The sequence below is a fragment of the Bradyrhizobium sp. 23AC genome, assembly GCF_054863025.1.
Map to the genome: position 1 here is coordinate 56770 of NZ_JAVAYN010000004.1, position 56065 is coordinate 112834.

Sequence of the window (56065 nt, forward strand, 5' to 3'; positions counted from 1 at the left end):
CACGGCGGAGGATCCGGAAATCAGAGTGGTGATCGTCGAAGCCGACACGACGTGGCACTGAGTGGGGCCCGCTTCGGCTCGCAGTGGCGGCGGGTAGGATGGGTAGAGCGAAGCGAAACCCATCAAGCGTCGACGTCGTCTAGACCCCGATGGGTTTCGCTTCGCTCACCCCATCCTCCGCTCTCCCATCCCGCGCGCTGTTGTCGAGGGAACAGACCATCCCCGAAAGGAATTCAATCTCCGAACAGCACGGGCTCTGACAACTATCCTTTCCCTCGGCAGGGTCGGCGGTGGACGAGCAGAAAAAGATAGAGCACCAGATCGAACTCGCCACGCGAGCGGCCGCGCTCGTCAACGACGAAACCACCGGCCAGCGCTTCCGCAGCTTTGCCGAAGAGCTGAAGCGAAAGCTCCGCCGCATGATGCGGCGCGGCCAGGTGCGCGCGCGCGCCTACGAGCTCTGGGAGCAGGCGGGCCGGCCGAGCAATCGCGAGCTGGAGTTCTGGCTCGAAGCGGAGCGGCAGGTCGAGGAAGAGCGGGAGGAGCGGAAGGGGGCGGGTGGTTCATAGGCGACAGGTGCCGGCCCGATCGAGGAGCATCGCGTTCGGACCTTTGCAAGGCCATCACGCCCGGGCTTGTCCCGCCTGCGGGCCGAAGCCCCTTCGGCGCGGCGAAGGCCCAGGCCTCCACGTTCTCAGTGCTGCATTGCAATGAAGAAAAAAGCCGCCGGGCTCTTCACCCTGGCGGCCTCAAAAGTCCGTAGCTGTTGATCGCCTCCGCAGCCTCACGCGTACCGCCGTTACCTTGTTTGCGGCCATGCGGGGTCATTGTAGGGGAGGGCGCGTGATTCTGCTGGGATCCAAAGCACACAGGGGAAGGGTGATGGGAGTGGGGACTACAACCCTTTTTCGTTTGCGCGCAGAGCTTGCAACCTCTAGCATCAATGCGGGTGACTTTATCTGATATCGCGTTCCTGTTGATTCATTTGGAGGTAGCAATGACAAGAAGCGTATTTTTTAGCTTTCACTACCAAAACGACATCGTACGTGTAAATCAAATAAGAAATCTACCGGAGATCGTCGATAAGGCCGCCGCGGGATTCAAGGACAGTTCGCTTTGGGAAGAAGCTAAAAAGAAGAGCGACAACGAGGTCAAGAAGCTCATCGATAATGCCCTCCACGGCACAAGCGTGACTGTTGTTTGTATTGGGGCTCAGACGGCAGGCAGGAAGTTCATCAACTACGAAATTCAGAAGTCAATTGATCGCGGAAACGGTATTGTAGGCGTTCAAATTCATCATTTAAAGAACTTCGATGGCGAAACCGATGGTGTCGGCCGGACGCCAGCGCTGCTAACCCAGCACGGATATTCGATTTACAAGTACGACAATCATACGAAGCTGAAAGCATGGATTGAAGCTGCCGCGAATGCGGCTGGAAAGTAGACTCGGATGATTGCTCCGCGAAGTGGCAGCAATCGGGATATCTTTCTGAGAGACTATCCAGCGGCGCTCGCCGAGGACGCGGCTGCGGTTTTTATAGGTGCCGGTGTCTCGATGGCCGCTGGATACCCCTCGTGGAAGAAACTTCTTCAAGAGATTGGTGAAGAGCTCGGGGTTGATAGCGGCGATGTCTCAGATCTTGCGGCGTTGGCTCAATGGCATATCAGAAAGAGTGCAGGTGCGACTAGAATCCGGCAGGTCATACGAGATGAGATCGGCGTAGAGAGACCGATCCCGAGCACTCTGGAAGTCGTTGCGCGCTTACCAGTTAGGCACATCTGGACAACAAACTATGACCGGCTCATCGAGCGAGCGTTCTCTACAATTGGTAGGCCTATCGAAGCCATTTCTGCCGCGTCCGATATCATTCTGAAACCTAGGCCTGGAGCAGTTCGGCTCTACAAGATGCACGGTTCGGTCGATCGGCTTGATGACGTTGTGATTTCGACCGACGACTATGAATTGTTCCGATTAAGGCGCGGCGCCTTTCTTCCCCTTTTGCACGCACACTTATCGAGTCTCTCGCTTCTCTTTCTCGGATTGAGCTTTACCGATCCTAATGTTCGCCACGTCCTCTCATCGATCCGAGAGAATTTCTCCGAAGCCCCGCCGGAGCACTTCGCTGTCGTCAGGCCGCCTCACAGAAAAGACTTCGGTTCCAAAGCGCAATACGAGGCGCGACTTACGCAACACGTTCTTTGGGCCGATGATCTTCAGCGCTATGGCTTGAGAGTAGTTGAAATCGAGTCCTACGACGAAGTACCAGCACTGCTGAATGACATTGAGCGTCGGGTAGCTAGAAAAAGAGTTTGGGTTAGCGGCAGCTGGCCTGTTGGTGTCGAGGGCACACTTCGCGCCGAGTTCATACATCAAGTGGCCTATGGATTGGGAGCCGCGCTCGGCCGAGACGAGTATACTCTTGTTAGCGGAACGGGATTGTTGGTCGGTTCGGCCACCGTATCGGGCTTTCTCTCGTCACTTCAACGTACGGCAACTTGGGACCTTAATCGTAGATTGATAGCAAGGCCATTTCCCCAACCACTTCTTGGCCAAGAGCCCAACCTAGAACAGTGGGATTTGCTGCGAAGAGAGCTTGGCAAGTTATCAGGTTCGATTATTTTTATAGGAGGCCAGAAGGTTGAGAACGGCGAAGTTGTGGACGCTGACGGTGTACTGTCCGAATTCGAGGTAGCAAAGACTAGCGGCTGTTTCTTATTGCCTATTGGCGCGACCGGAGGTGCTGCGAAGAGGATCGCCGACCAACTGTTGAATTCATCTAGCGCCAATATCCGTTGCCCAAGACGGGCAGAATTGAATGCACTCTTAGACGTGCGGAAGTCTCCCACTCAATTGGTTGATGTCGCACTAGCCATTTTGCGCCGAGTGACGTCATAGTTGACCGCAATTCATAGAAGCGTGGGATGGGTAGAGCACGTGTGAAGCTCATCGTGTCGGAAGGTAGAAGGCGATCATGCGGCAAGACACCGACGGTGGCGATGCTGTGGCAATTCTCGCATCGGGACAGACGCTCAAAATTCATGGCGTCACCCTCTACCCAACGGAAAGCATCGCCATCATAAGCGGGCTTAGGTCGGAGGCCGCATCAAAAATGGGCGGCGTCTCGACAGGCGTTGGCTTCATTGGTTCGCCAACCTGGGCCATCGGCGCGGGTGCCGCGCTGGGCTTACTTGAAAGTATGGCTTCCGATGTGGCCCGAAAGAACGGTCTCAAGATGCTCGCTGAGGCAGACCGGCAAACAGATGCATTGTATGCGCAAGGATTACTGTTTCGGATGAGAGATATCGCTAACAGCGACAGGCCGCTGCCCGCGTCCTGGTCTTCAACTATCTTGGTTGATGACTACCAAAGTATCGGACATTTATCGCGCAAGCAGCGCGATGCTGCGCTCATACAAAATAGGCGAACGGAGGCAGATCTCGTTGACGGCCATCTGATGCCAATCAAACGCGACCGGCTATTCTCGTACAATGGCGATGAGTTTCTGAGCGTCGACACAGATTTCGGCCTGATCAATATCCGATGGTCTAGCGTTGTCGGATACATCGGGCCTAATCGAAATTAACCGCCGCCGGTGTCGCCATTCGGATAAACTGAGTGTTAGAATGCAAGTGCCTCCTGGATCAAATCGAGTGCGTAAGATGGGTCGATCACTGTGCGAAACCCATCGTGCTTATTGTCGGGTAGACCTTGATAGGTTTAGCTTCGTTCTATCCGTCCTATGCGCTAGATGGTGCCAAGGAGAATCTAGCCCTTTTCCTAATGTTGAGGTGTGATGCGTATGTCTTCTGATCCAGGTGCGCCGACCGAGAAGATGCGGGCTCTTCTTCGAAGTGTGATGGTGCAGCGAACCTACGATTTTTCTGGTGTAGGTCTCATTGTTTGCAATTCGCCCGAAAGTCTGCCGATCATTCCTCTCTCTCTGTACGAGCCGAATCTCAAAGGTGATCTTGTCGATCAACTCGTTCACATCGCTTCGCGTGGTAGCGAGCATCACGACGGCTTCCACATTATCTCCCAGACGTGGCGGCTAACCAAGGTTGCTCAATATTTTTCACCCCCCATCATCCATGACGCCGAAATCGACCGTTCGAAGCGGTTTGGAGGTAGATATTTGGCTGCTCTCTTTGGGTCTTGGATTCCGTCAGTAGCGCTAGCGGGCATCGCCAGCGAAGGGTTTGGTATCGCGATCTTCGAGCGAGGTCGTGAAGTTCTTTTCGAGGAGCAGCCGTGATTAGCGTCCTTCCATTGACTAGAATCGTCTGGGCGGTAGCCGTGTCCTACGCTGCTTGCGTTGCTGCGATTGTTGCCTCGATTTGGAAATGGGGGGACCAGCCAACCGTTTGGGCTAGTATTGGTATTGCATTTTCCGGCGCAACTATTCTCAATCTAGTGTTGCTCTTCTTAATCTATGTTGGTTGGCGGCAGGCTTGGGCGATGTTTCCGCAGCTTAATCAACTTATCTTCCCTGATTTGAACGGCCAGTGGACTATGAATATTCATTGGCAGACTGCGGAGGGCAGCGGCCTCGTGGCGGCAAAGGCGCAGATCAAGCAAGATCTGCTGCGCGTTAGTATGGAAGTCTTCTCGAGGGATTCAGATTCGGAAACTTTGATTGCTCTCCCAAAGAAGGATCCTGAGTCCGGCAGGCCGATCCTCTACTACGTCTACCGAGTAATTCCGAAGCACAACAAAGCCGGTGCTGGCTCCTCCTATGAGGGGTCGGCGATATTGAGGATTTCGAGCGTAGGATTCGATCGCTTGAGTGGAAACTATTTCACTAATCGTCGTGGAACCGGGCATTTCGATTTGAATCGCTAAAGTAACGATCGTCCTTGATCGCGATTTCATGGCGCATCGCTCGTTGGGCAAAACAACACGCCTGTGTCGCACCCCGTCAACCCCTTCCTACAAAAACATTCCACTTTACCGAAATTCGGTTTCGGCGTATGTATCGCCCATCCCGGTTCATCCAAGAGGGGCGACCTTGTGTCGTCACTGTCGCGAGCCGGGGTTGCGGTGGACGCGGCAGCGTTGGCATGAGAGGTGCGGGCAGGGCGGGTAGTCCCTGTGAGTCCGTAACCGCGTGCGACGAGCGGCGCTGTTAGGTTCGTCTCGCCGGCAGGTCGATGGCAACGTGCACAACGTCGTCGAACCCTGCGGCGAACAAGCGGGCCGTGCGTACGGCAAAACCGTGTGGTCCTGGCCGTCGTTGCTACGGTCAAGCCTTTCGCGAAGATGCGCGCGAGCCCAACCGGGCAGACGGCATCGTCAATTCGCGGGGCGAGGGAGGCCAGAAGGAAAGGTCGGCTCCCGGGAGATCACGGCATAAGCCGTCCAACCATCGCGCAGGGAAGGCCGAGTGATCGGCGACACCTGTATGCTGCTGTGCGGTCTCCTTTGCGCATTATTCGCGCAGCAGACCGCGGGTGCACGCTGGCACCCGGCCTTCCCTGCGCCCTCTTGGCTTTGTGAGGGTGGAGCGACGAAGCAAAGCTCGGGCGGATTGCGCCGCGAGAACGCGAAGGCGTGTCTGCGGGTTGAGCTGCGAGCCACAATCTCGATCTCGTAGGGTGGGCAAAGCGTAGCGTGCCCACGCCTTGTTGCTCATGGAGGGAGATCGTGGGCACGGCGCTGTGCGCCCTTGCCCACCCTACGGCACTGCACGTTGGGATGTGCATTGGAGCCTTCGCGCCGTGCCCCTCAAACCCGATACCACGCCGCCAGATTCCACGTGATGGTGTCCCAGCCGGAGATGTCGATCATGAGGTTGTTGGCGCCGGCGTTGACGATGGGGCGTGAGAGCAACGGCAGGAACACGTGGGCTCCGCAGAAGATCTCGTCGACCTTCATCAGCAGCGCGGCGCGCTTGACCGGGTCGAGCTCGTTCTGCGCGGCCTTGTAGGCCTTGTCGGCTTCGGGATCGGAATAGCGCGAGTTGTTGCGGCCGAGCCATTTGTTGTCCTTGGTGGCGATCTCCCAGGACACGCACTGGTTCAGCAGGCGCTCCGGGTCGGGCTGCGGCTGCGTGGTGTTGTACATCTCCATGTCGGCATAGAATTTGGAGTAGGTGTCGGGATTGCCGACGTCGGAGGAGAAGAACACCGATGCGGTGACCGACTTGAGCTCGATGTCGATGCCGGCCTTCTGGCAGGCCTGCTTGATGATGGCCTGTGTCTTCTGGCGCGGCGCGTTGATCGAGGTCTGGAACACGTATTTGAGCTTCTTGCCGTCCTTCTCGCGGATGCCGTCCGCGCCCTTCTTCCAGCCGGCCTCGTCGAGGATCTTGTTCGCCTTGTCGACGTCGAACTCGTATTTGAGCTTGGGCGATTTGAACTGCTTGGGCGCGTTGACGAAGCTGGCGGTGGCGATGCCGCCGCGGCCGTAGATGAATTTCTGGATCGAGTCGCGGTCGATCAGGAGGTTGATCGCCCGGCGCACCGCGGGGTCGGACAGCGTCGGGTGTTTGGACTTGACGCTGGAGCGCTCGCCGTCGATCTCGGTCCACGGGTCCGTCGTGTTGAGGATGATGAACTCGACATTGCCGGACGGCGTGATGTCGAGCTTGCCTTTGCCGCCCGCCTCCATGCGCTTGAGCACCTCCTCCTCCACCTGCATGTTCCAGGCAAAGTCGTACTCGCCGGTCTGCAGCACGGTGCGCGCCGCGGACACCGCATCGCCGCCACCCTTGATCTCGAGCGTGTCGAAATGCGGCTGGTTCTTGATGTGATAGTCGGGATTGCGTTCGGCACGGATCAAATCGCCCGGCTTGAACTCGACGAATTTGTACGGGCCGGTGCCGACCGGCTTCAGATTGGCCGGTGCCTCGCGCGACTTGGCGCCGGCATAGTCGCCGAAATGATGTTTTGGCAGGATCAGGCCGACCGAGCCGACGAACGGATCGGCCCAGAACGGCGTCGGCGCCCTGAAGATCACCTTGACGGTGTGGTCGTCGATCTTCTCGACCTTGATGTCCTTATAGGATCCCGTGGTGTAGGCCGCGGTTGCGAGATCGGCGGCGTATTGCCAGGTGAAGATGACATCGTCGGCGGTGAAGGGCTGGCCGTCATGCCATTTGACGCCCTGCTTCAGCTTCCAGACGACGCTCATGCCGTCGGCCGCAAGGCTGCCGTTCTGCTTGGTCGGGACCTCGGCGGCAAGGCACGGGATGAGGTTGCCCTCCTTGTCCCAGCCGGCGAGCGGCTCGAAGAACACGCGCGAGGCCATCTGGTCCTTGGTGCCGAGCGCGAAATGCGGATTGAGCAGGGTCGGCGCCTGCCAGAACAGCAGCTTGAGCGGGCCGCCGCCGCCGGCCTTGGTCGGCTTGTACGGCAGCGTGGCATCCGCCGTCGCCACGTCGTGCCAGAGCAGGATCTGGCTCGCGATCGGCGCTGCGATTCCGACCGCGGCCACCTTCCGGATGAACGAGCGTCGCGACAGCGTGCCTTGCTTCACCTCCGCGACCAGACCCCGGATTTCGTTCTCGTTCATCAGATGACCCTCCACCGCGAAGACAAATCGTCGCCCGCGGCCATCATGTTGCATCATGCACGAGGCGGCAATGCCGGCGTGACTGCCGGGCCATGCGACGAAATGACGATGGGGAGCCCCTTGCGGGCCACGGCCCGGACCGCTGCCCGGGAGCGGCGTGGGTGGTCATGGCGAAACTCCGGGGCTGTTTGCGCGTTCGTTCCCCACATCGGATCGAACGGAGAAGCGTCGTCCGCGCCGGGCGGCAAAAATGGTTTTCCATTTCATTGATTTCATCCGGCGGAGAAGCGAATACGGTTCCAATCATTCTCGCCGTGCCATGGAGACCAAGATGTCGTTTCGCTTCCCCCTGATCCTCGCAACCGCGCTCGCCGCCTGGTCGGCAGCAGCCACCGCCGAGACCATCAAGATCGGCGTGACACCGGGCCCGCATGCGCAGATCCTCGAGGCAGTGAAGCCGATCGCCGCCAAGCAGGGCCTCGACATCCAGCTGCTCGAATTCTCCGACTATGTCGTGCCGAACGCCGCGCTCGATGCCGGCGAGATCCAGGCCAATTCGTTCCAGAACCAGCCCTATCTGGACAACCAGAAAGCCGACCGCGGCTACAAGATCGAGGCCGTCGGCCTGACCGTGAATTTCCCGATCGGCGTCTATTCGAAGAAGCACAAGGCCATCGCCGACCTCCCCGAGGGCGGCAAGGTCTCGATTCCGAACGATCCGACCAATGGCGGCCGCGTGCTGCTGCTGCTGCGCGACAAGGGCCTGATCAAGCTGAAGGACGGCACCGGCTTCAAGCCGACGGTGCTCGACATCACCGAGAACCCGAAGAAGCTGAAGTTCATCGAGGTCGACGCGGCGCAGGCGCCGCGCGCGCTCGATGATGTCGACGCCGCCGCGATCAACACCAATTATGCAACCCAGGCGGGCCTTGATCCGGTCAAGGATCCGATCCTCCGCGAGGACCCGAAGGGCCCCTATGTCAACCTGATCGCCGTGCGCACGGCCGACAAGGACAAGCCCTGGGTCAAGATCCTCGTCGACAGCTACCACACGCCGGAGGTCAAGGAGTTCGTCCTGACCAAGTTCAAGGGCGCGGTGCTGCCGAGCTGGTAGGCAATCTGCCCAGCCAACGTCCAGCGAAGTCCAGTGCAGGGGCGATCCCGGCGGGCAGCCTTGCGTACGAGCCTTTGCGTATGAGCCTTGCGCAATGCCCGCTTGTCTGGAGCAGCAGTAACCGACATCATCGGCAGCCTGGCCATCCTCGCCCGACAGGGGTCGCATGAAACGCTTTGCAAATCTGAAACGCCTGGGGTTCTTCACGCGGCTATTGGACGAGGCCCCACCCGCCGAGCGCTATCGCTTCGCGGCCGAGCAGATCGTGCGCGCCGAGAAAGCGGGTCTCGATTCCGCGTGGATCGCGCAGCATCATTTCCACGAGCGCGAAGGCGGCCTGCCGTCGCCCTTCACCTTTCTCGGCTATGTCGCGGCCCAGACCTCGCGCATCCGCCTCGGCACCGGCATCGTCACGCTGCCGCTGGAGAATGCGGTGCGGGTGGCGGAGGACGCCGCGGTGCTCGATCTGATCTGCAACGGCCGCTTCGAGCTCGGCGTCGGTACCGGCGGCAATCCGTCGGCCTTTGCCGCCTTCGGCCTCGACAGCGCCCAGCGCAACGAGATTTTTGCGCGCAATCTGGAGGTCGTTCGCGCTGCCCTGGTCGGCAAGCCGCTTGATGGCGGTGACACGATCTATCCGCAACGGCCGCAACTGGACAAGCGGATCTGGCAGGCCACGTTCTCGGTCGCGGGCGGCGCCCGTGCCGGCAAGGCCGGCGATGGCCTGTTGCTGTCGCGCACGCAGCCACGGACCAAGGAGGCGCCGAAGGCGACGTTGGCCGAAATCCAGAATCCGGTCATCGATGCCTATCTCGCAGCGCTGCCGCCGGGATGCGAGCCCCGCATCATGGCCTCGCGCAGCGTGTTCGTCGCCGACGACCATCGTGAGGCGTTGCGGCTTGCAGACATTGGGCTGCGGCGTGCGCTGCCGCAGTTTCTCAAGGGCGGCCACGCCAAGCCGGGCGAGACGCTGGAGGAGATGATCACGGCGTTCGACACCCATGTCGGCGATGCCGACCACGTCATCGCCTCGCTGCGCACCGATGCCACGCTGGAGCGGGTGACCGATCTCGTGTTCCAGGTGCATTCGGTCGATGCCCCGCATCCCCATGTCCTGCGCTCGATCGATCTCGTTGCGGAGAAGGTCGCGCCGGCGCTGGGCTGGACCCGGACGGCGCCCGACGTGGCGCTGGCGGGCTGATTGGACATGAAGAGCATCGCGTTGCACGAGGCTGAATGATGAGTACGCAGGATATCATCGACACACTCGCCGGGATCGAGCCGGGCTCGGCTCTGGACGCCATCCGCGCCCGCCGCCTGCAGGCGCGCGAGAATGCGCAGAAGAGCTATCTCTCGCTGTTCGAGCCGATCGACGCCGGCGATGTCTCGCTGACCGAGCGCGCGGCGGTCGCCGCCTTCGTGACCGGGCTCCATGGCGAGTCGCCCGTTGCCGCCTTCTATCGCGACAAGCTTGTCGCAAACGCGGACGGTGCGCGCCTGCTGGAGGCGATCGACGCCGAGATCGCGCGAGGCAGGACCTCGGGTCCCTATGGCTCGTATCCCGCCGGCCCACTGTCGATTGAGAACACCGCCGGCCTGATTTATCGCGTCAGTGCGGCGAGCAAGCCGGCGCTTGGTGCGAAGCTCGCAGCAGCGCTCGAGCATGCGCATCTGCTGGTGTTCCGGCCCCGCGATGCGGCGGTTAGCGACATGAAGGCGCTGCTTGACGCCGGCTGGTCGACCACCGGCATCGTCACTTTCTCCCAACTCGTCGCGTTCCTGTCGTTCCAGGTGCGGGTCGTCAGCGGCTTGCGCACGCTCGCCGCGGCGAACGCATAAGAGGAGACCGCAATCATGAGCGCCCCCGTCAATCCGCCCGTCGTCTTCACCCAGGACGAGCTCGGTTGGGTCTCCTGGATCGATCCGCTGCCGGAGGCCGAGCTGACCGAGCGGCATTATGCGGGCCTCGTCGATCGCGCCCGCGCCAAGTCGGAATATTTCCGCCTGCTGGTGCGCGACCCTGAAGTGCTGGAAGCCCGCACCAAGACCGACAAGGACATCTTCTACAACGTCGCCGACGGCCTGCCGCGCGCCGAGCGTGAGCTCGCGGCCGCCGCGACCTCGCGCTACAACGGATGCATCTACTGCGCCTCGGTGCATGCGCGCTTCGCCAGCACCTATTCCAAGCGCCGCGACGACGTGCAGCGCCTGCTCGACGAGGGCATCAAGGCCGACCTCGGCGAGCGCTGGAATGCCGTGGTCAAGGCCTCGGTGGCGCTGGCCGCAACGCCGATCGCGTTCGGGCCCGACAATATCGCGGAGCTGCGTAGCGCCGGTCTCGACGACGCCGAGATCGTCGACGTCATCAACGGCGCCTCGTTCTTCAACTGGGCGAACCGGCTGATGCTGTCGCTCGGCGAGCCCTCGAAATAGGCAATCTCACCGGCACAAGAATTGCTGCTTGTTTCAACATTGAGTGGATGGAGCCGTGCATGAGCAACATCGATCGTCGTAGCCTGGTCAAGGGATCTCTCGCCGCCATGATGGCGGGAGCGGCCGTCTCGCGCGGAGCCTTCGCGCAATCGTCCGAACCGATCCTGCTCGGCGTCAGCGGCCCCCTGACGGGACCGAACGCGCAATATGGCACGCAGTGGAAGCAGGGTTTTGATCTCGCGCTTGACGAGATCATGGCGGCCGGCGGCATCAACGGCCGCAAGCTCGCTTATCAGTTCGAGGACAGCCAGAGCGATCCGCGCCAGTCGGTGGCGATCGCCCAGAAGTTCGTCTCCGATCCCCGCATCGTCATGGAGCTCGGCGATTTCTCCAGCCCGGCTTCGATGGCGGCCTCGCCGATCTATCAGCGCGGCGGCCTCGTGCAATTCGGCTTCACCAATTCGCACCCCGACTTCACCAAGGGCGGCGACTTCATGTGGAGCACCTCGGTCAGCCAGGCCGACGAGCAGCCGCTGCTGGCGGCTTATGCCGTGAAGCGTCTCGGCCTCAAGAAGCTCGCCGTGCTGCACCTCAACACCGATTGGGGCCGCACCAGCCGCGACTATTTCGTCAAGGCGGCGAAGGAGTACGGTGCCGAGGTCGCGGTCACCGAGGGCTACATCGCGGAGGAGCGCGACTTCCGCTCCACGCTGGTGCGCGTGCGCGACGCCAGTCCGGACGGGCTGATCCTGATCTCCTATTATTCCGACGGCGCGCTGATCGCCCGGCAGGCGCGGCAGGTCGGCCTGAAGCAGGTGATCTGCGCCGCGAGCTCAGTCTACTCGCCGAAATTTCTGGAGCTCGGCGGCGAGGCGGTCGAGGACGTCCATCTCGGCACGCGCTATTTCCCCGAGGATCCCAGGCCGGAGGTGAAGAAATTCATCTCGGGCTTCAAGGCGAAATACGGCGGGCAGGAGCCTGACGCCTTCAACGCTTATTCCTATGATGCGATGAACATGGCGGCCGCCGTGGTCAAGATCGGCGGCACCGACCGCCGCGCGGTCCGCGATGCCTTCGCGAAAGTGAAGGACGTCTCCAGCGTCATCTTCGGTTCCGCGACGTTCGACGTCGAGAGCCGCCGCGTCAAGGGCGCCATGAACGCCGAGCTCGTCGTGCGCAAGGGCCAGTTCGCGCTCTGGGACGGCAAGCCGACCTGACCTAATGGCTAGAGCGATCGCTCCGACCCGTTCTCCCTTCAGTAGGAACCCTGCGTGTCTTCCTGGCTCGACTACACGATCAACGGGCTGATCGTCGGCAATGTCTACGCCCTCGTTGCGGTCGGGCTCGCGCTGATCTTCGGCGTCAGCCGGCTGATCAACTTCGCGCAGGGCTCGATCTATCTGGTCGGTGCCTATATCGGCTGGGTCGCGGTGGTGCAGCTGCATACGCCGCTGCCGTTCACCATCATCGTGGTCGCGGTGGCTGCCGCGCTTGTCGGATTGATCATCGAGCGGTTCGGCCTGCGTCCGCTGCAGAACTCGGTGCGCATCGCGCCGCTGCTCGCCACCATCGGCATCAGCTTCGTGCTCGATCAGCTTGTCATGCTGACCTTCTCGCCCAATCCGCGCGCGCTGCCGAGCCAGTTGCCTGATGTCCGTTTTCAGGTCGGTGGCGGCACGATCGGTCCGCTCGACCTGCTGATTGCCGGCGTCGGCCTCACGAGCGCGCTCTTGTTGTTCGTGTTCCTGCGCTACTCCAAGCTCGGCTGGGCGGTGCGCGCGGCGTCGCAGGACCGCGACGCGGCGATGCAGATGGGCGTCGACGTCAACCGCGTCAATCAGGCGGTGTTCGGCATTGCCGCCGCGCTCGGCGGCGTCTCCGGCATGCTGGTCGGCATGTACTACAACCAGATCGACACCGCGATGAGCCTGCAAGCGACGCTGAAGGGCGTCGTCGCCGAAGTGGTCGGCGGCGCCGGCAATGTGCCTGGCGCGGTCATCGGCAGCCTGCTGCTTGGTCTCGTCGAGAGCTACGGCGTTGCGGTGTTCGGCACCAGCTACCGAAATCTGTTCGCGTTTCTGCTGCTCGTCGTCGTGCTCGTGCTGCGGCCGAACGGCCTGTTCGCCAGCGCGCGGCAGGCGCCGCCCGAGCCGCTCACCGGCACCTTCATCGCGCCGAGCCGCCCGGTGCGCATTCCGCGCTGGGCCTTGGCTGTTGCGGCCGCGATCTTCGCGGTCCTGCCGTTCTTCCCGGTGTCGTTCTACGTGCTGCAGACCCTGATCAATGCCTGGCTGCTCGGCATGCTCGCGCTCAGTCTGACGCTGGTTGCGGGTACGATCGGCCAGGTCTCGCTCGGTCACGCCGCGCTGCTCGCGATCGGCGCCTACACCTCCGCGCTGCTGTCACTGACCCTCTCCGTACCGGTGGGCCTTTCGATCATCGGCGGTGGCCTGATGTGCGCCGCGCTCGGCACCGCGCTGATCTCGCCGTCGTTTCGGCTGCGCGGGCATTACGTGTCGATCGCGACGCTCGCCATCGGCGAGATCGTGTCGCTGGTGATCCTGAACTGGGAAAGCGTCACACGCGGCCCGATCGGCATCTCCGGGATCCCGCCGCTGTCGCTGTTCGGCTACGATTTGATCAGCCCGACCTCGATCTACTGGTTCAGCTTTGCGGTGATGGTCGTGCTGGCGCTGCTGCAGGGACGCTTGCTCACCTCGCATCTCGGCCGCAGCTTTCGCGCCATCCGCGACGACGACATCGCAGCGCGTGCCTATGGCCTCAGTCTCAACCGCTACAAGTCGCTGGCCTTCATCTTCGGTGGCTTTGCGGCCGGCGTCAGCGGCGGCATCGCGGCACATCTCTACTCCTACATCAACCACGAGACCTTCAACACGCAGCAATCGATCCTGGCGCTGACCGTGGTCATCCTCGGCGGCCTCGGCAATGTCGTCGGCGCGATTCTCGGAGCGGTCGCGCTGGTGGGGCTGCCTGAAGTTTTCCGGATCGCAGCGGAGTATCGCATCCTGATCTACGGCATCGTGCTGTTGCTGCTCGTGCGGTTCAGGCCGCAGGGCCTGCTGGGGACGCTGTGATGGCACAGCTCAATTCCATGCTGTACCTGCGCGAGTTGACGCGCCGTTTCGGCGGCCTCACCGCCGTCGACGCGATCGACCTCGACCTCGCCAAAGGTGAGCTTGTCAGCATCATCGGCCCGAACGGCGCCGGCAAGACCACGCTGTTCAATCTCGTCACCGGGCTCGATCGGCCGGACGCGGGTACAGTTCACTTCGAAGGCCAGGACATCACCGGCCTGTCGCCGGAGCGGCTGGCAGGCCAGGGCATCGCGCGCACCTTCCAGCTCGGGCGGGTCTTCGGCAATCTCAGCGTGATGGACAACGTCCTGATCGGCGCGCACACGCGGCTGCGTGCGGTGAAGCCGGCGGTGCCGGTGATCGGCCCGCTGCTGGAGCTGGGCCTCGCGCTGCTGCGGCCCGCGAGCGTCAAGGCGGAAGAAGAGCGGCTGCGCGAGGAGGTGAAAGCCATTCTCGCCCGTTTCGGCGAACGGCTGCTGCCGCGCATCGACCAGCCGGCCTATAGTCTGTCTTACGCCAACCGCCGCCGCGTCGAGATAGCACGCGCGCTGGCGCTGAAGCCGCGGCTGTTGCTGCTCGACGAGCCCACGGCCGGCATGAACCCGACCGAGACAGCGGAGATGCAGGAGCTGGTCGCCGAGCTCAAGGCGGAAGGGCTGACCATCCTCCTGATCGAGCACAAGCTGGAGATGGTGATGCGCCTGTCCGATCGCGTCATCGTCATGGACGAGGGCAAGAAGATCGCGGAAGGGCCGGGCGAAGCGGTGCGGAGCGATCCCAAGGTGATCGAGGCCTATCTTGGCCACGGGCTATCAGGGACGTCGGAGCAGGAGAGCGCGGCATGACGACGAGCGCACCCGAACCGCTGCTGGCGCTGTCCAACGTCAACACCTTCTACGGCCAGGCCCAGGTGCATTTCGATCTCTCGATCACGGTCGCACGCGGCCACATCGTCTGTCTGCTCGGCGGCAATGCCAGCGGCAAGTCGACGACGATGAAGATCATCCTTGGTTTGGTCAAACCGCGTTCCGGCGATGTCACGTTCGACGGCGTATCGTTGATCGGGCTGACCACGCCGCAGATCGTCCGTCGCGGCATCGCTTCGGTGCCGGAGGCGCGGCGGCTGTTCGCGGATATGAGCGTGCGCGAGAACATCCTGATGGGCGCCTTCGTGCGCAACGACCGCGACGCGGTGGCGCAGGATCTCGACAGGATGCTCACCCTATTCCCGAAGCTCGGTCAGCGGCTGTCGCAGCGCGCGGGCTCGCTCTCCGGCGGCGAGCAGCAGATGGTCGCGATGGCGCGCGCGCTGATGAGCCGTCCCAGGATGATCGTGATGGACGAGCCGACCATGGGCCTGTCGCCGCTCTATGTCGACCGCGTGCTGGAACTGATCCGGACCATCAACCAGGAGGGCGTCTCGGTGTTCATGGTCGAGCAGAACGCCAGCCTTGCGCTGGAGATCGCGCATGAAGCCTATGTGCTCCAGACCGGCAAGATCGTGCTGTCAGGCCCGGCACGGGCGCTGAAGGACGACCCTCGAATCCGCGACGCCTATCTCGGCGGCTCCGAGGCCGCCTGACGCTCAGGCCGACACGGCGCTCGCTGCTGGCTCCGCCGGCAGATCATCGCCATTGGGATCGCCGGGGGCCGTGGCCCAGGCCAGCTCCACCAGCGTCACGATCCTGCGTCCGCCGCCGTCGAGCTGGACCACGATCAGGCCCTGCTCCTCCATGTAGCCGAGCAGCCGCTGCGCGCGGCGCAGCGAATGCGAGCCATAGGCGCGCGCGATCGCGGCGTCGCCGGGACACGGCCAGCCCTCCTTCGCGGCGCGCGCGATCATCATGAACACGCCCTGCATGTCGTCGGGCAAGATGGATGCACGCAGCGACACATCCTGCCAGGCGTCGTCTTCGGCCAGATCAGTGCCGAGGCCGGCGCGCGCATGCGTCAGCATGCGGCGGAATTCGTTGAGATCGGGGACGGCGGAGCCGAGGCCCTCGATGCGGCAGCGGACCACGAACTCCTGATAGAGCACGCCGATGGCGCGGAAGCCGGCGTCGGGCTCGGCCAGCACGGCACGCAGCGTACGAGCCACGCGCTCGCGCCGCTCTGCAAGCTCCTCGGCGCTGACGGCCACCTCGACCAATTCGGGCCGGATCTCCGGCGTAGCGGCCGCCTTCGCGGCGCGGAGCTGCTCGAGCAAATCCGGCGCAGGCCGGCGCTGCGGGCGGCTGGCATCGGGCGGCGGCGCGGCCAGGATCACGGCGCGCATATCTTCAAGCGAGGATTCCGGCAGCGGCATCAGCCGCGGCGTGGAATTGCGCGGCTGGGTGTCGGTGGGGCCGATATGCAAGCGCAGGGGGCGGCGCGACAGCGCAGGTCCCAGCGCCATGAACTGCCCACGCTCGAGATCGCGGAAGGATTCGGCCTGCCGCCGTTCCATGCCGAGCAGATCGGCGGCGCGCGCCATGTCGATGTCGAGGAAGGTGCGCCCCATCAAAAAATTCGAGGCTTCCGCCGCGACGTTCTTGGCGAGCTTCGCCAGTCGCTGGGTCGCGATGATGCCGGCGAGCCCGCGCTTGCGGCCGCGGCACATCAGATTGGTCATGGCGCCGAGCGAGAGCTTGCGCGCTTCGTCCGAGACTTCACCGGCAACCGCCGGCGCGAACAGCTGCGCCTCGTCGACGACCACCAGCATTGGATACCAATGGTCGCGGTCGACGTCGAACATCCCGCCCAGAAACGCCGCCGCGCGCCGCATCTGGTTCTCGGCGTCGAGACCTTCGAGATTGAGCACGGTGGAGACGCGGTGCAGCCGCGCGCGCTCGCCGGCGACCTGAAGGCCGCGCTCGGTGTGATCCTCGGCCTCGATCACGAGATGGCCGAAGCGTTCGGCCAGCGTGACGAAATCGCCTTCGGGGTCGATGATAGCCTGCTGCACCCACGGCGCGCTCTGTTCCAGCAGCCGCCGCAGCAGATGCGACTTGCCGGAGCCCGAATTGCCCTGCACCAGGAGACGGGTCGCCAAGAGTTCCTCGAGGTCCATGGCGGCCGCGGCGCCTGCCGTGGTCTGCCCCATCTCGATTGCAACCGTCATGCCCGACTCAAGTCCCCGTCATTCGCGGACAGGGGCTTATCAATCCCGCCGCGGCGCGTCGAGCGGCACGGCGCTGATCAAGCCGCGTTGCCCACGGCGGCGTTCAGGCGTGATTCGATAGCCGTAAAAGTGCGGGCCGATAAGGAGCTTGCGGATCGTCGTCCTCGTTCTCCGGGATGATGCAGGATCCGAATTCCTGCCTGATCCGCTCCATCTCGGCGATGCGCTCATGCAACCGCTGCAAATGCTCCGGCGATGTCGCCCGCCAGAACCGGAACGTGTCGGCCGTCAGCGGCACGAAGGCCGTGCCGAACAGCGTCGGCTCGGGAACGACCGTGCGTCCAAGCAGCAGGAAGCGGTCGGCGCCGGAGACGATCAGGGTCGCATAACCCCGGTTTCCGATCCGCCTGATGCCATTCAGCGACCATTCGGCGAGCTTGCCGAAATAAGGCTCCTCGCGCCAGCGATCGGGGCAATGGTCGTCGACCGTGACGTTCACGGCATCCTGGCTGAAATGGACGATGATGCCCGACTTCGCCGGGAACCAGTCATCGTCGAGATGCCCCTGCAGCCAGGCGCAGACGAAGGAGCGGCACATCTGGGGACGGCGGTCGTAGATGGTGCAGCCGGTGCCCGTCTGCCAGTGCTTGCAGAGCTGGTTCACCGGCTTGTCGACGGCGGCCACCTCGAGAATGTCGCAGCAGGCGTTGCAGGATCCGCATTGCCGGGCGAACGGCGCCGTCTTCGGCTGGCCGGCTGCCTTGAAGCCCTGGCCGTCGCGAACGAGCAGTTTCTGCTTCTCCAACGTGTTCAAGGCGCGCTCGACCTTGAGACGGGACAATCCGGTCGCGTCGATGACGCTCTTCATGGTTGTCGCGCCGGCCTCCACCGCGCGAGCGACCTGCAACGTCGACTGATCCATCTTCGATGACTTGTTCTTTCGCCCGTCAATCCGGCTCTCGCGGGCAGGCTTGGAACCTGCTGCCCGCAGCCGGCATCTGGAGTCTCTGCCGAGGCATCTCGGCAGCCTCTGTTACGTAAGGCCAGACCTCGCATGGATGCAACGTTTTCGCAAATCTGCGATCACGGAATGGGCGGATTCGGGTCGATTCCGGGCTTTGACGACCGGATTCGATGATGAAGATCAAACCAAGCCTGGGCAGGGGCTGCTAGCTCAGGCGCATGAGCTTCCTGACCTTCTTCACGGCGACCTATTTCCTGCTGGCTGTGCCCGGGCCGACCAACACTTTGCTCGCGACATCGGGCGCAGGGATCGGCATTGTGCGCTCGCTTCATCTGCTTGTGGCGGAGCTCGCCGGCTATCTGCTAGCGATCGCGCTGTTGCGGCTGGCGCTCGGGCCCATCGTCATGGATATCCCGCTCGCGGCCGTCCTGCTCCGCGTCGCGGTGACCATCTACATCCTGTGCCTTGCCGTCATGCTCTGGCGAGTCAACACGCGCGAGCTGCGCGACGGTGCACCGGTCACGTTCGGCCAGGTGCTGCTCACAACCCTGTTGAACCCGAAAGCGCTCGTCTTCGCCTTCCTGCTTCTGCCACTTGGAGCTGGGCCGCTTGAACTGTTGCCCTGGTTGGGCGCGATTGCGCTTCAGATTGTCACCGCTGGCGCCGCGTGGATCACTCTGGGCGCAACGCTCGGCCGCGGCGCGCGCCGTCTCGGGCATCCCGACCTGGTCACGCGCACCGGCGCGGTCACGCTTGTCGCGGTGACCGGCCTGATCTGGCTTCAATCATTCCTGAGCGCGTGAGCGTCGACGTCGCTGGATGCGGCGCGCTTTATTGCGCGCCCGATCCGCCCTGCACGATCTTCTCGTTCAGCTTCAGATCGACGGTCTCGACCGTGCGGTCGATCTCGGCATTGGGCACGCCGAGCTGATGCGAGATCAGCTTCACCAGGAGGTCGACGCGCTCGATGAAGGGCGCCCCGCTCGCGACCGCACGCGCCGCCGATGACGGCTTGAGCAGGCTTTCGGCGGCCTTGGCGTATTTCGCGAACGGCACCTGGTCCTGCGGATCGGCGCCGAGTTTGCGGGCGATGGCGTCGACGTGGTCGTAGATCGTCTGCGAGCGGCTGAGGTCGCCGTGCACGGCGTCGCGGATCGACTGCGGATCGTGCGGCGTGATGCAGCGGTAATTGCCGGTGAGCAGCATCGACCATTTCGCCAGCGGCACGAACAGGGAATCGAACACTTTCAGCTTCACCGGCACGTCGTGGCCGTCGAGCGTCACCGCGTCGATGTCGGCCTCCAGCTCGCGCAGCACCTTGTTGTGCTTCTCGTCGGCGAACACCGACGCCTTGAAGTTGGTGGGCAGGCCCACATGCAGCACGTTGGCGGCTTCTTCCGGCGGACGGAACGCCTGCGGGTCGGGCGAGCACAGCGTCACCAGCCCCGGCTCGAACCGCTCCCACACCTGGGCGTTGGTGTAGGCCTCTTCCAGATCCATGTCGGCGAGCGCCGGGATCCGCTTCAGATAGGGCAGCGGCGGCATGTTCATGATGGACAGGCACGGCAGCTTCGCCGCGGCGATCTTGACCATGAGAACGCGCACGGTGTGGTTGGTGTATTGCGGCTCCTGCATCGCAAGGCCGACCATATCGTAGCGGGAGAGGTCGACATTGGCGGGGGTCACGGCGTCGAGCTTGCCGGGCAGGTTGCGCGAGAAGATCGCCCGGTGCACCGCCTCGTCACGCAGCTTGATGCGCACCTCGGTACCTTCGCGATTGATCAGCTCCGCGGTCTTGGCGCGGCAGACCAGGGTCACATTGTGCCCCGCCATCAGCAGCTTCGTGCCCAGCAGCGAGCCGTAAGAAGCCCCGAGAATCAATATGTTGCGCGCCATATTCCGTCCCTTTGACAATGTGTGTGATTTTTGAGCCCCGGCCGTCATCCGCGGGCGAGTTGCCGGCATGTAAAGCGAAGTGTGCGGGGATGGCAACTGGGATAATGCATACAAGGCGGCGCCGAATTCCGGCGGCCGGGACGGAGTGAGAGCATCCCTCCGGCAATCCTTCCACCCGCCGGCAAGGACCCCGGCTTGCTCGGCGCTCATCGCCCAACTGGTCCTCGCTGTCCCGCCACGTGTGGCGGTCCATCGGCTCGCTCGCATGCGACTTTACCGAATTCAATCCGTCGGATGTTCGCTCATCCCGGCTCGCTGTGAGGCGCGATCGGAGTCGTCACACTTCGCGCCGATGATCGGCACGTCGGTCTCGCTGTCATCTTATCGTCACATCGCAATCGGCGTCGATGAAGCGGCAATCCGCCGCATCTCTCACCATATCGTGCTTTCACAATGCCGGCCTACGCAGGCATGTATTTTACGTCGGCGAAGCGACGTCATTTCGCTTCGCCGATCGCAACAAGAAACGACAAGGCCCGCATCGCAAGTCTGATCGCAAGGCTGGCGGAGTGCGCGGCAAACAACTGTGTTCAGCGATGGAGCTGGGACGTGACGATTGAGTTGGGGCGGCCTCGACCTCGTGCCGAAGCGGGTTGGCGGGGAATGGCGGCGAAAGACGTCGATGCGGCGGGCAGCATCGACAGGCGCAAGCGCGATGGACGCGATCAGGGGCGGCAGCGATCGCATCCAGCAGATTTGCAGGGTGCTGCGCAGAACGCGAAGCCGGCAGGTCTGGGCGCAAGTCCGGGCACCCGTTGACGGCGCCGCTCGGGGGCTGACATGGAAGGTGATCATTGGCCGCACGGCTCGTGCGACGGCGCCGGGCAAAGCCTGGCGCGCTTGCGGGATCGCGCGTCCCAATTTTTCCAAAGCCTGTCCGTCGCGGAGCTTGGGCGTGAGACGCACCGGCATCTGTGGATTTCGGACTGGTTGAAGGTCGCGGACGACTACCGGACCTTGGCCGAATCCGCGCACCAAAACCGTTCCGCCTGGGTTTCGCGGGAAGCGTGGCTGTGTTCGCTGACGGCCCTCGAAGTCGTCAGACGCTTGTCTTGTCCGGAAGATGTCGAAAGTGCCGGCCTCGCAGACGAGGTCGGCATCAGCCTGCGAGGTTTCGAGGCGGAGGCCGGACTGGCGATCGAGCGGGTCAAGATTGATTGCTTCGACCAAGGGGCGCTGGCCGGCTTCTTTCTGCCGGCGCTCCATCGTGGGACTTCCGCGCCGACGGTCATCTGCCTCAGTGACGAGGACATCACTCTGGGCTCGATGATGAGCAGGCTGTTGCCGGCCTCACTCTGCGGGACCATGTCGCTCCTGTTCGTCGATGCCGGCAATTCAACCGTGCATCGCTCCTTCAAGCCGGAGCACAGGCTTCAGTGCTGGTTGGACTATCTGGAGGCTCGCCCCGATGTCGATGCGCGGCGGATCGCAATCTATGGCGAAGGGGAGGGGGCCTCTCATGCGTCCCGCCTTGCCCTCTCGGATCGCAGAATAGCGGCCGCCGTGTGCGACGGCGGCCTTTTGACGCCGGTGATGCGTCGAGCATCGCTTCGCTGGATGACCGGTTTCGGGCAGGCGGTCCCTGACGGAGCCTCGACGGGGTCGCTGCCGCCGTCGCGTCGACTCCCGTGCCCGCTGCTCATGGTCGTCGGGAGCCGCTCCATGATATGGGAGCAGGATGCCCTCGATCTGCAAGCCGGCTATCGGCAGACCGGAGCCGATTGCTCGGTCGTGGTGCCCAACAATGTCCGGCACCCGCTCGGCGAGGTCGAGAATTTCATTGCTGTCGACGACTTCGTCTTCGAATGGCTCGGCAGCAAGCTCGGAACGGCCCGTCAGCTTGACCCCGTGACCTACCTCTAGCCTCAGGGGACATCGTATTTGCGAGCGGTTTTTGCGGCCATGGTTCGGGACGTTCGCTGAGGCGATCGTCTCGAAGCCGCAGCGTGCGTCACGACACGTCGATAGCCAGCAATCGTGCCGCCAGCCGGGCGTTCCTGCCGATCGTTGCGAGCGCGGCATTCAGTTCAGCCAGGGTCTTCTCGTCGAGCTCGTTGAAGATGGTCGAATTCAAGGCGAGCTTTCTCTTGGACAGTTTTTCGATTTCCGTCGTGGCCTTCTCCGTCAGCGACATCAGAACGAAGCGGGCATCGTCCGGTGCCGGCCGCCGCGACAGGAAGCCGCCCTTTTCGAGGCTCTTGGTCTGGTTGGTCACGAAGGCCGGGTGGACCCGCAACTTGTTCGCGATGTCGATGCCGGCGACGCCGCGCCCGTCGTCCAGTTCGGTGATCGCCATCAAGATCAGCCACTGCGGCTCGGTAATGCCCAGCAGTCCGGCCCAGCAGGTATGGATGTCCTCCAGCTGGGAATGAATTTCGACGACGTTCCAGATGAAGTCCGTAATCGCCCTGTCGAGTTTTTTCTCGATCATGTGGCTGCCCCCCGTTTCCCTCAGTTCACTCTTTTAATGGGATATTGGGGAATCGTCTCGCATATCGCGCATAGACAATTGTGGCGGACACCGCGCGGTGGAAACGGTTCGACGGTTTAGTACTTGCAAAAAGCAATTAATTAAATTACGTCTCGCAGCACTCAATCTTTGCTGCTCTTGACCCTGTCGATGGACAGCGATGTGAGACCTCCAAGAAAGCCCTCGGGATGCCCCCTGAGGGCTTTTTCGTTTTGGATTAAAGAGTTAGTTGCCGTTCCGACGGCCTCTGTTGCCATCGGGCAACATCTCTGACGGAAGTTACGATTCACTAAATCAATAAATTGAGGCCGTTGTTTTTATAAACTATACGTGAAGCTACGACGGAGGGGGGGCACCTCACTGTCGTTTCAGTCCGGACCTTCAGTGCGGACCTGAATTGAACGGAAATTAAGTGGGTCAAGCGGCGTCCTCCGAGGAGCCGAGCCCCCTGAACCGACCTGGAGGTTTACTAATGAAGTTGACGAAGACGCTCTTTCTCGGCTCGGCTGCCGGCCTGATGGCCGTCTCCGGGGCGTTCGCAGCCGATCTCCCCGTGAAGGCCAAGGCCGTCGAATACGTGAAGATCTGCTCGCTGTACGGCGCGGGCTTCTACTACATCCCGGGCACCGACACCTGCATCAAGCTGGGTGGTTATCTGCGCGCTGAAGTCGCGTTCAACACCAACAGCAACTACGGCATTTCGAACGGCTCTCCGGCCGGTGCGCACAACCGCCTCAGCAACTACTACCAGATGCGCGCTCGTCAGGATCTCAACATCGACACGCGCACCGCGACCGAATACGGCGTCGTCCGTACCTTCTTCGACGGCGTGTTCACCTGGACCACCGGTGGCTATCAGGGCTCCGGCTCCGCGACGGGCGGCACGGTCTATACCGGCAACCTCGGCCTCAACACCTCCGGCGCGACGCCGGCGCTCGTTGGTTCGTCGATCAACGGCACCGACGGCAACACCTCGGGCGGTTCGCTCGGCGTGTACTACGCCTTCATCCAGTTCGCCGGCTTCACCATGGGTAAGGCCGTGTCGCAGTTCGATGCGCCCTGGACCAACTATCCCGGCAACAACATCGACAGCCTCGTCGGCGGTTCGGGCACGGTCACTGGTGTCAACCAGTTCACCTACACCGCTGACTTCGGTCAGGGCGTGACGGCTTCGTTCTCGGCTGAAGACGCGACGGCCTACTACCAGGCCGGCAACGTGAACCTGACCGGCGCGACCGTCGGCAGCATGGTTGGCGGTACGTACGGCACCAACGCCATCGGCGGCTCGCGTTCGCCGAACCTCGTCGGTATGGTCCGTGTCGACCAGGCCTGGGGCATGTTCCAGGCGTCGGTTGCTGCGCATGACAACCACGTTGCCTATTACGGCGCGACCGAAGCCACCGGTCACCCCGACGACAAGTGGGGTTGGGCGGTTCAGCTCGCTCTGTCGATCAAGAACATCCCGACCGGTGCGGGTGACGTGATCAACATTTCGGGCGTCTACACCGACGGTGCGACCCGCTACAACTTCCAGAACCTGGCGGGCAGCAGCTACTCGATGTTCGGCAGCTCGGGCGTTGCCTATCAGAGCGTCGGCTTCGCCTATGCTCCGGACACCGTGTTCGTCACGGGCGGCCAGCAGGAAACCGTCAAGACCTGGGGCTTCCGCGGTGCTTACACCCACAACTGGGATCCCTACTGGAACACCGCGCTGTACGGTGCCTACGCTCAGGCGCAGTACGGCTCGGTCGCCAAGACCGCTCTCTGCGGCGCTGGCGGTGCAGGCGGCGTGTTCGGCGGTCTCGCCGGTGTCACGGGTTGTAACCCTGACTTCGCCGTCGGCCAGGTCGGTATCATCACCCGCTGGACCCCGGTCAAGAACCTGACGTTCTCGGGCGACCTGAACTGGACCCGTCTCGACCAGAAGTACTCGGGCACGGTCGGTTACGCCGGTGCCGGCACGACGGCCAAGCCGGCCGCCCTGTACGAGCTGAAGGATCAGGACAGCGTCACCCTGCTGCTCCGCGCCCAGCGCAACTGGTAAGATCTTTCGAACCACGTGATGAACACCCGGCGGGAAACCGCCGGGTGTTTTTTTGTGCGCCCATCCCGCGTGATGCCTGACGCCCCCGTTGCCCGGATCGAGCCAACGGGTCGCGCGAATGCGCTGCCCGATGGTGCAGGGACCGCTCGCCCCGCATCGCGCGCCGTCCGGATTACGCTGGCGCTCCATCCGGGCTACGGCACCGAGCCTGTTTCGCCGCTCTGAGAATCGCGGTGCAAATATTTCGATCTACCGAAATTCGGTTTCGGCGACAGAGGTGATTGCAGGACGCTCAATCATTACGAGGAGCTGCGACAAAATTGCGAAGCAATTTTGCGCTGGCGATGAAGCAATCCAGAATCCTTCCGTGGAAAGACTCTGGATTGCTTCGCTGCGCTCGCAATGACGGCGTGGAGAGAGCGGGCGTCATAGCACTACTCGCGTGCCCCGGACGCTGCGCAGCGTCTCCTGGCGATGCGAAGCATCGTCCAGCAGAACGGTGCGCTGCAGAGCCGGGACCCATCTATCCGCTTCGTGCCGTATTGCGCTGGTCCCCGGCTCTGGCAGCAACGCTATCAGCGTTGCGGCTTGTCCGGGACATGAGACTGCATGCGTCTTTCCGAGACAGGCGCTGCGCAGTTGTCCGCGGGCTGTGCCGCAACCCCTCGCGCGGAAATTGCATGCGTCTCAGCCCTGGCTTGCCATCCGCGCGCGGTCGAGATGCTCCTCGATCTTGGGGCGGTCGCGGGTGCGCTCGAAACTGGTGCACAGCAGTTCGGTCTCATCGAGCGAGACCGGAGCGCGATACAGCCGGCACATGAATTCGGCGCTCGCGCGACCTTTGGAGGTGCCCGGGCCGCGTTCGGCGAGAAACATGCAGTCCCGGCAGACGCTGGCATCGAGCCGCTGATGGGCCGCGTCGAGGTGATTGAGAACTTCGCGGAGCGAGTCGCGCAGCCTGACGCATTCGTCGTTTCCAAGCGAGGTGACCGCATTGACCACGTGATTGATCGGGTCGTGCTGGTTCAGGCATTTCTCGCCCTGGGCGGTGACGTGCAGGACGACAGAACGCTTGTCCTCTTGCGACGGCTTGCGCACCAGAAAGGATTTGCTCTCCAGTGTCTTCACGATCTGCGATGCAGTTGCTCTGGTGGCGCCGATGAAGCCGGCCAGCGCGGATGGCGTGCGCGAAAACCTGTTGGCGCGGCCGAGAAAGCGCAGCGCCATCCATTCGCGATCGCGCAATCCATGCTGATTGCCTTCGAAATACCAAGCCCTCGCCGCCTGAACCAGCAGCTCGACGGCTTCCCGTGCCAACGGCATGAATCTACCTCGTCCCCGGAACTTCGTCTGCGGCGCCCCGAAGCCGCTTTGCACCCTGGCCCGCGAAACCTTCGAAAGACATCGAACGGCTGCAGCTGTCCGGCGAATGCGTCGTGTCGAGCTCTCGTTCGTAGGAACGAATTATAGCGCGGCCGACCTGGACCGATGCGCGTCGCGTGCTTCGGAGTGACGAACTGCGTCGTTGGCATCCCAACAGCGTCGTCGCACGGGAGCCCGAGTTGCCGTCGCCAGCCGACGATGGATCGGAATAGTTCAACCGAAGCCCCTGAGTTCAAGTCACACGCAGACGTTTCTTATATTCCGTTGAAACGATGAATGAGCTTCTCAACAAAATCAAGTAGAGACGCTCGCGCAGCCCAGATGTCGTTGCAGGCGAATGTAACGTTCAAGACAATCTCGCTCACCGGGACACATGATAGTGAACGCAATACGCTGCCCGGCAAGCAACATGCACTCAATTCTGCGACGCCATGATTGCACGGCATCCTGCTGACCGTGATCGACGCAAATTGATCGAAGCTTGTGCATGACGACGATGAGTTCGGCACGTCATCCACAACTTGTGGGTGGAGCCGGAGAATCGTCAAGGGAACTCGGAGGAATTGCACGCGCCGGTTGTTGATCGTTATGCTCGCAGAATCGCCGGTGCGGTCGCTTCCGGCGCGGTCGTCCGCTGCTCTCACCCGAGTGGTGGCGGCGCTCAGGACGGAAAACGGGCGACGGCCGTGCGGCGCATGCGCCGGCGGCGTGGCGGCATGCGCAATCTCCTGTCGAAAACAACGGGCAGGAGCGGGATAGCGGCGCATGTTGCCGGCGGTCGCGGCCTCTCGCCCTGCTATTCGCCCTTGAGCATGTCCCGCAGCTCGCGGAACGGATCGGCACTCGGGGGAGCCGAAGCGTCTTGCCGCATCGCGCCGTAGATTCTCGGAACCATGTCGACCGCCTGGTCGAGGCCCGAATCACGTCCCGACTGATAGCCGCCCATCAGGCGAAGGTCGCGCGTGTCCTCGTATTTGGCGATCAAGGCGCGCAGCTTGCTGACCAATTCGCGCTCTTCGGGATCCCAGACGTTGTGGGCGAGGCGCGAGACCGAAGCCAGCACATCGACGGCTGGATAGCGCGCCTGGTCGGCAATGTGCCTGGAGAGCACGATGTGCCCATCGAGCGTGCTGCGAATGGTATCGGCGATCGGCTCGTTGTGATCGTCGCCGTCGACCAGCACCGAGAAGATCCCGGTGATGGTGCCGGAACCTTCCTCGCCGGGTCCGGCCCGCTCCAGGAGGCGCGGCAGATCGGTGAAGACCGTCGGCGCGTAGCCGCGAGCGACCGCAGGCTCGCCGGCGGCGAGCGCGACCTCGCGGGCGGCGTGGGCGAAACGCGTGATCGAATCGACCATGAGCAAGACCGATTCGCCCCGGTCGCGGAAATATTCCGCGACCGCCATAGCCGTCTTCGGCGCCAGCCGCCGCATCATCGGGCTTTCGTCGCCGGTCGACACGATGGTGACGGCGCGCTGGCGATCGTTGCCCAGCACATCCTCGATGAACTCGCGCACCTCGCGGCCGCGCTCGCCGACCAGGGCCAGCACGACGGTATCGAATCCCTGGCTGCGGGCGAGCATCGCAAGCAGCGTCGATTTGCCGACGCCGGAGCCGGCAAAGATGCCGACGCGCTGGCCGGCGCAGATCGGCGCGAACAAATCGATGACGCGTACTCCGGTGCGCAGCGGCTTGTGCACGCGTGCGCGCTTCATGGCCGAGGGCGCCTCAGTCTCCGCCGAGACCGCCTGTGGGCCCGGCGTGAGGGGCCCCAATCCATCCAGCGGCGCGCCGAGGGCGTTGATGACGCGACCCTTCCAGCTCGGATCGGGCGCGAACGACAAGGGCGGCATCCGGTAGGCGACCGAGCCGAGGCCGCCGGCGAAGTGCCGGTCGAACGGCTTGGCGATGATGCCCTCGCTGTCGATTCGCACCACCTCGCCGATCTGCGGCTTGCCGCCCGAATTGACGCCGATGAGCTCGCCGAGCCTGACGAAGCGCGACAGGCCGGAGACGCGGAAATGCGTCGGCGCGATCTCGGAGATCGCGCCGCTGACGCTTGCCAGGGGAGTGCTCTGCTGAAGCTCCAGCAGCGCCCACTCGAGTTGCCGAAGAGCGTTCAAGGAAACCGTCCAACCTCAATCTAAAGCATGATCCGGAAAAGTGTGCAGCGGTTTTCCGAAAAGATCATGCTTGAACAACAAACAAAAGCGCGGGGCGCGGTCTACTTGCCGGGTTCGCCCAGCGTCCGGATGGCGTTCTGCAGCGAGCTCTCGGTGCCCTCGATCATCGAATTGGTGCCGTCGAAGGCGCGTGAGGCCGCGATCAGCTTGGTCAATTCCATCATCGGATTGGCGCCGGAGCCCTCGACATAGCCTTGCTTGAACCCGTCGCGGGAGAAATCGGCGATGGCGCTCGCAGGCCGGTCCGGCGTCACGCCGGAGTTGCCGTAGCGCTCGAGATTGGCATCAGCGGGGATGTTGAACAGGCCGATGGTGCCGATCTCGTTGTTGTCCTGGGTGATCGCGCCGCTGCGCGAGATCGAGACCGGTCCGCCGTTCGGGTCCAGCGTGATCTGCGCGCCGCCGGAATCGACGACGGGAAAGCCGCTCACGGTCTGAAGATCGCCGTTGGCGGCGATCTGGAGCCGGCCGTCGCGGGTGTAGACCGTGCCGTTGGGACCTGCGAAGGCGATCCAGCCCTGGCCGACCACGGCGACGTCGAGCGGATTGCCGCTCTCGGTGATGTTGCCTTGCTCGCGCGAGATGATGTTGTCGCCGGGCGAGGAGAAGGCGACCGGGTTCGCGCCCGCCTTGGACAGCACGGTCTCGAACTTCACCACGTCGGTGCGGAATGCCGCCGTGTTGACGTTGGCGACGTTGTTGGCGATCGTCTGGAGGCGCTTTTCGAGAGCGACCTGGGCCGACAATCCCACATAGAGGGCCGATTGCATGATCTACTTTCCGAACCGGAGGGACTGAAGTTTCGAGAGCATGTCGATATCCATGCTGGCCGAGTTGGCGCCGCCGATCAGGACCAGCGCGGGATTGGTCGAGCTGTTGCTCTGGGCCTGGGTCGCATCCCACATCGCCGCGAAGCGCTGCACGAATTTGGTGACCTTGGCCGGGTCCTGGAAATCGGTGAGCTTGACTCTGTTCGTGATCATCTTGGCCTGGGCGTCGATGTTGGCCGCGCTGATCGTCGAGGGCAGGCCGAGCGCGGTCTGAACCACCTGCGTCAGCGCCTTGTCCGCCAGCACCTGGTAGGCGGTCGTGATCGTGGACGCCTTGCGGGTGAAATAGAGCGCCAGCCGTAGACCCTCGTTCTGGTCGCCGGCCTTCTGCTCCATCGTCTGCGTGACGTAATGGGTCGCCGTCCCAGTCGTCGCCTGGGTGGTCTTGGTTGCGTTGCTGCCGAGGGCGGCGAAATTGAAGGCGGTGGCGAATTCCCGGTAGCGGGTGTCGGTCAGCTTGTTGGCGAAGGTGTTCTTGTTCCCGACACCCTCGGTCAGCACCTTGCGCATGAACGCCTTGGCGTAGGTCATGTCGCTGAGGCCAAAGGCCTTCATCGCGTAGGAATAGAGGCGATAGTCCTTCAGGAAGTCGTCGATCGTCTTCACGTTGCCGATATGGCTCAGGAAGTAGTCGGTCTCGCGGCTGACATCCGGCTGTGTCGCGACCTGCGTCAGCGATTTGCCCATGTCCTTGGTCAGTCTGGTGTAGTCCGCGATGGTGGATAGCATGACACGCGCCCCTCTGGCCGCTGTTGCGACGCCGCCCCAAGCTGCCGCCGATTGCTTGCGCGGGGCTGGCGAGGCGGGAAGCCAGCTTCGCGCAAGGCTCGCCGACTAGATATTCCCGGTGGGATTGGCGATGGAGCGGCGCGTTGGGCAGTTTCGTGGGGATTTTCATCACGGTAGCGGCGCTGCTCGGCGGATTTGCCGCGATGGGCGGGCATCTGGCCGTGCTCATGCAGCCGTGGGAGTTCGTCATCATCATGGGGACCGCGGTCGGCACCTTCATCGTCGCCAATCCGTGGAAGACGGTGGTGGATACCGGGGTTGCCTGCATGCAGGCCATCACCGGCGCGGTGCCCGGCCAACGCTACTACCTTGATCTGCTCGGCGCGCTCCACGCCCTGATGCGCGAGCTCAGGGGCAAGGGCCGCAACGAGGTCGAGGCCCATATCGACGATCCCGCTTCCTCCGAGATATTCAAGGCGTTTCCCAGCGTGCTCGGGGATCCCTCGCTGCTCCAGTTCATCTGCGACTACGTCCGCCTCATCATCATGGGCAACGCGCGCACGCACGAGATCGAGGCGCTGATGGACGAGGAGATCCACACCATCGTGAAGAGCAAGCTGGCGCCCTATCATGCGCTGGTGACGGTGTCCGAGGCGCTGCCGGCGCTGGGCATCGTCGCCGCCGTGCTCGGCGTCATCAAGGCCATGGGCGCGCTCGACCAGTCGCCGAAGCTGCTGGGCGGCTTCATCGGCGCGGCGCTGGTCGGCACCTTCGCCGGCATCTTCCTGTCCTACGGCGTCCTTTCGCCCTTCGCGATCAAGATCAAGATGACGCGCGAGAAGAAGTGCCGGCCCTACATCATCGTCAAGCAGACGCTGCTGGCGTTCATGAACGGCGCCATGCCGCAGATCGCCGTCGAGCACGGCCGCAAGATGATCGCGAGCACCGAGCGGCCGTCGATCGACGTCGTCGAGAACGAGACCATCGCAGGTCCCAAGGCCGTCGTCACCGAGCCCGAACCCAAGGCTGCCCGCGCATGATGATGGAAGACGTCGAGGTCGATCAGCGCAAGCAGCTGCCGAACTATTTGCTGGACGCGGCCGGCATATCGATCGAACGCATGCCGATGCTCAATGTGATCTTCGATCGCATGGCGGCATCGTGTACCGACAGCCTGCAGCCGATGGCGGGAACGCCCTGCTATTTCTCGGTCAACGGCATCACCAACGATCCACTCGGCGACATTATCAAGGACTACGAGGGCAACGCGGTCGCTGCGGTGCTCTATGCCGAGCAGTGGGACTCGCGCGTCATCATCATGCTGGACCGCGACTTCGTGTTTACGATGGTCGAGGCGATGTTCGGATCCGACGGCGCGGAACCGCCGCTCGATGTCGAACGCACTTTCTCGAACATCGAGATTCGCCTGGTCCAGGCACTGTTCGAGCGGTTCGCCAAGGCGCTGCAGAGCGCCTTTGCCGGCACGTCGAACGTCACCTTCCGCGTCGAGCGGGTCGAGACGGCGATGGCCTCGCTGGCGATCGGGCGCGCCAGCAACATGTCGATCTGCGCGAACATGATGGTGCAGGCACTCTACCGCGGCGGCCAGATGTTCCTGATCATTCCGCACTCCGCGCTCAACCCGCTCAGGCAGAAGCTCGCTCACGTCGTCGTCAGCGACGGCCGGGCGACCGATCCGCGCTGGCGCGAGCAGATGGAGAGCGAGGTCCACCGCACCGAGGTGACGCTGAGCGCGGTGCTCGACGAGAAGATGATTTCCCTCGAGGACGTCGTGAAATTCAAGGTGGGGCAGGTGCTCGAGCTGGAGGCGACGCCGCGCACGCTGGCGCGCCTCGAGAGCAACAATCAGGTGCTGTTCTGGTGTCAGATCGGCCAGCTCGATGGCTATTACGCCATGCAGGTGGCCGATCCCGTGGATCAGAAACGGGAGTTCGTCGATGATATCCTATCTCGTTGATGCCGTGCTGTTGATCGCGCTCGCCTTCACCAGCATGCGGGTGACCCGGATGCACCGCGAGCTGGCGCGGCTGCGCAGCTACCAGGGCGAATTCTCCACCATCGTCCACGAGACCGCGGGCGCCTTCGACACTGTCATCACCGCGGCGCATGATTCCACGGCCAATCTCGGGCGCCTCGCCAACGTGCTGACCACCAAGATCGATCAGGCCCATGAGGCGATCGCGGCGCTCGATGCGAGGAGCGGGCTCACGTCGGCCGCGACCGCAGGCGGCGCTGAGGTGAACAAGCACTGAAGCGAGAGCCGACAGAACCAATACGAGCGGAACGCCAAGGCGCTCCGGGAGCGGAAAGACCAAGAGGCGATACCAGATGGCGCAATCCTTCGACTATGAGTCTGCCACGCGAGCACCGGCCGCCGACGAGGGCCATTCCGAAGCGTCTCCGTTGGAGCGGCTGGCGGAGATCGCCGCGCGCACGGCGGAGGAGAGCGGCAAGTTCGCCAATGTCGATGCCATCCTGCGCATTCCGGTCACCATGCAGGTGGTGCTGGGATCGGCGACCATTCCGGTGGCGAATCTGATGAAGCTTGGACGCGGCGCGGTGGTTCCGCTCGACCACCGGGTCGGCGAGCCCGTCGACGTCGTCGTCAACGGCCGCATCGTCGCCCGCGGCGAGGTGGTAGTCGTCGAAGAGGACAATTCCCGCTTCGGCGTCTCGCTCACGGAGATCGTCGGGCCGCTGGGGCAGGGTGACAGCTGACCATGGCGGCACAGGTCGGCATCGCTCCCGTCAAGCAGCGAGGCGTTGCCACGCTGGGCGGTACGGAAAAAGTCGCGGCGCTCCTGCTGGCCATGGGCCGGCAGGCGGCCGCGAGCGTGCTTGCGCAATTCGAGCCGCAGGACATTCGCATCGTTACCAAGGCCGCGGCCGAGCTGCGGCCGATCACGGCGCAAGAACTCGAATCCATCGTCGAGGAGTTCGCTCAGCAATTCTCGATGGGCGCGAACATTCTCGGCACCCTCGGTGGCTTGGAGGCCGTGCTCGGCGACGTGCTTCCAGCCGACCAGGTGTCGGCGATCATGTCGGACCTGCTCGGCAATTCGAGCCGGTCGGTGTGGGACCGTGTCTCGTCGGTGTCCGAAAACTCGCTCGCGAGCTACCTGTCCAAGGAGCATCCGCAGACCGCGGCGCTGATCCTGTCCAAGGTCAAGCCGGCCTGCGCCGCCAAGGTCATGAGCCAGCTGCCCTCGAGCCTGCGCAACGAATTGATGCGGCGCGTGCTCAGCCTCAAGCCGATCGCCGACGACGCCATGAGGGTGCTCGAGAAGACGCTGCACGAGGATCTGACGCTGAACTTCGCCCGCAACCTCGGCGCCGACACCTACGCCCGCGTCGCCGACATCATCAACAAGATGGAGCGCGGACATATCGAGGACATGCTCAAGAGCCTGTCGGAGAAGCGGCCGAAGTCGGCCGAAGTGCTGAAGGAGCTGCTGTTCACTTTCGACGACGTCATCAACCTGGCGCCGAAGGCGCGCACCATGATCTTCGACCAGGTGCCGACCGATCGTATCGTCGTCGCGCTGAAGGGCACCGACAAGCATTTCCGCGAACTGATCCTGTCCGCGGTCGCCTCGCGCGTCCGCCGCGTCGTCGAGCACGAGCTCGCCATCGGCGAGCCGTCGAACCAGCGCGACGTGCTGGAGGCGCGCCGCGTCATCACCGACCTCGCGCTCGACCTCGCGGAGAAGGGCGAAATCGAGCTCAACCCCGATCAGGAGGATGAGCTGGTCTTCCGCTGACCGCTGAACGGGCATGGCAGAATCATCCGATCAGGAGAGCAAGACAGAAGAGCCGACCGAGAAGAAAGTCCGTGATGCGCTCGAACAGGGCAAGATCCCGGTCTCTCGGGAGGCCTCTATTTTCGCCTCGATGGCTGCGCTGATGGTCATTCAGGCGTTCTTGATCGGCCAGGGCGTGCAGCAATTGACGCCGACGTTGAAGAACCTCCTGGACGATCCGGAAGGCTTTCCGCTCTCGACCGGCGCGGACGCGCAGAACCTGCTCACCGTGGTCGGCCTTGAGGCGCTGCGCTTCCTGGTGCCGCTGGTCGTCACCCTCGGGGCGTTCGGACTCGCCGCCTCGCTGCTGCAAAACGCACCGCGTCTGGTGCTGGAGCGCATCAAGCCCGACCTGTCGCGAATCTCACCGATCAGCGGCTGGAGCCGTCTGTTCGGAACGCAGGGACTGGTCGAGTTCGCCAAGTCGCTGTTCAAGCTGGCCGCGGTGACCTCCGTGGTCGCCTTCGTGCTGCGCGCGTCGGAGGCGAAGGCGTTCGAGGCGATGTACACCGATCCGGTTGCGCTGCCGGAGATGATTCTCAACATCGCGATGCGGATTGTCTCGGCGATCTGTATCGCGACCATCGTCCTGGTGGCGATCGATCTCGCCTGGGCGCGCTTCCACTGGCGGCGCCAGCTGCGCATGACCAAGCAGGAGATCAAGGACGAGCACAAGCAGGCGGAAGGCGATCCGCTGATCAAGGCGCGCCTGCGCTCGCTGGCGCGCGACCGCTCGCGGCAGCGGATGATCGCGTCCGCATCGCGCGCGACGCTGGTGATCGCGAATCCGACGCATTTCGCGATCGCGCTGCGCTACAAGCGCGAGGAAAATCCCGCGCCGCTCGTGGTGGCCAAGGGCATGGACGTGATCGCGCTGAAGATCCGCGAGGTCGCCGAGCAGAACCGGATCCCCGTCATCGAGAACAAGGCGCTGGCGCGCGCGCTCTACGAGGCGGTGCAGGTCGATCAGGTGATTCCGGCGGAGTTTTTCCGCCCCGTAGCCGAGATCATCTACTTCCTGCAGTCGAAGCAGGCGCCGCGAACCGAGAAGGTTCAGTAGAATTCCGAGGACGACGTCCTGCCCAACAGCTTGACGAAAGCTTAACGCCCTAGGCTTGCCCCAACGGACAATAACGGGGCTGTCGTGGGACCGCTTTATCTCTTCGAACTCGCATCGTCGCAGGCGCGCTATCTCGAGCTCCGCCAGTCGACCATTGCCACCAACGTCGCCAACGCCAACACGCCGGGTTTCAAGGCGCGCGACGTCGAGCCCTTCAACAAGGTGCTCGATGGCATGCCGGTGAGGCTTGCCATGACGTCGCCGTCGCACATGCAGCTGGCCGCGGCCGAGACCGACACGCGGGCGACCGCGAAGAAGGACAGCTGGGAAGTGGTTCACTCCGGCAACTCCGTCAGTCTCGAACAGGAAATGATCAAGGGTAGCGACGTCAGTCGCGATTACTCGATGAACTCGGCAGTCGTGCGGTCGTTTCACCGCATGCTGCTGTCGAGTGCGAAGAGCTGAGGTGAATTGAGATGCTGGACTCACTGCAGGCGTCATTGACGGTCGCGAGCTCCGGGCTCGAAGCGCAGTCGACGCGTATGCGCATCGTCTCCGAGAATCTCGCGAACGCGACCTCGACGGGGCGCGCCGCCGGCGCCGATCCGTATCAGCGCAAGACCATCACCTTCGATGCCGCCATGGACCGCGCCTCGGGCGCGCAGCTTGCGAAGGTCAAGGAGATCGGGGTCGACACCACGCCGTACCGCGTGGAGTACGACCCGGGACATCCCGCTGCCGACAAGGCCGGCTACGTCAAGCTCCCGAACGTCAACATGATGATCGAGATGGCCGACATGCGGGAAGTCAACCGGTCCTATGAAGCCAATCTCCAGGTCGTGAAACAGGTGAGGTCGATGCTCGGCATGACCATCGACCTCTTGAGGAGCTGACAATGCTTGAGGCAATTTCATCCACCGCGATTTCCGCCGGGCAAGCGGCGAGCCGCGCGACCGAGGCGCAGGCCATCTCGCCGGCGGCGCCAACCGCCATTCAGTCCACCGACGATGTCGGGTTCGAATCGGTGATGAAGCAGGTGACGACGGACGCAATCGGAACGTTGAAGGCGGGCGAAGCGGCGTCGATCTCGGCGATGCAGGGCAAGGAATCCACGCGCAAGGTCGTGGAGGCGCTGATGTCGGCCGAGCAGGCCTTGCAGACGGCGGTCGCGGTTCGCGACAAGGTCGTGCAGGCCTACCAAGAAGTCGTCCGGATGTCGATTTGATCTGAAGGAATGAAGCTGTGAAATCGCTTGCCATTGCGGCCACGGGCATGAACGCCCAGCAGACCAACATCGAAGTCATCGCGAACAATATCGCCAACATCAATTCGACGTCGTACAAGCGTGCGCGCGCCGAGTTTACCGATCTGTTCTACCAGATGGACCGCATGCAGGGCGTCGCGAACGTCAACGGTTCGTCGCCGATCCCGGAAGGCGCCAATCTCGGTCTCGGCGTCAAGTCGGCGGCGATCCGCAAGCTGCACATCCAGGGCGCGCTGACGCAGACCGGCAACCCTTACGATATGGCGATCAACGGCCGCGGCTGGTTCCAGGTGCTCGGTCCGAACAACGAGGTGCAATACACCCGCGCGGGCTCGTTCAACACCAATGCCAACGGCCAGCTCGTCACCATCGACGGCTATCTGCTGGATCCCGCGATCACAATACCGCAGGGCACGGTCGAGGTCACGGTCAACCAGACCGGCCAGGTCTTCGCCAAGCTGGATACCGAGGTGAACCCGCGCCAGATCGGCCAGCTCAACCTCGCCAACTTCGCCAACGAGGCGGGCCTCGAGCCGCTGGGCAGCAATCTCTACAAGGAGACCACGGCGTCGGGCACGCCGGTCGTCGGCCTGCCGGGCGATTCCGGATACGGCAAGATCAACCAGAAATGGCTCGAAGCCTCGAACGTCGACCCGGTCAAGGAAATCACCGAGTTGATCTCGGCGCAGCGCGCCTACGAAATGAATGCCAAGGTCATCCAGGCCTCGGACGAAATGGCCCAGACAGTATCGAAGGGCATGCGCTAGTTCCGGTGTCTCGATGTTGAACAGGGTGGGCCTGATCGTGCGCGGGTTGGCCGCCGTGCTGCTGGTTCTGGCTTCGGCGCGGCTCGCCGAGGCCGAGGAGAAGCGGCTTCCCGTGCCGGCGGTTGCGATCCGCGCCGGCGAGCTGATCCGGGACGACATGATCACGGAGCGCGCCTTCGCGCCGAGCCTGCTCGGCGTCGCCATGTTCGTCGAAGGGCGCCAGGTCCTGGTCGGCCGCATGGCGCGGCGCGCGCTGTTGCCCGGCCAGCCCATCCCAACTAACTCGGTGGAAGATCCTTGGACCGTCGCTCGCGGCGCCATGGTCAAGGTCGTGGTGGAAGACAGCGGCCTGTCCATCGTCACTTACGGTTCGGCGATGCAATCGGGGGCGGCCGGCGCGCTCATCCCGGTGCGCAATACGGATACCGGGGTGATCATCAGGGGCGTGGTCCAGCCGGACGGCACCGTGAAGGTCGCGGACGGGTCATGACCAGAATCCTGCTTGCGCTCGTCCTGCTGCTTTCGGCCGCCAGCGCCCATGCCGCCGTCCGCATCAAGGACATCGCGGACATCAAGGGTCTGCGCGAAAACCAGATCGTCGGTTACGGCCTCGTGATCGGCCTGAACGGCACCGGCGATACGCTTCGCAACGCTCCGTTCACGGAGCAGTCCCTGCAATCGATGCTCGAGAACATGGGCATCAACGTCAGGAACGAGACCACGAGCACCAACAATCCGACGCGTCCGACGACGCTGCGCACGCGCAACGTCGCGGCCGTGATGGTGACTGCGGACCTGACGCCCTCGATCGGGCCCGGCGAGCGCATGGACGTGACCGTGTCGTCACTCGGCGATGCGACGTCGCTGCTCGGCGGTACGCTGGTCATGACATCGCTGCGCGCAGCGGACGGCGCCGTCTATGCGGTGGCTCAGGGCGCGATCACGGTCGCCGGCTACAGCGTCGGAGGCCAGGCGCAGAATGTCAGTCAGGGCACGCCGACGGCCGGGCGCATCCCGAACGGTGCGCTGGTCGAGCGCGAGGTGCAGGGAAGTCTCCACGAGATGGAGTTCCTGGTGCTGCAGCTGAAGAACCCCGACTTCGTCACCGCAACGCGCATCCTGGACGCCATCAACCGCTACGCGGGTGGACGCTACCGCGCGCAGATCGCTTTCGAGCGCGACTACCGCACCATCGTGCTGTCGAAGCCGCGCCACATCGGCCCTGTCCGCTTCCTTGCCGAGATCGGCGAACTGACGGTCGAGCCTGATACGCCGGCACGGGTGGTGATCAACGAGCGCACCGGCACGGTCGTGATCGGGCGCGACGTGCGGATATCGACCGTGGCCGTGACGCACGGCAATCTGACGGTTCGTGTCACGGAGATGCCCGTGGTGTCGCAGCCGGCGCCGTTCTCGCGAGGGCAGACCGTGGTGGTCCCGCAGACCGTGGTCGAGGCCAACGAGGCGGGATCGCAGGTGGCGATCCTCAGCGGGGTCGATCTCCAGCGCCTCGTGCGCGGGCTGAACCAGATCGGCCTGAAGCCGTCGGGCATCATCGCGATCCTGCAGGCGATCAAGACGGCTGGTGCGCTCCAGGCCGACGTCATCGTGCAATGATGCGCAAGCGTCGTGCAAGCTTGGTCGCTCAATGCTGGGGTCTCGACCGAGAATCGCACGCGGCCCGATGCTGAAGCTGGATCACAAAGCCAAACTCCTCCTGCTGATCGCGGCATCCGTGCTCGCGGGCGCGTCGCCCGTGCTGGCCCTTGACGAGGCCAAGCCGCCGAAGCCGCTCAACCTGCTCTCCTTCGCGCGCGCCCGCGCCTCCGGCCCGCAGAAGCCGCAGCCGGTCACCACGATGCCAGGCGACAATGCGTCGATCCGGGCGACGGCATGGGCGGCCGAAGACCAGGGACCTGCGACCACCGGCGCGGTGCCTGCTTCCCAGACGCCAGCGGCTGCACCCGCACCACCACCGGCACGTCCGGCCAAGCCCGGCAGCGTCACGGCGCCGCCGAAACCTGCGCCGCCACAGGCCGCGGTATCCGCGGACAATGAAGTCGCCCTGTTCTGCAGCAACGTCGCCGATCCCGCCGTCGATGCAAGGCTGGCCTGGCAGCTCAAGGAGCTGGAAAAGGCCGAGAGCCTGCTGCGCGAGCGGATCGCCGAGGTCGAGGCCAAGCGCGTCGAGTATGAGAAGTGGATGGCGCTGCGCGATGACTTCCTGAAGAAGGCCGAAGCCAGCGTCGTCGAGATCTATTCGCGCATGAAGCCCGAAGCTGCGGCGACCCAGATTGCCGGCATGGCGGATGAGACTGCCGCCGCCGTGCTCGCCAAGCTCAGCCCGAGGAACTCGAGCGCGATCTTCAACGAGATGGATACGGCACGCGCGGCGCACCTCGCCGACCTGCTTGGCGGAATGCGTCGCGTGGATGACGGAAAGACCAAATAGATGAAGAAGCCGATCCTCATCCTCTCGCTCATGCTGGCGTCCGTGCCCTTGGCCGGATGCTTCCATGATCCGTCCGAGGTCCTGACCGGCCCGCAAATGTCGCCGGTCGGCAGCGGCCTCCGGACCCAGGCCGATCCGATCCCGGTGACGCCGCGCATGCGCACGCCTGTCAGCTATCGCTCGACCTGGGACGACGGCACCGACCTCTACCGCGATCCCCGCGCCAGGCGCACCGGCGACGTCGTGACGGTGATCATCTCGATGCAGGACAAGGCCAAGCTCGACAACAAGACCGGCCGCTCGCGCGATTCGCAAGTCAAGTTCGGGCTCGACTGGCTGATGGACGTCGCAGGGTGGAGCGACAAGGGATCGACCAACGCCAATCTCAGCACCAACACCCAGATCAAGGGCAACGGCCAGATCGACCGCACCGAGGACATCAAGCTCTCGATCGCGGCCATCGTCACCGACGTGTTGCCGAACGGCAATATGATGATCAGCGGCTCGCAGGAGTTTCGCGTCAACACGGAGATGCGCGTGCTCAACGTCGGCGGCATCGTGCGTCCGCGCGATATCTCGCGCACCAACACGATCTCCTACGAGAAGATCGCCGAGGCCCGCGTGTCCTATGGCGGTCGCGGAAATCTGTCCGACGTGCAGCAGCCTGGATGGGGACATCGGATCTATGACGCCGTGGCACCATTCTGAAGTCCGCGCCGGTCTGGCCGCGTCGCGAGGGCAGGGGACGTGATGCGCCTGATTGCGGCCATCGTGGCGCTGACCCTTGTCGCGATCGGTGCTGGCGCGCTGGCCGGGCTGCATCTGTTCGCGGCGGCCGAGCGCGTCGCCGACGCGAAGAAGACCGCCACGCCGCCGCCGCTTGCCTCGAGCTACGCCGGCAGCGCCCGGCTCAGGAAGCTGTCTCCGATCGTGACCAATCTGTCCGCGCCGGCCAACAACTGGGCCCGCATCGAAGCCTCCATGGTGACCGAGAGCATGAGCGACGAGGATGCCGGCATCCTGGCCGCCCACATCAGCGAGGACATCGTCACCTATCTGCGGTCGGCGACGGTGACCCAATTCGAGGGATCGCGCGGGCTTCAGCATCTGCGCGACGACCTGACCGAGCGCGCCAATATCCGCTCGTCGGGCAAGGTGCGCGAATTGATCATTGAGACCCTGGTGATTCAGTGAGAGTGAAAATCCTGCTGCTCGCGTTGGTTCTGGTCGTGCTGCCCGAAGTGGCGCTCGCCCAGATTCCGGACCTCAACTCGCTGCTGCCGCCCGGAAACGGATCGACCAGCGGCCGGATCATCCAGCTGATGGCGCTGATCACGGTGCTGTCGGTGGCGCCGGGACTGCTCATCATGGTGACGAGCTTCACGCGATTTGCGGTGGCGCTGTCGTTCCTGCGCGCCGGGCTCGGCCTGCAGACCACGCCGGCCAACCTGGTGCTGATCAGCCTCGCGCTGTTCATGACCTTCTACGTGATGGCGCCGACCTTCGACCGCGCCTGGGAGACCGGCGTCCAGCCGCTGATGAAGAACGAGATCTCGGAAGAGCAGGCCTATCTGAAGATCACGGATCCGTTCCGCGAGTTCATGCTGGCTCATGTCCGCGACAAGGATCTGCAGACCTTCGAGTCGCTCGCCGCGGAGAGCTTTCGCAAGAAGTTCGACGACAAGCGTGTCGATTTGCGCGTTATCATCCCGGCCTTCATGATCTCCGAGCTGAGGCGTTCGTTCGAGATCGGATTTCTCATCATCCTGCCGTTCCTCGTCATCGACATGATCGTGGCGACGCTGACGATGTCGATGGGCATGATGATGATGCCGCCGACGATCCTGGCGCTGCCGTTCAAGATGCTGTTCTTCGTGCTGATCGACGGCTGGAATCTGCTCGCCTCCGGACTGGTGCGCTCGTTCTCGTAACGGCGGCGAACGTCGGCCCGGCTCGTTATGGTTAGCGGAAAGTAATATTAACCATATGATATTGCTGCGGAATTCAAGCCGATCTTAATCCGCCGGCAAGATTCGACGTGTTAGCAAGGCGTCACGGCGGGTTGGATCTCACCCATAGCAGTCCAAAGGCATGATGCCGCCCCTCCGTACCGGTGCAAGTCCGGTATGTCCCCTGATGAAAATGTAACGCGTACATAAAGGGACATTCGCAATGTCAAGCCTGCTCACGAACTCGTCCGCCATGACCGCGCTCCAGACCCTGCGGTCTGTCAGCTCGCAACTCTCCACCACGCAGAGCCGGATCTCCACCGGCCAGCGCGTGGCTACCGCCGCGGACAACGCCGCCTACTGGTCGATCGCGACCTCGATGCGCGCCGACAACGCCGCGCTCTCCGCCGTCTCCGACTCGCTCGGTCTGTCGGCCGCGACCGTCGACACCGAGTACACCGCTCTGAACAAGGTCCTCGGCGACAGCAACTCCGGCCTGACCAAGCTCCAGTCGCTGCTGGTCGAAGCCAAGACCGCCGGTATCGATCGCAGCAAGATCCAGTCGGAAATCACCCAGATTCAGCAGGACATGAAGAACGTCGCCAGCGCGGCGACCTTCAACGGCGTCAACTGGCTGAGCACGAACGCCTCCACGCCGACGACCGTCAATCTCGTGTCGTCGTTCTCGCGTGTCGGCTCCACGCCGACCACCAGCTCGATCACGGTGACCGTCGCCAACTACTCGCTCTACACTTCGAGCACGAGTGGTATCCTCGACACGGTGAGCGGCAGCGCGTCGGTCGACAGCCTCAACATCGGTGCACTGACCGACTCGTCTGCTGACCAGACCATTCTCGATGGTTACATCGCGAAGGTCACCGCAGCGATCGGCACGGTGTCCTCGGGCGCCGCCAACCTCGGCGCCATCAAGAACCGTATCTCGAACAACTCGGAGTTCGTGAAGTCGCTGATGGACTCGGTGGATCGCGGTATCGGCCAGCTCGTCGACGCCGACATGAACCAGGAGTCCACCCGCCTGGCGGCGCTCCAGGTCCAGCAGCAGCTCGGCGTTCAGGCGCTCTCGATCGCCAACAACAACAGCCAGAGCATCCTGTCGCTGTTCCGCTAAGCCTTTAGACGATCTCGGGAGGGCCGCGCTTCTCGCGAAGCGCGGCCCTTTCGTTTGCCCGACGCGCGCACCGTGATTTCGGCCGCCCTGTTGCAGCGGGGTCACGGTGCCACAAGCCCCGCACAAGCTTCGTTGGCTAGTCTCGCCGCTACGACGGATTGGGTTTACGCGCATTTCCGCAGCCCAAAGGCATGATGCCGCCCTGTCGTACCGGTGCAAGCCCGGTATGTCCCCATCCAATCTGTTTTCAAAGGGACATCAAAGATGGCTTCCAGCCTGCTTACCAACTCCGCTGCAATGACTGCGCTCCAGACCCTCCGGAATGTCAGCGCCAGCCTGCAGACGACCGAAAACCGGATCTCCACCGGCCAGCGCGTCTCGACCGCTTCGGACAACTCGGCCTATTGGTCGATCGCGACCTCGATGCGCGCCGACAACGCCGCGCTCTCCGCCGTCTCCGACTCGCTCGGTCTGTCGGCTGCGACCGTCGACACCGAATACACCGCTCTGAACAAGGTCATCGGCGACCAGAACTCCGGCCTGACCAAGCTCCAGGCGCTGCTGGTCGAAGCCAAGACCGCCGGTATCGACCGCAAGAAGATCCAGTCGGAAATCACCCAGATCCAGCAGGACATGAAGAACGTGGCCAATGCGGCGACGTTCAACGGCGTTAACTGGCTGAGCACCAACGCCTCCACCCCGGCGACAGTCAACCTGGTGTCGTCGTTCTCGCGCGTCGGCGCCACGCCGACGATCAACACCATCACGGTGACGGTCGCCAACTACTCGCTCTACACCTCAAGCACGAGTGGTATCCTCGATACGGTGAGCGGCAGCGCGTCGGTCGACAGCCTCAACATCGGTGCGCTGACCGACTCGACGGCCGACCAGACCACGATCGATACCTACATCGCGCAGGTCACCGCCGCGATCAACACGGTCAGCCAGTCCGCCGCCAACCTCGGCGCCATCAAGAACCGCATCTCGAACAACACTGAGTTCGTGAAGTCGCTGATGGACTCGGTGGATCGTGGTATCGGCCAGCTCGTCGACGCCGACATGAACGCGGAATCGACCCGGCTCCAGGCGCTGCAGACCCAGCAGCAGCTTGGCGTTCAGGCGCTCTCGATCGCCAACCAGAACAGCCAGAGCATCCTGTCGCTGTTCCGCGGCTAAGCGGCGCTTTCGAAAACGACCGTGCTCCCTTAAGGGAGCACGGTCCCCGCCGTGACCGGCGGACGCGATGGCACGACGTGCCCGCAATCGATCTCCCGACGTTGAATTTCATGCGACGCGCAGCGGCCGATCGTGCGGCCAGGCGCACGTAGCCGCTGGCCTATCGCGTCACTCGGGCTTCTTGTAAAATTGCAACGCCTCGCCTGCGAACTGACACATTCGTGTCCTCGCGCAACCTTCAGACAAGGTTGGCAGCGGAGTGTCCCGTACGTTCGCATTGGTACGAGGTCATATGCTCAGTCGTGCGCAGGTACAGCAACTGCTCAACAATCTGCTGGAGCTTGGGCCGCGACGCCTGATGGCCCTGGGCCTGATCGGTTTTGCCGTTCTCGTGACCGTCGTCGGCGGCGCGTACTATCTGAGCCGGCCTGAATTCGAGACGCTCTATACCGGCCTCACCCGCGAAGACGTGACGCGCATGGGCGCCGCGCTGCGCGAGCAGAACATCACCTTCGACGTCAATACGGCCGGCGACGCGCTCTCGGTGCGCCCGAGCCAGACCATGCAGGCGCGGATGCTGCTGGCCGAGAAGGGGCTGCCGACCAGCGCCAATTCCGGCTACGAGCTGTTCGACAAGATCGGCTCGCTCGGCTTGACCTCGTTCATGCAGGAGGTCACCAAGCTCCGGGCGCTGGAAGGCGAGATCGCGCGCACGGTGCAGTTGATGAAGGGCGTCAAGGCGGCGCGGGTGCATATCGTGCTGCCGGTGCGCGGCTCGTTCCGCGCGACGCAGCAGCCGCCATCTGCATCGGTCGTGCTGCGCACCGACGGCGCGATCGAGGCACGCACGGCGCAGTCGATCCGCCATCTCGTCGCCGCCGCCATTCCAGGCATGAACCGGGACAAGGTGACGGTGCTGGATGCCGACGGCTCGATGCTGCTCGCCGAAGAGGACGAGGCGAGCGCCGCCCCGACCAAGATGGCGAGCCTGCAGAAGACGGTCGGCGGCATGGTGCAGGAGAACATCCGCAAGGCGCTGACGCCGTATCTGGGCCTCGACAATTTCGAGGTTAGCGTCGCACCGCAACTCTCCACCGACAAGCGGCAGATCAACGAGACCGTCTACGATCCGGAGAGCCGGGCCGAACGTTCGGTGCGGAACGTGCGCGAGAAGGAATCCTCGCAGAACGCCGACCGTTCGACGCCGACCACGGTGCAGCAGAACCTTCCCGATCAACAGGTCAACGCCGGCGGCGGCAAGAACTCCAGCGAGGACAAGACCCGCCGGGAGGACGTCACCAACTTCGAGGTCTCGTCGAAGACCACGACGACGGTGAGCGACGGCTATGCGGTGAAGAAGCTCTTCATCGCGGTCCTGGTCAATCGGGCGCGGCTGGTCGCCGATCTCGGCGACAAGAGCAACCAGGCCATCGTCGACAGCAAGCTCGCCGAGATCAGCCAGCTCGCGGCGACGGCCGGCGGACTTGACAAGCAGCGCGGCGACCAGATCCAGGTGACGGCCGTCGACTTCATCGAGGGCTCGCGCGAGCTGGCGCCGGTGCCGCCGATCAGCTTCGTCGAGATGATCAACAAGCAGCTCGGCAGCGTCATCAACGCGGTGACGATCCTGGCCGTTGCATCGATGCTGGTTTGGTTCGGCTTGCGGCCGGCGGTCAACGGCATTCTGACCCATCGCGCGGAGCAGGAGCAGGTGGAGGCCGCCGAGGCCGCTGAGATCGAGGCTGCTGCGGCCCTTGCATTGGCTGAGAGTCAGGACCCCGAGCTGAATCTCGTCGAAGACCTCGAAGGCAAGATGCAGCGAACGCCGCAGAAGCGACTGGAGCAGATCGTCCGGCTCGACCAGGCGCAGGCCGCAGCGATCCTTAAAGACTGGATGCGACGCGAGGAGGCGGCATGAACGCGGCAATCGGAAAATTCCTGACGCAGTTCGACGCGAACGGCCGGGTCAAATCACCGCCGCCTCCGCCGCCCAGGATCCAGGACGTGCTGACGAGGCCGAAGGAGGTCATGCGCGAGCCTCCGCCGCAGCCCCAGGCCCATTCGCCGCCGTTGCCGCAGTCGCCGTCTCCAGCGCCGAAGGCGGAAGCGCCGCCGGCCAATGTCCTGGACGACGCCTACCGGCGCGGCCATGCGGCCGGCGTCGCGGAAGGCGACGCCAGGCTTGCCGAGGAGCGCGTCCGCAGCGCGATCCGTCTCGGCGAGGAGCGCGCCAAATGGTCCGACCAGCAGGCGGTCGCGATCGTGAGCGGCTTCGAGACGGCTTGCCGCGAGATCGAGACCAACATCGCAAGCTCCGTGGCGCGGATATTACTGCCGTTCCTCACCGAGGCGGTCCGCGACAAGGCGATCGGATCGCTGGTCGAGCAGATCGCGGCGCTGACCGGCAACTCGTCGGTGCCGGCGTTCAAGGTCACCGGCCCGAGCGAGCTGCTCGACCTCGTGAAGACGCAGCTCGAGACGTCCAGGCGCACCGGCATCGAGTACGAGGCCGCCGACACCTTGGAGGTTCGCGTCGTGGCCGACCAGACCGTGATCGAGACGCAGATCACGGCCTGGAGCGAACGCCTGAAGGAAGCACGCCGGTAACCCGCCATGGAAGAGGTCAAGCATGAACTCGTGATCGTCCGCCGGCGCAGCGCTTTCGCTGAGGAGGCGCATCACGGCGGCGTATGGAAGATCGCCTATGCGGACTTCATGACCGCGATGATGGCGTTCTTCCTGGTCATGTGGCTGCTCAACGCGCTCAACCAGGATCAGAAGCAGGTCGTCGCGAGCTATTTCAATCCGATCCAGCTCGCGGAAAATGCCCCCGCGCCGAAGGGCCTGAAGAATCTCTCCAAGAAGGAGCCGACCTCGTTCGAAGGTCAGGACGGCAAGCGTCAGCCGGCCGGCTCGAACGAGGAACGTCGTGGTGACTCGCCGACGGCCGAGAAGCCGGCCTCCTATGAAGAGAAGGTCCTGTTCCGTGATCCCTATGCGACGCTCTCCGAGATCGCGAACAGCGCGAACCAGTCCACGGGACAGCGGCGCGCCGGCGCGCTGACGTCCGCCGAAGAGGACGGCCTCAAGGGTGGCGACGCCTACCGCGATCCCTTCGACCCCGGCTATTGGAAGCTGGCGCCGCAAGCGTCCAAGGATGCCGATCGCATGATCGAGAGCGAGCCCAAGCCGAATGCCTCCGCGCGCGAGGGCGCCTCAGGCACAAATCAGGGCGAGCCGCAGGCCCGTCGTGCCAAGGCGGACGATGCCGGCGGAAGCCTGGCGCCGAACGCGGATGCGTCGTCCGCAAACCAGTCGCCGTTGCTGCCGCCGGGGCCCGCGCCGGCGCAAGCCCCGCGCGAGGGCAGCGCTCAGGCGAGCGTTCAGGCCAACGCCGCCGCGCAGGCGCGTCCCAACGATACGACGAAGGAGTCCGAGCCGCGCGATGCGGCGCAAACCCAGCAGCCGACCGTCAAGCAGCTTCAGGCCGCGATCGCGGACGCGCTCTCGGACATCAAGGCGGGCGCCGGGCCGGCGGCCGAGGTGCGTCAGGTCGAGGAGGGCCTCCTGATCAGCCTGACCGACGATGCGAGCTTCGGCATGTTCGCGGTCGGCTCGGCCGAGCCGCGGCCCGAGCTGATCCGCGTGATCGACAAGATCGGGCCGTTGCTGACGAAACGTCAGGGCATGATCATCGTCCGCGGCCATACCGACAATCGACCGTATCGTTCTGAGACTTACGACAATTGGCGGCTGTCGACCGCTCGCGCGCAGATGGCCTATTACATGCTGGTTCGCTCCGGCGTCGACGCACTGCGGATCGAGCATGTCGAAGGCTATGCCGACCGCCGGCCGAAGCTTCCGAGCGATCCGGCGGCCGCGCAGAACCGCCGGATCGAGATCCTGATTCGTGAGAAGCGCCCTTGATGAGGCCGCTCCTCTGCGCCGCCCTGCTGCTCCTGCCGTTCACGGCAGCGAACGCGCTCGCACAACCCGCGCGCCAGTCGGGCGAGCCCTATGAGCTCGTCCGCGCGTTGCAAGCCGTGCAGGACGGCATCGCCAACGGTGACACCGCCGCGCATGGCAGCCACGTCACGCTGATCCGGCAGATCGGAGAGAAGTTTCTCGCCGCCGATCCGGGCGTGTGGAGCAATGCGCAGAACAGCCAGGCTGCGGTCATCTACCTGCTCAGCGGCGGCGCGCCGCAGATCGTCCGCAAGCTGCCGCGCGACAAGATGAACGTCGACGAGCGGCTGTTCAACGGCGCGCTCGCCTATGTCGAGGGCCGTCAGGAGGAAGCGCGGGAGCTGCTCAAGGACGTCAAGCCGCGGACGCTGTCCTCCGGCCTCGGCGGACAGGTCGCGCTGGTCCAGGGCGCGTTGTTCGCGCGTTCCGAGGCATCGCTCGCGATCGAACGTCTGGACGACGCGCGCCTGCTCCTGCCTGGCACGCTGGTGGAGGAGGCGGCGTTGCGGCGCGAGATCCTGCTGGTGGGGCAGGCGGAGGATTTCGACAAGTTCGAGTTCCTGGCGCTGGCCTATATCCGCCATTACCGTAACTCGATCTATGCCGGCGATTTCTGGCAGCGCTTTTCCTCGGGCCTGACGCAATCGAGTCTGGCGCTCGATGATCGCCGCTTCGCGCGGATCGCAGCGCTGCTCGAGCAGATCGATCGCGCGAGCCGCCTCAAGCTCTATCTCGTGATCGCGCGCGCGGCGATGGTGCGCGGGCAGCTGGCCGTGACGCGGCTTGCCGGCGAACGGGCGCTGACGCTCAGCGCCGACGCCTCGGCGGATCGCGAGCGGGCGCATTTCTTCCGCGGCGCCGCGCGGGCGCTCACCGACGAGTATGACGGCGGTCTTGCCGAGCTGAAGGCAGTCGACCGGTCGAAGCTGCCTGAGCGCGACGTGCCCCTTATGAATGCCACGCTGCAGCTTGCGCTCGACATTCGCAAGCCGCTTCCGGGCGGATCCGCCACTGCTTCCGACAAGCCTCCGGCAACGCCGGCGCGTCTCGATCTGGCGTCATCGACCGTGACGCTCGCGCGCGCGCAGAAGCAGCTCGGCGAACTCGAACTCCTTACCAGGGACCGCCGCCCATGACCAAGCTCAGTGGAACCTCCGGACAGCTCTTCTCGGGGCTCGCCGAGAGCCTCAACATCCGCGGCACGTCGCGTTCGGCAAAGAGCGCCGGAGCCAAATCGCAGGCGGGCTCGTCGTTCAACGATCTGCTCCACACCGTCTCGAACCTCGCCAAGCAGGCACTCAACGATGAGGGCAGCGATACGACCGCGAAGGCCGGAGCGCTGCGCACGCGTCTGGCCCACCCAGCGGGCAAAGACAAGTCGAAGGACGAGACGGACGAGCGCACCGAGGCGACCGACGTGCTCAAGGCTGGCGACCAGACGACCGACAAATCGTCGGAGACGCAAAGTCCGGTCGACCATGATCCGAAGCCGGACGTTTCGAACCGCCCGAACGCTCCCGTGATGGTCGGACAGGATATCGTTGCCGCATCGGCCGCGAAGCCGCAAATGCCGTTGCAGTCGGGCGACAGGAAAGACGTGCCCGCGCGCGACGAGCGCCCATCCGGGACGAAGCGCGAAGTTGCGGCCACAGGCATGGCGAAGGCAACGACGGCGGATTCCGCGCCGTCTGCTACCGTTCCGACCGGCGCGCGTGCACAAGGCGATGCATCGCAAGCCGCGGCCGCACAGCCAGGCAGCGAGGCTTCCGCCAAAGCCATGCCCGCGACATCAGGCTTCGAGGCGGTCACGGCCAATGTCGAACGCGCCGCCAAGGTCTCGACGCGCGACGCGTTGCCCGAGACGACCAAGGTCACCGTGGTCCAGCAGGAGACCCATCTGCCCCCGGCGCAGTTCAACGCCCCGCAACAAGTCGCCAATGCGGTCGTCGCCGAACTGAAGGACTCCGCAGGCCCGGCGGCGTCCGCAGCGCCCGATCTCGCAGCATCCCAGACCAATGCGCCGGATCAGCCGCTCAAGATCCTGACCATCAATCTCGAGCCGCCCGCTCTCGGCAACGTCACCGTGCGCCTTCGTCTCGTCGGCACCGAAGTGTCCGTCCACCTTGCGGCCGCGCGCAAGGACACGAGCCAGATGCTGGATCAGCAGCGCGACCAGATCCGCGATCTCATGCAGACGGCGGGTTATGTCGCCGACGTCGCGCCCGTGCAGCACGGCTCGCTGGATGGATTCCAGAGCGGCTCCGGCCAGTCGCAGCCGCAGCTCTCGGGCCAGCAACAGCCCTCGTCGCAGTCGCAAGGTGCGTTCGGTGGCGCAGGCACGTCGTCGGGGCAATCCGATGGCGGCGCGAAGCAGGCCCGCCAGGAGCGCCAGCCCAGCCAGGAGACGCGTCATGACCAGGACGTGGCGCCGCATCTTCGTCGCGGCCCTGTTTATCTGTAATGCCGGCGCCGCGGACGCGGCCGCCGACGCCGCGCGCCCCTGCGAGCGCGAGATGGCGCGCGCGGCCCAGCAGCATGGGATTCCGCTCGGCATTCTCTACGCAGTCGGTCTCACCGAGACCGGCCGCCGCGGCGCGCTGCATCCTTACGCCCTCGGCGCCGACGGCCAGACCGTGTTCGCCAGGGACATGGATGATGCGATCGCAAATTTCCAGGCCATGCGCGGCAAGGGCATCAAGCTGATCGATCTCGGCTGCATGCAGATCAATCACTACTATCACGGCGACAAGTTCGCCTCGGTTCGCGCGATGTTCGATCCCGCGAAGAACGTCGAATATGCCGCGCGCTTCCTTAAAGAGCTGAAGCAGCGCGAGGGCAGCTGGACCATGGCGGTGGCTCGCTACAATGCCGGCCCCAACAACCAGCCGGCGCAGAAGCGCTATGTCTGTCACATCGTGGCTCACCTCGTGTCGAGCGGCTTCGGTGCCTGGACCGACAAGGCACGCTCGTTCTGTCAGCCGAAAACGACATGACGACGTGAAGTTGTGCATGGTTCCGAACCATCAGCCCCGCGCAAGCAAGATCCCCCATTGTAACTGCAACCTACCAAAGGAGCCCACTTCATGAGCCTGTATGGTGTTATGCGCACCGGCGTTTCCGGTATGAGCGCGCAGTCCAACAAGCTGTCGACGGTTTCGGACAACATCGCGAACGTCAACACCACCGGTTACAAGCGGGCTTCGACCGAATTCTCCTCGCTGATCCTGAAGAGCGGCTCTGGCAATTACGACTCCGGCGCTGTCGAGACAACCGTCCGTTACGCCATCAGCGACGCCGGGCATACGCAGTTCACGACCTCGTCCACCGACCTTGCCGTGCAGGGCAACGGCTTCTTCGTGGTCTCGAACGCCACCAACACGCAGCAATATTTGACGCGCGCCGGCTCCTTCGTGCCGGACGCTCAGGGCAACCTCGTCAACGCGGCCGGCTACTACCTTCTGGGCCAGCCCGGTAAAGTGACCAATTTTTCGCAAAACAGCTTGGCTGGAATGCAGATCGTGAACATCGCCCAGGTCTCGCAGGTGCCGGTGCCGTCAACTGCGGGGACCTTAACGACGGGCAATCTCGATCCGAAGGCGGCTGTCATTGCCGGTCCGCCCGGTCCGGCGTCATATTCGTCGAAAAGCTCGATCGTCGCCTACAACAATATCGGCCAGGCCGTTACGCTCGACGTCTATATGTCCCACACCGCGACGGCGGCCGGCTCGGATACCTGGCAGGTTCAGGTCTACAACTCCGCGACGGGCACCTCTCTCGCCGCCGCCACCACTTTCACCTTCGACACCACCGCGACCGGAAAGGGCGCGCTGGCCGCGGCGAGCCCGACGGGCCTTACGTTCACGGTCCCGGGCGGCGCGGCGATGACCATGGACCTGTCGAACATGACGCAGGTTGGAGCCGACTTCAGCTTCAAGGCCACCGTCAACGGCAGCGTGCCCGCGGCGATCGACAAGGTCGATGTCGACGAGGCGGGCCATGTGACGGCGATCCTCAAGAACGGGCAGCAGTTGACGCTCTACACGATCATGCTCGCCGACGTCGCGAGCCCCGACAATCTGACGCCCGAGCCGGGTAACGTCTATTCGACCAACATGAATTCCGGCAATGCGCAGGCTGGGAATGCCGGCACCGGCGGGCTCGGCACGGTCCAGTCCGGTGCGCTGGAGGACTCCAACGTCGATCTCGCGGACGAGCTCACAGGGATGATCGAGGCGCAGCGCGGCTTCACCGCCAACTCGAAATCGTTCCAGACGGGCGCCGACCTGCTCGACGTCGTCGTCAACCTGAAGCGCTGAATTCTTCAGCGCTCACCCCCGGCAAGAGCAGATCATGTCCCTTACCGCCGCTCTCGACTCCGCTCGCGCCTCGCTCATGGCGTCGGGCATCCAGTCGTCGACGATCTCGCGCAACATCGCCGGTGCCAGCGCCACCGGCTATTCGCGCAAGATCGCCGTGCTGGACAACCTCCCCGGCACCGGCGTCTATGTCGCGGCGATCCAGCGCGCCGCCAGTTCGGGTCTCTATTCGAACGTGCTGACCGCGACCTCGTCGTCGGCCAAGCAGAGCGTGATCTATGACGGGCTGCAGAAGATCGCGGCCGCGACGGTGGACGATCCCGAGCTCGAGCAGTCGCCGACCGCCCAGCTCAACAAGCTGAAGCAGGCGTTGCAGCAATACGCCAACTCCACCGACAATGCGACCCTGGCGCAGGCCGCCGTGACGTCCGCCAAGGACATGGTGACCGGGCTCAACCAGGCCACCAAGACGGTGCAGTCGGTCCGCGAGGGGGCCGACGCCGACATGGCGAATTCGGTCGCCAACATCAACCAGCTGCTGTCCCAGTTCCAGACCGTCAACACCGCCATCGTGAAGGGCACGATCTCCGGCGACGACGTCACCGACTATCTCGACCAGCGCGACAGCATCGTCTCGAGGCTGTCGCAGGAGACCGGCGTCTCGATGTCGATCCGGACCAATGGAGATGCCGCGCTCTATACCGACAGCGGCGTCGTGCTGTTCGACAAGACGGCGCGGGCCGTGAGCTTTGCGCCGACCAACGCCTATACCGCCGGCACCACGGGCAATGCCGTCTTCATCGACGGCGTTCCCGTGACCGGTGCCAATTCCGTCATGCCGCTCAAGTCCGGCAAGCTCGCCGGCCTGGCCCAGCTGCGCGACAAGGACACGGTCACGTATCAGAGCCAGCTCGACGAGATCGCGCGCGGCCTGATCGACGCCTTCAAGGAAAGCGACCAGTCGGCTGTCCCGACGCTGGCGGACCGGCCCGGCCTGTTCACTTATCCCGGCGCGCCCGCGATGCCCGCGAGCGCCACGATCTCGGTGGGCCTCGCCGGGAGGATCTCGGTTGCCGCTTCGGTCGATCCGGCCGTGGGCGGAAACCCGAACCTGCTGCGCGACGGCGCAATCAGCGGCGTTGCCGCCTATAATTACAACACGACCGGCAATGCCGGCTTCTCGGCGCGGCTCCAGCAGCTCATCAACAAGATGGAAGCGCCGCAGCCGTTCGACGCCACGGCCCAGGGCAAGCCGAGCGGCAGCGTGATCGAGTTCGCATCCTCCTCGGCGAGCTGGATCGAGAGCCAGCGCAAGACCGCCGACGACAACGTCCAGTACCAGAATACGCTGCTCGACCGCAGCACCGCGGCGCTGTCCAACGTCAGCGGCGTCAATATGGACGACGAGATGGCGTTGATGCTCCAGGTCGAGCGCACCTATTCGGCGTCGTCGAAGATCATTTCCACCGTCGATGAGATGCTGCAGAGCCTGCTGGCTGCCGTGGGGAATTAAGTCATGATGAGCGCGAACTACATCTCGACCCTGATGCTGTCTTCATCGTTGAGGTCGTCGATCACGAACAACCAGAGCGCGCTGACCAAGGCCTCGAAGGAGGCGACCACCGGCCGTTTCGCCGATGTCGGCCTCGAGCTCGGCACGGGAACGGGCCGCGACGTGGCGCTGCGCGCCGATTTCAACTTCGCCGATCAGCTCGTCGACACCAACGAGCTGGTTGCGGGGCGGCTCGACGTGACCCAGAACCGGATTACGCAGCTCGGCAAGACCGCGTCGGAATTCCTCAAGAACCTGATCGCGGCCCGCGACGCCGAGAGCGGCGCGAAGATCATCCTGCCGAGCGCGTCCGCAAACCTTCAGGACGTCATCGGCGCGCTCAACGTTTCCTACAACGGGTCGTATCTGTTCGGCGGAATCAATACGCAGACCGTGCCCATCACGAACTATACGGCCGGCTCGGCCAGCAAGAACAAGGTCGATGCGGATTTCGCGGCGGCGCCGCCTGCGGGCTTCGGCTTCTCGCAGTCTGCACCCGGCGTGAGCACCATCACGCCGGCGCAGATGCAGAATTTCCTCGACAATGCCTTTGACACCGAGTTCGCAAGCCCGGCCTGGAACACCAACTGGTCGTCGGCCACGGACCAGACGCTGTCGAGCCGCATCTCCACGACCGAGGTCGTCGACAGCTCGGTCAGCGCCAACCAGCCGGGTTTCCGCAAGCTGGCCGAGGCCTACACCATGCTCACCGACCTCGGGAATACGAGCCTGAGCAAGGACACGTTTCAGGTCGTCGTCGACAAGGCGATCGGTCTGGTCAGTGGCGCGATCAACGATCTCGCCGTGCTCGGCGGGACCGTCGGCTCGATCCAGCAACGGGTCACCGGCGCGACCGAGAAGCTGAAGATCCAGAAGGACATCCTCAACGACCAGATCGTCAAGCTGGAGGCGGTCGACCCGACCGAGGCCTCGGTCCGCGTCAACACCCTGCAGACCCAGATCAAGACGGCGCTCGCGCTGACCTCGCAGCTCCAGCAGATCAGCCTCATCAACTATCTCTAGAGCCGAGGCTCGCAACCTCGTCTTGTTACCCGGTCTCCTGCGCAGAGTGATGCTGATGACGTTTGAAGCCTATGAATCGGTCGTCGACGAGAGCGGTTACGAGGCGCGGGGCCGCGAGCGGCAGGCGCTCAGCCTCGGCATCGACCGGCTCGAACGGATTCAGCGAGGCGTGTTCCGCCTCGAGGATCTGGTCGAGAGCCTGCTCTATGTGCGGCGGCTGTGGACGATCTTCATCGAGGATCTCTCGCACCCCGAGAACGGGCTTCCGGACAAGCTGCGCGCCGACATCATCTCGATCGGCCTGTGGGTCGTCAAGGAGGCCGATCGGCTTCGCGAGGAGAGGTCGAACGACGTGATGCAGCTCATCGAAATCAACCGCCTGATCCGAGACGCTCTTTGATGAAGATCTCCTTGCGGGCGGGCGAACGGATCTACATCAACGGGGCGGTGCTGCGCGTGGACCGCAAGGTCTCCGTCGAGCTCGTCAACGACGTGATGTTCCTGCTCGAAGGGCAGGTCATGCAGGCGTCCGACGCCACCACGGCGCTGCGGCAGCTCTACTTCATCGTCCAACTCATGCTGATGAACCCGACCGACATCCGCGACGCCGCGGCGCTCTATGCCCAGCATCACGCGGCCCTGTGCGCCGTGTGCGAGAGCCGGGAGATGCTGGACGGACTGGGCGCGGTCGACGAGCTGGTCGAGGCGACCCGCTACTTCGAGGCGCTCAAGCGGATCCGGGCCCTGTTCCCGGTGGAGCAGGCCATCCTGGCCGGCGCCATCACCGAGTCCCCATTCCAGGCTGCCTGACAGCGGAGAGGTACATGAACGTCAACAGTGCGACCGACAGCAGGAGCAAGTCGTCCAGTTCGACCGGCTCCACCAATTCGACCTCGAGCAACAGCGTCGACTACAACACGTTTCTTCAGCTTCTCGTCGCCGAGATGAAGAACCAGGATCCGACCAATCCGATGGATACCTCGCAATATATGAGCCAGTTCGCGCAGCTCTCGACGGTCGAGCAGGCCATGCAGACCAACTCGAAGCTGGATGCGCTGCTGTCCTCGCAGTCGTTGTCGCAGGCCAACGGCCTGATCGGGAAGACAGTCAGCTTCACCGACGCCACCGGCGCGAACTTCAGCGGCAAGGTCGTCTCGGTCTCCATCAACGCCGACGGCTCCATCGCGACCCTCGAGAACGGCACCAAGGTCGCGGTCGGGCCGGGACTCACGATCAGCCAGTCATGAACGAACGCGACGCTCTCGACATCGTCCAGGCGGCGATCTGGACCATCATCGTCGCCTCCGGGCCCGCGGTCGGCGCCGCGATGCTGGTCGGCACCATCATCGCGCTGATCCAGGCCCTGACCCAGATCCAGGAGGTGACGCTGACCTTCGTTCCGAAGATCATCGTCATTCTCCTGGTCGTTGCCGTCTCCGGCTCCTTCATCGGCGCGCACCTCTCTACTTTCACCGAGATGGTCTATTCGCGGATCGAGCGCGGCTTCTGATCCGCGCGGGCGATCTGCCACCATCCCCGCGTAAGCTTTGCCGGGCAGATTAGGGGTGGACCCTCTGCCGGTGACCCATGGCCGATACGTTAGCTGCTAGCCTGCCGACCCCACGACGATTGGGGGCCGACGCCTTTTTCGCCGGCGGTATCGTGGCCATGCTCACGATCCTGTTCCTGCCGATCCCGCCGATCCTGATCGATCTCGGCCTTGCGTTCTCGATCGCGCTGTCGGCGCTGATCCTGATGGTCGCGCTGTGGATCCAGCGAC

The 56065-nt window shown here is 63.8% G+C and carries 60 protein-coding genes (2 of these 60 running past the window's edge); 51 read left to right on the forward strand and 9 right to left on the reverse strand.

The window, feature by feature from the left end:
- The 7 genes from RAD10_RS11420 to RAD10_RS11450 all read left to right on the forward strand — a co-directional run.
- Positions 1–61, forward strand: the final stretch of a protein-coding gene (locus RAD10_RS11420; protein ID WP_104463822.1) for a hypothetical protein. 125 nt of this gene lie to the left of the window's left edge; the window shows 61 of its 186 coding nt (coding positions 126–186); its start codon lies off the left edge, out of view; its stop codon occupies positions 59–61.
- 229 nt (positions 62–290) lie between these two features.
- The gene (locus tag RAD10_RS11425; RefSeq protein ID WP_461617555.1) at positions 291–569 is read left to right on the forward strand and encodes a DUF2934 domain-containing protein; all 279 of its coding nucleotides are present in this window, start codon (positions 291–293) and stop codon (positions 567–569) included.
- A 428-nt stretch (positions 570–997) separates the two neighbouring features.
- Complete coding sequence (locus RAD10_RS11430; protein ID WP_461617556.1) at positions 998–1444, forward strand: TIR domain-containing protein; 447 nt, start codon at positions 998–1000, stop codon at positions 1442–1444.
- Positions 1445–1450: 6 nt separating this feature from the next.
- Positions 1451–2896 carry an SIR2 family protein gene (locus RAD10_RS11435; protein WP_461617557.1) on the forward strand — a complete coding sequence of 482 codons (1446 nt, stop codon included), beginning with the start codon at positions 1451–1453 and terminating at the stop codon, positions 2894–2896.
- Positions 2897–2972: 76 nt separating this feature from the next.
- Entirely contained in the window at positions 2973–3584 is a 612-nt protein-coding gene (locus RAD10_RS11440) for a hypothetical protein (protein ID WP_461617558.1), read from the forward strand.
- Positions 3585–3800: 216 nt separating this feature from the next.
- A complete protein-coding gene (locus tag RAD10_RS11445; RefSeq protein WP_461617559.1) occupies positions 3801–4253 on the forward strand; it encodes a hypothetical protein in 453 nt (150 codons plus the stop codon).
- A 41-nt stretch (positions 4254–4294) separates the two neighbouring features.
- A complete protein-coding gene (locus tag RAD10_RS11450) occupies positions 4295–4840 on the forward strand; it encodes a Cap15 family cyclic dinucleotide receptor domain-containing protein (protein ID WP_461617560.1) in 546 nt (181 codons plus the stop codon).
- Positions 4841–5722: 882 nt separating this feature from the next.
- Here the strand turns inward: RAD10_RS11450 and RAD10_RS11455 are convergent.
- Entirely contained in the window at positions 5723–7510 is a 1788-nt protein-coding gene (locus tag RAD10_RS11455) for a peptide ABC transporter substrate-binding protein (RefSeq protein WP_461617561.1), read from the reverse strand.
- 319 nt (positions 7511–7829) lie between these two features.
- Between RAD10_RS11455 and RAD10_RS11460 the strand changes: the two genes are divergently transcribed.
- The 8 genes from RAD10_RS11460 to RAD10_RS11495 all read left to right on the forward strand — a co-directional run bounded on the left by RAD10_RS11460 (position 7830) and on the right by RAD10_RS11495 (position 15734).
- Complete coding sequence (locus RAD10_RS11460) at positions 7830–8624, forward strand: MetQ/NlpA family ABC transporter substrate-binding protein (protein ID WP_461617888.1); 795 nt, start codon at positions 7830–7832, stop codon at positions 8622–8624.
- A 166-nt stretch (positions 8625–8790) separates the two neighbouring features.
- Positions 8791–9825, forward strand: coding sequence for a putative FMN-dependent luciferase-like monooxygenase (locus tag RAD10_RS11465; RefSeq protein WP_461617562.1), 1035 nt, complete (start codon positions 8791–8793; stop codon positions 9823–9825).
- A 35-nt stretch (positions 9826–9860) separates the two neighbouring features.
- The gene (locus RAD10_RS11470) at positions 9861–10463 is read left to right on the forward strand and encodes a CMD domain protein (protein WP_461617563.1); all 603 of its coding nucleotides are present in this window, start codon (positions 9861–9863) and stop codon (positions 10461–10463) included.
- Between the two features lie 15 nt (positions 10464–10478).
- Positions 10479–11057: an alkylhydroperoxidase domain protein gene (locus RAD10_RS11475; protein WP_461617564.1), complete on the forward strand. Its 579-nt coding sequence runs from the start codon at positions 10479–10481 to the stop codon at positions 11055–11057.
- Between the two features lie 59 nt (positions 11058–11116).
- Complete coding sequence (locus RAD10_RS11480) at positions 11117–12274, forward strand: ABC transporter substrate-binding protein (protein WP_461617565.1); 1158 nt, start codon at positions 11117–11119, stop codon at positions 12272–12274.
- Positions 12275–12328: 54 nt separating this feature from the next.
- Positions 12329–14152 carry an ABC transporter permease gene (locus RAD10_RS11485; protein ID WP_461617566.1) on the forward strand — a complete coding sequence of 608 codons (1824 nt, stop codon included), beginning with the start codon at positions 12329–12331 and terminating at the stop codon, positions 14150–14152.
- Positions 14152–14997 (forward strand): ABC transporter ATP-binding protein, encoded by an 846-nt coding sequence (locus tag RAD10_RS11490; RefSeq protein ID WP_461617567.1) that lies wholly within the window; start codon positions 14152–14154, stop codon positions 14995–14997. Before RAD10_RS11485 ends, RAD10_RS11490 begins: the two co-directional genes overlap by 1 nt.
- Positions 14994–15734, forward strand: coding sequence for an ABC transporter ATP-binding protein (locus tag RAD10_RS11495; protein WP_461617568.1), 741 nt, complete (start codon positions 14994–14996; stop codon positions 15732–15734). Before RAD10_RS11490 ends, RAD10_RS11495 begins: the two co-directional genes overlap by 4 nt.
- A 3-nt stretch (positions 15735–15737) precedes the next feature.
- Here the strand turns inward: RAD10_RS11495 and RAD10_RS11500 are convergent, their stop codons facing one another.
- Both RAD10_RS11500 and RAD10_RS11505 read right to left on the reverse strand, forming a co-directional pair.
- Entirely contained in the window at positions 15738–17252 is a 1515-nt protein-coding gene (locus RAD10_RS11500) for a helicase HerA domain-containing protein (RefSeq protein WP_461617569.1), read from the reverse strand.
- 103 nt (positions 17253–17355) lie between these two features.
- A complete protein-coding gene (locus tag RAD10_RS11505) occupies positions 17356–18174 on the reverse strand; it encodes a YkgJ family cysteine cluster protein (RefSeq protein WP_461617570.1) in 819 nt (272 codons plus the stop codon).
- Between the two features lie 260 nt (positions 18175–18434).
- Here RAD10_RS11505 and RAD10_RS11510 point away from each other — a divergent pair, with 260 nt between their 5' ends.
- The gene (locus RAD10_RS11510) at positions 18435–19019 is read left to right on the forward strand and encodes a LysE family translocator (protein WP_461617571.1); all 585 of its coding nucleotides are present in this window, start codon (positions 18435–18437) and stop codon (positions 19017–19019) included.
- Between the two features lie 28 nt (positions 19020–19047).
- Here the strand turns inward: RAD10_RS11510 and RAD10_RS11515 are convergent, their stop codons facing one another.
- Entirely contained in the window at positions 19048–20112 is a 1065-nt protein-coding gene (locus tag RAD10_RS11515; protein WP_183236972.1) for a ketopantoate reductase family protein, read from the reverse strand.
- A gap of 453 nt (positions 20113–20565) precedes the next feature.
- On the opposite strand from RAD10_RS11515, the gene RAD10_RS11520 reads away from it, so the two are divergent.
- A complete protein-coding gene (locus tag RAD10_RS11520; RefSeq protein WP_461617572.1) occupies positions 20566–20931 on the forward strand; it encodes a hypothetical protein in 366 nt (121 codons plus the stop codon).
- Between the two features lie 21 nt (positions 20932–20952).
- Positions 20953–22035, forward strand: coding sequence for an alpha/beta hydrolase family protein (locus tag RAD10_RS11525; RefSeq protein WP_461617573.1), 1083 nt, complete (start codon positions 20953–20955; stop codon positions 22033–22035).
- An 88-nt stretch (positions 22036–22123) separates the two neighbouring features.
- Here RAD10_RS11525 and RAD10_RS11530 read toward each other — a convergent pair whose 3' ends face one another.
- Entirely contained in the window at positions 22124–22603 is a 480-nt protein-coding gene (locus tag RAD10_RS11530; RefSeq protein WP_091960789.1) for a MarR family winged helix-turn-helix transcriptional regulator, read from the reverse strand.
- 511 nt (positions 22604–23114) lie between these two features.
- On the opposite strand from RAD10_RS11530, the gene RAD10_RS11535 reads away from it, so the two are divergent.
- Positions 23115–24686 carry a porin gene (locus tag RAD10_RS11535; protein ID WP_091960792.1) on the forward strand — a complete coding sequence of 524 codons (1572 nt, stop codon included), beginning with the start codon at positions 23115–23117 and terminating at the stop codon, positions 24684–24686.
- 687 nt (positions 24687–25373) lie between these two features.
- Here RAD10_RS11535 and RAD10_RS11540 read toward each other — a convergent pair.
- The 4 genes from RAD10_RS11540 to RAD10_RS11555 all read right to left on the reverse strand — a co-directional run bounded on the left by RAD10_RS11540 (position 25374) and on the right by RAD10_RS11555 (position 29810).
- Positions 25374–26009 (reverse strand): MarR family winged helix-turn-helix transcriptional regulator, encoded by a 636-nt coding sequence (locus RAD10_RS11540; protein ID WP_091960795.1) that lies wholly within the window; start codon positions 26007–26009, stop codon positions 25374–25376.
- An 856-nt stretch (positions 26010–26865) separates the two neighbouring features.
- Positions 26866–28191: a flagellar protein export ATPase FliI gene (gene fliI / locus RAD10_RS11545; RefSeq protein WP_461617574.1), complete on the reverse strand. Its 1326-nt coding sequence runs from the start codon at positions 28189–28191 to the stop codon at positions 26866–26868.
- A gap of 101 nt (positions 28192–28292) precedes the next feature.
- Positions 28293–29021 carry a flagellar basal-body rod protein FlgF gene (gene flgF, locus RAD10_RS11550; RefSeq protein ID WP_104461701.1) on the reverse strand — a complete coding sequence of 243 codons (729 nt, stop codon included), beginning with the start codon at positions 29019–29021 and terminating at the stop codon, positions 28293–28295.
- Between the two features lie 3 nt (positions 29022–29024).
- Positions 29025–29810 (reverse strand): DUF1217 domain-containing protein, encoded by a 786-nt coding sequence (locus RAD10_RS11555; RefSeq protein WP_461617575.1) that lies wholly within the window; start codon positions 29808–29810, stop codon positions 29025–29027.
- 143 nt (positions 29811–29953) lie between these two features.
- Between RAD10_RS11555 and motA the strand changes: the two genes are divergently transcribed.
- The 32 genes from motA to flhA form a co-directional block, all read left to right on the forward strand.
- On the forward strand, positions 29954–30850 hold the full coding sequence (gene motA, locus RAD10_RS11560) for a flagellar motor stator protein MotA (RefSeq protein ID WP_028145751.1): 897 nt from the start codon (positions 29954–29956) through the stop codon (positions 30848–30850).
- Positions 30847–31788: a flagellar motor switch protein FliM gene (locus RAD10_RS11565; RefSeq protein WP_028145750.1), complete on the forward strand. Its 942-nt coding sequence runs from the start codon at positions 30847–30849 to the stop codon at positions 31786–31788. The genes motA and RAD10_RS11565 overlap by 4 nt, the downstream gene beginning before the upstream one ends.
- Positions 31769–32083, forward strand: a complete 315-nt coding sequence (locus RAD10_RS11570) for a hypothetical protein (RefSeq protein WP_091960813.1) — start codon at positions 31769–31771, stop codon at positions 32081–32083. Before RAD10_RS11565 ends, RAD10_RS11570 begins: the two co-directional genes overlap by 20 nt.
- Positions 32084–32159: 76 nt before the next feature.
- A complete protein-coding gene (gene fliN / locus RAD10_RS11575) occupies positions 32160–32549 on the forward strand; it encodes a flagellar motor switch protein FliN (protein ID WP_461617576.1) in 390 nt (129 codons plus the stop codon).
- A gap of 2 nt (positions 32550–32551) precedes the next feature.
- Complete coding sequence (locus tag RAD10_RS11580) at positions 32552–33592, forward strand: flagellar motor switch protein FliG (RefSeq protein WP_091960819.1); 1041 nt, start codon at positions 32552–32554, stop codon at positions 33590–33592.
- A gap of 13 nt (positions 33593–33605) precedes the next feature.
- Positions 33606–34691, forward strand: coding sequence for a flagellar biosynthesis protein FlhB (flhB, locus tag RAD10_RS11585; protein WP_461617577.1), 1086 nt, complete (start codon positions 33606–33608; stop codon positions 34689–34691).
- An 84-nt stretch (positions 34692–34775) separates the two neighbouring features.
- Positions 34776–35156 carry a flagellar basal body rod protein FlgB gene (gene flgB, locus RAD10_RS11590; RefSeq protein ID WP_461617578.1) on the forward strand — a complete coding sequence of 127 codons (381 nt, stop codon included), beginning with the start codon at positions 34776–34778 and terminating at the stop codon, positions 35154–35156.
- An 11-nt stretch (positions 35157–35167) separates the two neighbouring features.
- On the forward strand, positions 35168–35584 hold the full coding sequence (flgC, locus tag RAD10_RS11595; RefSeq protein ID WP_074120477.1) for a flagellar basal body rod protein FlgC: 417 nt from the start codon (positions 35168–35170) through the stop codon (positions 35582–35584).
- A gap of 2 nt (positions 35585–35586) precedes the next feature.
- Positions 35587–35916 carry a flagellar hook-basal body complex protein FliE gene (locus tag RAD10_RS11600; RefSeq protein WP_018318440.1) on the forward strand — a complete coding sequence of 110 codons (330 nt, stop codon included), beginning with the start codon at positions 35587–35589 and terminating at the stop codon, positions 35914–35916.
- 17 nt (positions 35917–35933) lie between these two features.
- Positions 35934–36722 (forward strand): flagellar basal-body rod protein FlgG, encoded by a 789-nt coding sequence (gene flgG / locus RAD10_RS11605; protein ID WP_018318441.1) that lies wholly within the window; start codon positions 35934–35936, stop codon positions 36720–36722.
- Positions 36723–36735: 13 nt separating this feature from the next.
- Positions 36736–37212 carry a flagellar basal body P-ring formation chaperone FlgA gene (gene flgA / locus RAD10_RS11610; protein ID WP_461617579.1) on the forward strand — a complete coding sequence of 159 codons (477 nt, stop codon included), beginning with the start codon at positions 36736–36738 and terminating at the stop codon, positions 37210–37212.
- Positions 37209–38339, forward strand: coding sequence for a flagellar basal body P-ring protein FlgI (gene flgI, locus RAD10_RS11615; protein ID WP_038950160.1), 1131 nt, complete (start codon positions 37209–37211; stop codon positions 38337–38339). Before flgA ends, flgI begins: the two co-directional genes overlap by 4 nt.
- A 67-nt stretch (positions 38340–38406) precedes the next feature.
- Positions 38407–39174 carry a MotE family protein gene (locus RAD10_RS11620; protein ID WP_461617580.1) on the forward strand — a complete coding sequence of 256 codons (768 nt, stop codon included), beginning with the start codon at positions 38407–38409 and terminating at the stop codon, positions 39172–39174.
- Positions 39175–39882 (forward strand): flagellar basal body L-ring protein FlgH, encoded by a 708-nt coding sequence (gene flgH / locus RAD10_RS11625; RefSeq protein WP_028145739.1) that lies wholly within the window; start codon positions 39175–39177, stop codon positions 39880–39882.
- A 42-nt stretch (positions 39883–39924) separates the two neighbouring features.
- Entirely contained in the window at positions 39925–40368 is a 444-nt protein-coding gene (locus tag RAD10_RS11630) for a flagellar basal body-associated FliL family protein (protein WP_461617581.1), read from the forward strand.
- Positions 40365–41105 (forward strand): flagellar type III secretion system pore protein FliP, encoded by a 741-nt coding sequence (gene fliP, locus RAD10_RS11635; protein WP_018318447.1) that lies wholly within the window; start codon positions 40365–40367, stop codon positions 41103–41105. Before RAD10_RS11630 ends, fliP begins: the two co-directional genes overlap by 4 nt.
- A 241-nt stretch (positions 41106–41346) precedes the next feature.
- Positions 41347–42252: a flagellin N-terminal helical domain-containing protein gene (locus RAD10_RS11640; protein ID WP_104461707.1), complete on the forward strand. Its 906-nt coding sequence runs from the start codon at positions 41347–41349 to the stop codon at positions 42250–42252.
- Positions 42253–42516: 264 nt separating this feature from the next.
- On the forward strand, positions 42517–43428 hold the full coding sequence (locus RAD10_RS11645) for a flagellin N-terminal helical domain-containing protein (RefSeq protein WP_091960846.1): 912 nt from the start codon (positions 42517–42519) through the stop codon (positions 43426–43428).
- Between the two features lie 292 nt (positions 43429–43720).
- Positions 43721–45346: a flagellar basal-body MS-ring/collar protein FliF gene (gene fliF, locus RAD10_RS11650; protein WP_038950157.1), complete on the forward strand. Its 1626-nt coding sequence runs from the start codon at positions 43721–43723 to the stop codon at positions 45344–45346.
- Positions 45343–46035, forward strand: a complete 693-nt coding sequence (locus tag RAD10_RS11655) for a hypothetical protein (protein ID WP_461617582.1) — start codon at positions 45343–45345, stop codon at positions 46033–46035. The genes fliF and RAD10_RS11655 overlap by 4 nt, the downstream gene beginning before the upstream one ends.
- Before the next feature lie 6 nt (positions 46036–46041).
- On the forward strand, positions 46042–47355 hold the full coding sequence (locus RAD10_RS11660; RefSeq protein WP_461617583.1) for a MotB family protein: 1314 nt from the start codon (positions 46042–46044) through the stop codon (positions 47353–47355).
- A complete protein-coding gene (locus RAD10_RS11665; protein ID WP_461617584.1) occupies positions 47352–48530 on the forward strand; it encodes a chemotaxis protein in 1179 nt (392 codons plus the stop codon). Before RAD10_RS11660 ends, RAD10_RS11665 begins: the two co-directional genes overlap by 4 nt.
- The gene (gene fliK / locus RAD10_RS11670; protein ID WP_461617585.1) at positions 48527–49855 is read left to right on the forward strand and encodes a flagellar hook-length control protein FliK; all 1329 of its coding nucleotides are present in this window, start codon (positions 48527–48529) and stop codon (positions 49853–49855) included. Before RAD10_RS11665 ends, fliK begins: the two co-directional genes overlap by 4 nt.
- The gene (locus tag RAD10_RS11675) at positions 49806–50387 is read left to right on the forward strand and encodes a transglycosylase SLT domain-containing protein (protein ID WP_461617586.1); all 582 of its coding nucleotides are present in this window, start codon (positions 49806–49808) and stop codon (positions 50385–50387) included. The genes fliK and RAD10_RS11675 overlap by 50 nt, the downstream gene beginning before the upstream one ends.
- A 90-nt stretch (positions 50388–50477) precedes the next feature.
- On the forward strand, positions 50478–51710 hold the full coding sequence (locus RAD10_RS11680; protein ID WP_018318456.1) for a flagellar hook protein FlgE: 1233 nt from the start codon (positions 50478–50480) through the stop codon (positions 51708–51710).
- A 34-nt stretch (positions 51711–51744) separates the two neighbouring features.
- Entirely contained in the window at positions 51745–53223 is a 1479-nt protein-coding gene (gene flgK / locus RAD10_RS11685) for a flagellar hook-associated protein FlgK (RefSeq protein ID WP_461617587.1), read from the forward strand.
- 3 nt (positions 53224–53226) lie between these two features.
- Positions 53227–54285 (forward strand): flagellar hook-associated family protein, encoded by a 1059-nt coding sequence (locus RAD10_RS11690; protein ID WP_461617588.1) that lies wholly within the window; start codon positions 53227–53229, stop codon positions 54283–54285.
- Positions 54286–54340: 55 nt separating this feature from the next.
- A complete protein-coding gene (gene flaF, locus RAD10_RS11695) occupies positions 54341–54685 on the forward strand; it encodes a flagellar biosynthesis regulator FlaF (RefSeq protein ID WP_028145728.1) in 345 nt (114 codons plus the stop codon).
- Positions 54685–55095 carry a flagellar biosynthesis repressor FlbT gene (flbT, locus tag RAD10_RS11700; RefSeq protein ID WP_018318460.1) on the forward strand — a complete coding sequence of 137 codons (411 nt, stop codon included), beginning with the start codon at positions 54685–54687 and terminating at the stop codon, positions 55093–55095. The genes flaF and flbT overlap by 1 nt, the downstream gene beginning before the upstream one ends.
- A 14-nt stretch (positions 55096–55109) precedes the next feature.
- Complete coding sequence (gene flgD, locus RAD10_RS11705) at positions 55110–55532, forward strand: flagellar hook assembly protein FlgD (protein ID WP_461617589.1); 423 nt, start codon at positions 55110–55112, stop codon at positions 55530–55532.
- A complete protein-coding gene (gene fliQ, locus RAD10_RS11710) occupies positions 55529–55795 on the forward strand; it encodes a flagellar biosynthesis protein FliQ (RefSeq protein WP_018318462.1) in 267 nt (88 codons plus the stop codon). Before flgD ends, fliQ begins: the two co-directional genes overlap by 4 nt.
- A 77-nt stretch (positions 55796–55872) precedes the next feature.
- Positions 55873–56065, forward strand: partial view of a flagellar biosynthesis protein FlhA gene (gene flhA / locus RAD10_RS11715; RefSeq protein ID WP_091960878.1) — the start only. It continues 1889 nt past the right edge of the window; the window shows 193 of its 2082 coding nt (coding positions 1–193); its start codon is at positions 55873–55875; its stop codon lies off the right edge, out of view.

Coding starts and splice junctions, on each gene's coding strand:
- RAD10_RS11430 (WP_461617556.1), top strand. CDS start 998: ATGACAAGAAGCGTATTTTTTAGCTTTCACTACCAAAACGACATCGTA.
- RAD10_RS11435 (WP_461617557.1), top strand. CDS start 1,451: ATGATTGCTCCGCGAAGTGGCAGCAATCGGGATATCTTTCTGAGAGAC.
- RAD10_RS11440 (WP_461617558.1), top strand. CDS start 2,973: ATGCGGCAAGACACCGACGGTGGCGATGCTGTGGCAATTCTCGCATCG.
- RAD10_RS11445 (WP_461617559.1), top strand. CDS start 3,801: ATGTCTTCTGATCCAGGTGCGCCGACCGAGAAGATGCGGGCTCTTCTT.
- RAD10_RS11455 (WP_461617561.1), bottom strand. CDS start 7,510: ATGAACGAGAACGAAATCCGGGGTCTGGTCGCGGAGGTGAAGCAAGGC.
- RAD10_RS11460 (WP_461617888.1), top strand. CDS start 7,830: ATGGAGACCAAGATGTCGTTTCGCTTCCCCCTGATCCTCGCAACCGCG.
- RAD10_RS11465 (WP_461617562.1), top strand. CDS start 8,791: ATGAAACGCTTTGCAAATCTGAAACGCCTGGGGTTCTTCACGCGGCTA.
- RAD10_RS11470 (WP_461617563.1), top strand. CDS start 9,861: ATGATGAGTACGCAGGATATCATCGACACACTCGCCGGGATCGAGCCG.
- RAD10_RS11475 (WP_461617564.1), top strand. CDS start 10,479: ATGAGCGCCCCCGTCAATCCGCCCGTCGTCTTCACCCAGGACGAGCTC.
- RAD10_RS11480 (WP_461617565.1), top strand. CDS start 11,117: ATGAGCAACATCGATCGTCGTAGCCTGGTCAAGGGATCTCTCGCCGCC.
- RAD10_RS11490 (WP_461617567.1), top strand. CDS start 14,152: ATGGCACAGCTCAATTCCATGCTGTACCTGCGCGAGTTGACGCGCCGT.
- RAD10_RS11495 (WP_461617568.1), top strand. CDS start 14,994: ATGACGACGAGCGCACCCGAACCGCTGCTGGCGCTGTCCAACGTCAAC.
- RAD10_RS11500 (WP_461617569.1), bottom strand. CDS start 17,252: ATGACGGTTGCAATCGAGATGGGGCAGACCACGGCAGGCGCCGCGGCC.
- RAD10_RS11505 (WP_461617570.1), bottom strand. CDS start 18,174: ATGGATCAGTCGACGTTGCAGGTCGCTCGCGCGGTGGAGGCCGGCGCG.
- RAD10_RS11510 (WP_461617571.1), top strand. CDS start 18,435: ATGAGCTTCCTGACCTTCTTCACGGCGACCTATTTCCTGCTGGCTGTG.
- RAD10_RS11515 (WP_183236972.1), bottom strand. CDS start 20,112: ATGGCGCGCAACATATTGATTCTCGGGGCTTCTTACGGCTCGCTGCTG.
- RAD10_RS11520 (WP_461617572.1), top strand. CDS start 20,566: ATGCCGGCCTACGCAGGCATGTATTTTACGTCGGCGAAGCGACGTCAT.
- RAD10_RS11525 (WP_461617573.1), top strand. CDS start 20,953: ATGGAAGGTGATCATTGGCCGCACGGCTCGTGCGACGGCGCCGGGCAA.
- RAD10_RS11530 (WP_091960789.1), bottom strand. CDS start 22,603: ATGATCGAGAAAAAACTCGACAGGGCGATTACGGACTTCATCTGGAAC.
- RAD10_RS11535 (WP_091960792.1), top strand. CDS start 23,115: ATGAAGTTGACGAAGACGCTCTTTCTCGGCTCGGCTGCCGGCCTGATG.
- RAD10_RS11540 (WP_091960795.1), bottom strand. CDS start 26,009: ATGCCGTTGGCACGGGAAGCCGTCGAGCTGCTGGTTCAGGCGGCGAGG.
- flgF (WP_104461701.1), bottom strand. CDS start 29,021: ATGCAATCGGCCCTCTATGTGGGATTGTCGGCCCAGGTCGCTCTCGAA.
- RAD10_RS11555 (WP_461617575.1), bottom strand. CDS start 29,810: ATGCTATCCACCATCGCGGACTACACCAGACTGACCAAGGACATGGGC.
- RAD10_RS11565 (WP_028145750.1), top strand. CDS start 30,847: ATGATGATGGAAGACGTCGAGGTCGATCAGCGCAAGCAGCTGCCGAAC.
- RAD10_RS11570 (WP_091960813.1), top strand. CDS start 31,769: ATGATATCCTATCTCGTTGATGCCGTGCTGTTGATCGCGCTCGCCTTC.
- fliN (WP_461617576.1), top strand. CDS start 32,160: ATGGCGCAATCCTTCGACTATGAGTCTGCCACGCGAGCACCGGCCGCC.
- RAD10_RS11580 (WP_091960819.1), top strand. CDS start 32,552: ATGGCGGCACAGGTCGGCATCGCTCCCGTCAAGCAGCGAGGCGTTGCC.
- flhB (WP_461617577.1), top strand. CDS start 33,606: ATGGCAGAATCATCCGATCAGGAGAGCAAGACAGAAGAGCCGACCGAG.
- flgC (WP_074120477.1), top strand. CDS start 35,168: ATGCTGGACTCACTGCAGGCGTCATTGACGGTCGCGAGCTCCGGGCTC.
- RAD10_RS11600 (WP_018318440.1), top strand. CDS start 35,587: ATGCTTGAGGCAATTTCATCCACCGCGATTTCCGCCGGGCAAGCGGCG.
- flgA (WP_461617579.1), top strand. CDS start 36,736: ATGTTGAACAGGGTGGGCCTGATCGTGCGCGGGTTGGCCGCCGTGCTG.
- flgI (WP_038950160.1), top strand. CDS start 37,209: ATGACCAGAATCCTGCTTGCGCTCGTCCTGCTGCTTTCGGCCGCCAGC.
- RAD10_RS11620 (WP_461617580.1), top strand. CDS start 38,407: ATGCTGAAGCTGGATCACAAAGCCAAACTCCTCCTGCTGATCGCGGCA.
- flgH (WP_028145739.1), top strand. CDS start 39,175: ATGAAGAAGCCGATCCTCATCCTCTCGCTCATGCTGGCGTCCGTGCCC.
- RAD10_RS11630 (WP_461617581.1), top strand. CDS start 39,925: ATGCGCCTGATTGCGGCCATCGTGGCGCTGACCCTTGTCGCGATCGGT.
- RAD10_RS11640 (WP_104461707.1), top strand. CDS start 41,347: ATGTCAAGCCTGCTCACGAACTCGTCCGCCATGACCGCGCTCCAGACC.
- RAD10_RS11645 (WP_091960846.1), top strand. CDS start 42,517: ATGGCTTCCAGCCTGCTTACCAACTCCGCTGCAATGACTGCGCTCCAG.
- fliF (WP_038950157.1), top strand. CDS start 43,721: ATGCTCAGTCGTGCGCAGGTACAGCAACTGCTCAACAATCTGCTGGAG.
- RAD10_RS11655 (WP_461617582.1), top strand. CDS start 45,343: ATGAACGCGGCAATCGGAAAATTCCTGACGCAGTTCGACGCGAACGGC.
- RAD10_RS11660 (WP_461617583.1), top strand. CDS start 46,042: ATGGAAGAGGTCAAGCATGAACTCGTGATCGTCCGCCGGCGCAGCGCT.
- fliK (WP_461617585.1), top strand. CDS start 48,527: ATGACCAAGCTCAGTGGAACCTCCGGACAGCTCTTCTCGGGGCTCGCC.
- RAD10_RS11675 (WP_461617586.1), top strand. CDS start 49,806: ATGACCAGGACGTGGCGCCGCATCTTCGTCGCGGCCCTGTTTATCTGT.
- RAD10_RS11680 (WP_018318456.1), top strand. CDS start 50,478: ATGAGCCTGTATGGTGTTATGCGCACCGGCGTTTCCGGTATGAGCGCG.
- flgK (WP_461617587.1), top strand. CDS start 51,745: ATGTCCCTTACCGCCGCTCTCGACTCCGCTCGCGCCTCGCTCATGGCG.
- RAD10_RS11690 (WP_461617588.1), top strand. CDS start 53,227: ATGATGAGCGCGAACTACATCTCGACCCTGATGCTGTCTTCATCGTTG.
- flaF (WP_028145728.1), top strand. CDS start 54,341: ATGACGTTTGAAGCCTATGAATCGGTCGTCGACGAGAGCGGTTACGAG.
- flbT (WP_018318460.1), top strand. CDS start 54,685: ATGAAGATCTCCTTGCGGGCGGGCGAACGGATCTACATCAACGGGGCG.
- flgD (WP_461617589.1), top strand. CDS start 55,110: ATGAACGTCAACAGTGCGACCGACAGCAGGAGCAAGTCGTCCAGTTCG.
- fliQ (WP_018318462.1), top strand. CDS start 55,529: ATGAACGAACGCGACGCTCTCGACATCGTCCAGGCGGCGATCTGGACC.